This window comes from Actinoplanes sp. NPDC051861 (assembly GCF_040681145.1).
Classification (GTDB): Bacteria; Actinomycetota; Actinomycetes; order Mycobacteriales; family Micromonosporaceae; genus Actinoplanes.
Genome location: NZ_JBFAYE010000008.1, coordinates 173,015 through 229,992, shown reverse-complemented (window position 1 = coordinate 229,992; position 56,978 = coordinate 173,015). Strand labels below are relative to the sequence as shown.

General features: G+C 69.8%; 46 protein-coding genes and 2 pseudogenes (2 of these 48 running past the window's edge). 20 read left to right on the top strand and 28 right to left on the bottom strand.

Features of this window, described 5'->3' with window-relative positions; translation table 11 throughout:
* The 5 genes and pseudogenes from AB0M02_RS23080 to AB0M02_RS23060 form a co-directional block, all read right to left on the bottom strand.
* On the bottom strand, positions 1–1,001 hold the 5' portion of the coding sequence (locus tag AB0M02_RS23080) for a lipid-transfer protein (RefSeq protein ID WP_364229827.1). Its footprint begins 145 nt before the window's first position; the window shows 1,001 of its 1,146 coding nt (coding positions 1–1,001); its start codon is at positions 999–1,001; its stop codon lies off the left edge, out of view.
* A complete protein-coding gene (locus tag AB0M02_RS23075) occupies positions 998–1,369 on the bottom strand; it encodes an acyl dehydratase (protein ID WP_364230007.1) in 372 nt (123 codons plus the stop codon). The genes AB0M02_RS23080 and AB0M02_RS23075 overlap by 4 nt, the downstream gene beginning before the upstream one ends.
* 33 nt (positions 1,370–1,402) lie before the next feature.
* Positions 1,403–2,203: pseudogene (locus AB0M02_RS23070) on the bottom strand (zinc ribbon domain-containing protein); the annotation flags it as partial.
* A 7-nt stretch (positions 2,204–2,210) separates the two neighbouring features.
* Entirely contained in the window at positions 2,211–3,353 is a 1,143-nt protein-coding gene (locus tag AB0M02_RS23065) for an acyl-CoA dehydrogenase family protein (RefSeq protein ID WP_364229825.1), read from the bottom strand.
* Positions 3,334–4,350: an acyl-CoA dehydrogenase family protein gene (locus AB0M02_RS23060; protein WP_364229824.1), complete on the bottom strand. Its 1,017-nt coding sequence runs from the start codon at positions 4,348–4,350 to the stop codon at positions 3,334–3,336. The genes AB0M02_RS23065 and AB0M02_RS23060 overlap by 20 nt, the downstream gene beginning before the upstream one ends.
* Before the next feature lie 100 nt (positions 4,351–4,450).
* Between AB0M02_RS23060 and kstR the strand changes: the two genes are divergently transcribed.
* On the top strand, positions 4,451–5,062 hold the full coding sequence (kstR, locus tag AB0M02_RS23055; RefSeq protein WP_364229822.1) for a cholesterol catabolism transcriptional regulator KstR: 612 nt from the start codon (positions 4,451–4,453) through the stop codon (positions 5,060–5,062).
* Here kstR and AB0M02_RS23050 read toward each other — a convergent pair.
* Together AB0M02_RS23050 and kstD are read right to left on the bottom strand one after the other, a co-directional pair.
* Positions 5,051–5,482, bottom strand: a complete 432-nt coding sequence (locus AB0M02_RS23050; RefSeq protein WP_364229820.1) for an SRPBCC family protein — start codon at positions 5,480–5,482, stop codon at positions 5,051–5,053. The genes kstR and AB0M02_RS23050 overlap by 12 nt on opposite strands.
* 18 nt (positions 5,483–5,500) lie before the next feature.
* Positions 5,501–7,117: a 3-oxosteroid 1-dehydrogenase gene (kstD, locus tag AB0M02_RS23045; protein WP_364229819.1), complete on the bottom strand. Its 1,617-nt coding sequence runs from the start codon at positions 7,115–7,117 to the stop codon at positions 5,501–5,503.
* 136 nt (positions 7,118–7,253) lie between these two features.
* Between kstD and AB0M02_RS23040 the strand changes: the two genes are divergently transcribed.
* Positions 7,254–7,919, top strand: coding sequence for a PaaI family thioesterase (locus tag AB0M02_RS23040; RefSeq protein WP_364229818.1), 666 nt, complete (start codon positions 7,254–7,256; stop codon positions 7,917–7,919).
* 286 nt (positions 7,920–8,205) lie between these two features.
* Here the strand turns inward: AB0M02_RS23040 and AB0M02_RS23035 are convergent, their stop codons facing one another.
* The 3 genes from AB0M02_RS23035 to AB0M02_RS23025 form a co-directional block, all read right to left on the bottom strand.
* Positions 8,206–9,261: a pectinesterase family protein gene (locus tag AB0M02_RS23035; RefSeq protein ID WP_364229817.1), complete on the bottom strand. Its 1,056-nt coding sequence runs from the start codon at positions 9,259–9,261 to the stop codon at positions 8,206–8,208.
* 102 nt (positions 9,262–9,363) lie between these two features.
* Positions 9,364–11,217, bottom strand: a complete 1,854-nt coding sequence (locus tag AB0M02_RS23030) for a PAS domain-containing protein (protein WP_364229815.1) — start codon at positions 11,215–11,217, stop codon at positions 9,364–9,366.
* A gap of 101 nt (positions 11,218–11,318) precedes the next feature.
* A complete protein-coding gene (locus AB0M02_RS23025) occupies positions 11,319–12,644 on the bottom strand; it encodes a hypothetical protein (RefSeq protein ID WP_364229813.1) in 1,326 nt (441 codons plus the stop codon).
* 183 nt (positions 12,645–12,827) lie between these two features.
* Here AB0M02_RS23025 and AB0M02_RS23020 point away from each other — a divergent pair, with 183 nt between their 5' ends.
* On the top strand, positions 12,828–14,342 hold the full coding sequence (locus tag AB0M02_RS23020) for a serine hydrolase domain-containing protein (protein WP_364229811.1): 1,515 nt from the start codon (positions 12,828–12,830) through the stop codon (positions 14,340–14,342).
* 118 nt (positions 14,343–14,460) lie between these two features.
* Here the strand turns inward: AB0M02_RS23020 and AB0M02_RS23015 are convergent, their stop codons facing one another.
* Together AB0M02_RS23015 and AB0M02_RS23010 are read right to left on the bottom strand one after the other, a co-directional pair.
* Positions 14,461–14,757 (bottom strand): hypothetical protein, encoded by a 297-nt coding sequence (locus AB0M02_RS23015; protein WP_364229809.1) that lies wholly within the window; start codon positions 14,755–14,757, stop codon positions 14,461–14,463.
* 121 nt (positions 14,758–14,878) lie between these two features.
* Positions 14,879–15,670 (bottom strand): isocitrate lyase/phosphoenolpyruvate mutase family protein, encoded by a 792-nt coding sequence (locus AB0M02_RS23010; RefSeq protein ID WP_364229808.1) that lies wholly within the window; start codon positions 15,668–15,670, stop codon positions 14,879–14,881.
* A gap of 114 nt (positions 15,671–15,784) precedes the next feature.
* Between AB0M02_RS23010 and AB0M02_RS23005 the strand changes: the two genes are divergently transcribed.
* Positions 15,785–16,666, top strand: a complete 882-nt coding sequence (locus AB0M02_RS23005) for a rhamnogalacturonan acetylesterase (protein ID WP_364229806.1) — start codon at positions 15,785–15,787, stop codon at positions 16,664–16,666.
* Between the two features lie 202 nt (positions 16,667–16,868).
* Here AB0M02_RS23005 and AB0M02_RS23000 read toward each other — a convergent pair whose 3' ends face one another.
* Together AB0M02_RS23000 and AB0M02_RS22995 are read right to left on the bottom strand one after the other, a co-directional pair.
* Entirely contained in the window at positions 16,869–17,708 is an 840-nt protein-coding gene (locus tag AB0M02_RS23000) for a substrate-binding domain-containing protein (protein WP_364229804.1), read from the bottom strand.
* Position 17,709: 1 nt separating this feature from the next.
* Complete coding sequence (locus AB0M02_RS22995) at positions 17,710–20,154, bottom strand: glycoside hydrolase family 2 protein (protein ID WP_364229803.1); 2,445 nt, start codon at positions 20,152–20,154, stop codon at positions 17,710–17,712.
* Between the two features lie 108 nt (positions 20,155–20,262).
* On the opposite strand from AB0M02_RS22995, the gene AB0M02_RS22990 reads away from it, so the two are divergent.
* Both AB0M02_RS22990 and AB0M02_RS22985 read left to right on the top strand, forming a co-directional pair.
* Entirely contained in the window at positions 20,263–22,425 is a 2,163-nt protein-coding gene (locus AB0M02_RS22990; RefSeq protein ID WP_364229802.1) for an alpha-galactosidase, read from the top strand.
* Positions 22,422–23,627, top strand: a complete 1,206-nt coding sequence (locus AB0M02_RS22985) for an ROK family transcriptional regulator (protein WP_364229801.1) — start codon at positions 22,422–22,424, stop codon at positions 23,625–23,627. Before AB0M02_RS22990 ends, AB0M02_RS22985 begins: the two co-directional genes overlap by 4 nt.
* A gap of 460 nt (positions 23,628–24,087) precedes the next feature.
* Here AB0M02_RS22985 and AB0M02_RS22980 read toward each other — a convergent pair whose 3' ends face one another.
* The 5 genes from AB0M02_RS22980 to AB0M02_RS22960 are packed head-to-tail and all read right to left on the bottom strand — an operon-like array spanning position 24,088 to position 29,394.
* Entirely contained in the window at positions 24,088–24,900 is an 813-nt protein-coding gene (locus tag AB0M02_RS22980; RefSeq protein ID WP_364229800.1) for an ATP-binding cassette domain-containing protein, read from the bottom strand.
* Positions 24,897–25,766, bottom strand: a complete 870-nt coding sequence (locus AB0M02_RS22975) for an ABC transporter ATP-binding protein (RefSeq protein ID WP_364229799.1) — start codon at positions 25,764–25,766, stop codon at positions 24,897–24,899. The genes AB0M02_RS22980 and AB0M02_RS22975 overlap by 4 nt, the downstream gene beginning before the upstream one ends.
* The gene (locus tag AB0M02_RS22970; RefSeq protein WP_364229798.1) at positions 25,763–26,704 is read right to left on the bottom strand and encodes an ABC transporter permease; all 942 of its coding nucleotides are present in this window, start codon (positions 26,702–26,704) and stop codon (positions 25,763–25,765) included. Before AB0M02_RS22970 ends, AB0M02_RS22975 begins: the two co-directional genes overlap by 4 nt.
* Positions 26,701–27,687, bottom strand: coding sequence for an ABC transporter permease (locus AB0M02_RS22965; protein ID WP_364229797.1), 987 nt, complete (start codon positions 27,685–27,687; stop codon positions 26,701–26,703). Before AB0M02_RS22965 ends, AB0M02_RS22970 begins: the two co-directional genes overlap by 4 nt.
* A 3-nt stretch (positions 27,688–27,690) precedes the next feature.
* On the bottom strand, positions 27,691–29,394 hold the full coding sequence (locus tag AB0M02_RS22960; RefSeq protein WP_364229796.1) for an ABC transporter substrate-binding protein: 1,704 nt from the start codon (positions 29,392–29,394) through the stop codon (positions 27,691–27,693).
* A 255-nt stretch (positions 29,395–29,649) separates the two neighbouring features.
* On the opposite strand from AB0M02_RS22960, the gene AB0M02_RS22955 reads away from it, so the two are divergent.
* The 3 genes from AB0M02_RS22955 (at position 29,650) to AB0M02_RS22945 (ending at position 33,474) form a co-directional block, all read left to right on the top strand.
* The gene (locus AB0M02_RS22955) at positions 29,650–31,035 is read left to right on the top strand and encodes a cellulase family glycosylhydrolase (protein ID WP_364229794.1); all 1,386 of its coding nucleotides are present in this window, start codon (positions 29,650–29,652) and stop codon (positions 31,033–31,035) included.
* Between the two features lie 177 nt (positions 31,036–31,212).
* Complete coding sequence (locus AB0M02_RS22950) at positions 31,213–32,088, top strand: virginiamycin B lyase (RefSeq protein ID WP_364229793.1); 876 nt, start codon at positions 31,213–31,215, stop codon at positions 32,086–32,088.
* Between the two features lie 291 nt (positions 32,089–32,379).
* Positions 32,380–33,474 carry a GDSL-type esterase/lipase family protein gene (locus AB0M02_RS22945; protein ID WP_364229791.1) on the top strand — a complete coding sequence of 365 codons (1,095 nt, stop codon included), beginning with the start codon at positions 32,380–32,382 and terminating at the stop codon, positions 33,472–33,474.
* A gap of 148 nt (positions 33,475–33,622) precedes the next feature.
* Here AB0M02_RS22945 and tcuA read toward each other — a convergent pair whose 3' ends face one another.
* The gene (tcuA, locus tag AB0M02_RS22940; RefSeq protein ID WP_364229789.1) at positions 33,623–35,077 is read right to left on the bottom strand and encodes an FAD-dependent tricarballylate dehydrogenase TcuA; all 1,455 of its coding nucleotides are present in this window, start codon (positions 35,075–35,077) and stop codon (positions 33,623–33,625) included.
* Between the two features lie 88 nt (positions 35,078–35,165).
* Here tcuA and AB0M02_RS22935 point away from each other — a divergent pair, with 88 nt between their 5' ends.
* Genes AB0M02_RS22935 through AB0M02_RS22925 form a run of 3 tightly spaced genes read left to right on the top strand, consistent with a single transcriptional unit; the run spans position 35,166 to position 38,313 of the window.
* The gene (locus tag AB0M02_RS22935; RefSeq protein ID WP_364229787.1) at positions 35,166–36,158 is read left to right on the top strand and encodes a tripartite tricarboxylate transporter substrate-binding protein; all 993 of its coding nucleotides are present in this window, start codon (positions 35,166–35,168) and stop codon (positions 36,156–36,158) included.
* Complete coding sequence (locus AB0M02_RS22930) at positions 36,155–36,829, top strand: tripartite tricarboxylate transporter TctB family protein (protein ID WP_364229785.1); 675 nt, start codon at positions 36,155–36,157, stop codon at positions 36,827–36,829. Before AB0M02_RS22935 ends, AB0M02_RS22930 begins: the two co-directional genes overlap by 4 nt.
* Positions 36,829–38,313 (top strand): tripartite tricarboxylate transporter permease, encoded by a 1,485-nt coding sequence (locus tag AB0M02_RS22925; RefSeq protein ID WP_364229783.1) that lies wholly within the window; start codon positions 36,829–36,831, stop codon positions 38,311–38,313. Before AB0M02_RS22930 ends, AB0M02_RS22925 begins: the two co-directional genes overlap by 1 nt.
* Positions 38,314–38,578: 265 nt before the next feature.
* Here AB0M02_RS22925 and AB0M02_RS22920 read toward each other — a convergent pair.
* Positions 38,579–39,478: pseudogene (locus tag AB0M02_RS22920) on the bottom strand (IS256 family transposase); the annotation flags it as partial.
* Positions 39,479–39,615: 137 nt separating this feature from the next.
* The gene (locus AB0M02_RS22915) at positions 39,616–40,623 is read right to left on the bottom strand and encodes a polysaccharide deacetylase family protein (protein WP_364229781.1); all 1,008 of its coding nucleotides are present in this window, start codon (positions 40,621–40,623) and stop codon (positions 39,616–39,618) included.
* A gap of 252 nt (positions 40,624–40,875) precedes the next feature.
* Between AB0M02_RS22915 and AB0M02_RS22910 the strand changes: the two genes are divergently transcribed.
* Positions 40,876–41,658 (top strand): NAD(P)-dependent oxidoreductase, encoded by a 783-nt coding sequence (locus AB0M02_RS22910; RefSeq protein ID WP_364229779.1) that lies wholly within the window; start codon positions 40,876–40,878, stop codon positions 41,656–41,658.
* A gap of 9 nt (positions 41,659–41,667) precedes the next feature.
* On the opposite strand, the gene AB0M02_RS22905 is transcribed toward AB0M02_RS22910, so the two are convergent.
* On the bottom strand, positions 41,668–43,416 hold the full coding sequence (locus AB0M02_RS22905; protein ID WP_364229777.1) for an ABC transporter ATP-binding protein: 1,749 nt from the start codon (positions 43,414–43,416) through the stop codon (positions 41,668–41,670).
* 52 nt (positions 43,417–43,468) lie between these two features.
* On the opposite strand from AB0M02_RS22905, the gene AB0M02_RS22900 reads away from it, so the two are divergent.
* Positions 43,469–44,035, top strand: coding sequence for a TetR/AcrR family transcriptional regulator (locus AB0M02_RS22900; RefSeq protein WP_364229776.1), 567 nt, complete (start codon positions 43,469–43,471; stop codon positions 44,033–44,035).
* Positions 44,036–44,094: 59 nt separating this feature from the next.
* Here the strand turns inward: AB0M02_RS22900 and AB0M02_RS22895 are convergent, their stop codons facing one another.
* Entirely contained in the window at positions 44,095–45,276 is a 1,182-nt protein-coding gene (locus tag AB0M02_RS22895) for a right-handed parallel beta-helix repeat-containing protein (protein ID WP_364229774.1), read from the bottom strand.
* A 305-nt stretch (positions 45,277–45,581) separates the two neighbouring features.
* Here AB0M02_RS22895 and AB0M02_RS22890 point away from each other — a divergent pair, with 305 nt between their 5' ends.
* Genes AB0M02_RS22890 through AB0M02_RS22875 form a run of 4 tightly spaced genes read left to right on the top strand, consistent with a single transcriptional unit; the run spans position 45,582 to position 50,531 of the window.
* On the top strand, positions 45,582–47,102 hold the full coding sequence (locus AB0M02_RS22890) for a family 16 glycoside hydrolase (RefSeq protein WP_364229772.1): 1,521 nt from the start codon (positions 45,582–45,584) through the stop codon (positions 47,100–47,102).
* Positions 47,102–48,664 carry a family 16 glycoside hydrolase gene (locus AB0M02_RS22885; protein WP_364229770.1) on the top strand — a complete coding sequence of 521 codons (1,563 nt, stop codon included), beginning with the start codon at positions 47,102–47,104 and terminating at the stop codon, positions 48,662–48,664. The genes AB0M02_RS22890 and AB0M02_RS22885 overlap by 1 nt, the downstream gene beginning before the upstream one ends.
* The gene (locus AB0M02_RS22880) at positions 48,664–49,584 is read left to right on the top strand and encodes a pectate lyase (RefSeq protein WP_364229768.1); all 921 of its coding nucleotides are present in this window, start codon (positions 48,664–48,666) and stop codon (positions 49,582–49,584) included. Before AB0M02_RS22885 ends, AB0M02_RS22880 begins: the two co-directional genes overlap by 1 nt.
* Complete coding sequence (locus tag AB0M02_RS22875) at positions 49,584–50,531, top strand: pectate lyase (protein WP_364229767.1); 948 nt, start codon at positions 49,584–49,586, stop codon at positions 50,529–50,531. The genes AB0M02_RS22880 and AB0M02_RS22875 overlap by 1 nt, the downstream gene beginning before the upstream one ends.
* On the opposite strand, the gene AB0M02_RS22870 is transcribed toward AB0M02_RS22875, so the two are convergent.
* Together AB0M02_RS22870 and AB0M02_RS22865 are read right to left on the bottom strand one after the other, a co-directional pair.
* The gene (locus AB0M02_RS22870) at positions 50,528–51,310 is read right to left on the bottom strand and encodes an alpha/beta hydrolase (RefSeq protein ID WP_364229765.1); all 783 of its coding nucleotides are present in this window, start codon (positions 51,308–51,310) and stop codon (positions 50,528–50,530) included. The genes AB0M02_RS22875 and AB0M02_RS22870 overlap by 4 nt on opposite strands.
* 17 nt (positions 51,311–51,327) lie before the next feature.
* On the bottom strand, positions 51,328–53,157 hold the full coding sequence (locus tag AB0M02_RS22865) for a Xaa-Pro dipeptidyl-peptidase (RefSeq protein ID WP_364229763.1): 1,830 nt from the start codon (positions 53,155–53,157) through the stop codon (positions 51,328–51,330).
* A 119-nt stretch (positions 53,158–53,276) separates the two neighbouring features.
* Between AB0M02_RS22865 and AB0M02_RS22860 the strand changes: the two genes are divergently transcribed.
* Both AB0M02_RS22860 and AB0M02_RS22855 read left to right on the top strand, forming a co-directional pair.
* Positions 53,277–54,893 carry a M28 family metallopeptidase gene (locus AB0M02_RS22860; protein ID WP_364229762.1) on the top strand — a complete coding sequence of 539 codons (1,617 nt, stop codon included), beginning with the start codon at positions 53,277–53,279 and terminating at the stop codon, positions 54,891–54,893.
* Between the two features lie 61 nt (positions 54,894–54,954).
* Positions 54,955–55,704 carry a LamG-like jellyroll fold domain-containing protein gene (locus tag AB0M02_RS22855; RefSeq protein WP_364229760.1) on the top strand — a complete coding sequence of 250 codons (750 nt, stop codon included), beginning with the start codon at positions 54,955–54,957 and terminating at the stop codon, positions 55,702–55,704.
* Here AB0M02_RS22855 and AB0M02_RS22850 read toward each other — a convergent pair.
* Together AB0M02_RS22850 and AB0M02_RS22845 are read right to left on the bottom strand one after the other, a co-directional pair.
* Positions 55,695–56,498 (bottom strand): patatin-like phospholipase family protein, encoded by an 804-nt coding sequence (locus AB0M02_RS22850; protein ID WP_364229759.1) that lies wholly within the window; start codon positions 56,496–56,498, stop codon positions 55,695–55,697. The genes AB0M02_RS22855 and AB0M02_RS22850 overlap by 10 nt on opposite strands.
* Positions 56,499–56,515: 17 nt before the next feature.
* Positions 56,516–56,978 carry the 3' portion of a Crp/Fnr family transcriptional regulator gene (locus AB0M02_RS22845; protein WP_364229758.1) on the bottom strand. It continues 242 nt past the right edge of the window, so the window shows 463 of its 705 coding nt (coding positions 243–705); its start codon lies beyond the right edge, outside the window — the gene reads right to left on this strand; the stop codon is at positions 56,516–56,518.

The window sequence follows — 56,978 nt, the reverse complement described above, 5'->3', positions numbered from 1 at the left end:
GCCTCACCCAACTGCCCACCGTGCGGATTCACCGGCAGCCGCCCGCCCAGCTCGATGCCACCGTCCGCGATCAGGTGCCGCGCCTCGCCCCGCCCGCAGAACCCCAGCTCCTCCAGCTGCATCAGCACATACGGCGTGAAGTGGTCGTAGATCACGGCCGTCCGGATGTCGGCGGGCGCGTACCCCGACTGCGCCCAGAGCTGCCGCGCCACCACACCCATCTCCGGAAGCGCCGCCACGTCGCAGCGGTAATAGCTGGTCATCACGAACTGCCCGGGACCGCTGCCCTGGGCCGCCGCCGTGATCACCGCGGGCGGTCGTGCGAGATCGCGGGCGGTGGAAAGTGAGGTCACCACCAGGGCCACCGCACCGTCGCTCTCCTGGCAGCAGTCGAGCAGCCGCAGCGGCTCGGCGATCCACCGCGACGCCCGGTGCTCGTCGAGGGTGATCGGCCGGCCGTGGAACCAGGCGTACGGATTGGTCGCCGCGTGCCGCCGCGCCGCCACGGTGACCCGGCCGAAGTCGTCGCCGCTGCCGCCGTAGTCGTGCAGGTAGCGGCGGGCCACCATGGCGACCATCGCGGCCGGCGTGGCCAGCCCCATCGGGTAGTGCCACCCGGCGTCGACGTCCGGCGAGACCACGGCCTGCCCGAAGCGGCGGCCGGACCGCTCGTTGAGAGCGCGGTAGCAGACCACCACGTCGGCGATCCCGGCGCTGATCGCGAGGACGGCCTGCTGCACGACCGCGCAGGCGGCGCCTCCTCCGTACCCGATCCGGCTCAGGAAGCTCAACTCGCCGACGCCCAGCTCGCGCCCGACGGCGATCTCGGCGTTGTTGTCCATGCTGAACGTGACCAGGCCGTCGACATCGGCCGCCCGCAGGCCGGCGTCGTCGAGCGCGGCCCGGATCGCCTCGACCGCGAGGCGCAACTCGCTGCGCCCGGAGTCCTTGGAGAACTCGGTGGCGCCGATACCGGCGATCGCGGCGGCCCGGCTGATCATTGAGCGATCCCCACGGTGCCGGTGACGTGCACGCCGCTCGGGGTCCGCCCGACCACCGCGACCACACCGTCCGAGACCAGCTCGCCGGTGAAGGTCAGCGTGTCGTACGCGAAACACGGCGCCCCCAGCCGGATCGCAACCGACCGCACGTCGCAGCCGGGCCCGGCCCAGTCGGTGACATAGCGCTGCACGAGCCCCGTGGTGGTCAGGATGTTGACGAAGATGTCCCGGCCGCCGAGCCGCACCGCGGCGTCCCGGTCGTGGTGCACGTTCTGGAAGTCCCGGGTGGCCAGCGCCGTGCTGATGATCACTGTCGGCGTGACGTCGAGGGTCCAGACCGGCAGGACCGGCACGTCCGCCCGCCACACCGGCAGGCCGTTCTCGACCGCGAAGCGCACCGGGTCACCGATCCGCGCCTGCCGCCCGTGGAACTCACCGACCATGCGCACGCCCTCGGTCAGGTCGACCAGCGCGACGGTGAACGGCGCCCGCCGCCCCGGGATCGGCGGATGGTGATGGACGACGAAGCTGTGGATGTGCCCGGTACCGGCCGCCACCATGTACTCCGGCTTGGTGGCACCGCACGACGGGCAGGCCGGTCCGGGCGGATGCCGCAGCGTCCCGCACTCCCCACAGCGCTGAATCCGCAGCTCACCCGAGGCAATCCCGTCCCAGAAGAACGCGTTGTCGGGGGTTACGACAGGGCTTAAAACAGATATTTCCGATTTGTGGAGCGGCGGCGAGGGCCGGTACCGCAGGATCCGGAACCGCATGTCGGCAACCGGCTCAGCACCACAGAACCACGTACTCAACGTCGTGACGAACCACCCCTCCCCCAGAGCGGTCCGCTTGGGCCCGGTGACCGACTCGAGGCGGCTCCGAACCGTAACCTCCTCCCCGACCCTCAGATACCGGTGATAGGTCTGCTCAGAATCGGTCGCCACCACCGCCGTGAACCCCGCCTCGTCCAGCACCGAAGACATGACCTGGAGCGGATCGTCCTCCACCCCCGGCGCCAGACCACGCATCGTCCACACCTGGATCATCGCGGGCGGCGCCACACCCTCCCGCTCATAGCGCGGGCTGGCGTCGCCCATCGCCTCCAGCCAGGTGCGGATCATGGGCAGGTTGACCGGGTCGCGGGCGGTTCGGAGCGGCGTCTCGCCGATCTCTTTCAGTCGCTGGGCGGTTTCGGTGATCATCTGAGACCTACCTCGGCACTCGGGGCAGGCCGAGGCCCGCGCTGGCGATGATCTCCCGCTGGATCTCGTTGACGCCCCCGCCGAACGTCAGCACGAGGTTGCGCTTGGCCTGCATATCCAGCCAGTCCCGCAGGCCGGCGGTCGCCGGATCGGCCGGATCGCCGAACCGGTCCACGACCTCCTCGAGTTCCTGCCCCAGCCGCAGCAGTCGCTCGGAGGAGAAGACCTTGGTCGCGGACGCGTCGGCCGGTCCCGGTTCCGCCCCCGCCACCTGCCCGTTGAGCAGCTCGTTGACGCGGAGCGCGGCGTGGGTCCGGGCCAGCGCGCGGCGGACCTCAGTGCGATCAAGAACCCCGATTTCGTACGCCCACGCGCGCACCCGATCGAAAAGTGCCGCCATCCGCCCGGCCGGCCCCAGCATCACGCGCTCGTGGTTGAGCTGTGTGGTCAGCAGCCTCCAGCCACCGTTCTCCTCGCCCACCCGGCGGCTCACCGGCACCCGCACGTCGCTGAGGTAGGTCGCGTTGACGTGGTGCGCGCCGTCGCACGTGATGATCGGCGTCCACGAGTAGCCGGGATCGGTCGTGTCCACGATCAGCATCGACAGCCCGCGGTGCCGGGGCGCGTCCGGATCGGTGCGGCAGGCCAGCCACAGGAAGTCCGCGTCGTGCGCTCCGGTGGTGAACGTCTTCTGCCCGTTCACCACGTACTCGTCGCCGTCCCGCACCGCGCGCGTGCGCAGCGCGGCCAGATCGGTGCCGGCCTCCGGTTCGGTGTATCCGATCGCGAAGTGCAGCTCACCGGCAAGGATCCGCGGCAGGAAGAAGTCCCGCTGCTCGTCCGTGCCGTGCGCGAGCAGGGTAGGCGCGACCGTCTGCAGCGTGACCGCGGGCAGTGGGACGTCGGCGCGGGCCGTCTCGTTCACGAAGATCTGCTGTTCGGCCGGGCCGAGTCCGCGCCCGCCGTACTCCACCGGGAAGCCGAGGCCGAGCCAGCCGTCGCGGCCCAGGCGGGCCACCAGGTCGCGATGGGCGCGCCCGTGCCGTTCGCGGAGGAGCACGGCTCGCTGCTCCGGCGTCAGCAGATCTTTGAGGTACGTGCGGAGCTCGTCGCGCAGAGCGAGCTGCTCGTCAGTCAGGTCGAGAAACAAGGCGCTCCCCCAGGTTCTCCAGGCACAGTTCGCTGCCGCCGAGGAACCGCACCAGGTCCCGCAAGAGCGCGGTGTGCCGGTGCAGCGGGTAGTCGGCGACCAGCCCGAGCCCGCCGTGCAGGTGGTGGCACGTGCGCACGGCCGGCAGCGCCTCCGCGGTGAGCCACTGCGCCGCGACCGCGAGGTCGTCGCCGGCGTCGCGCCCGGTGCTCAGCCGCCAGGACGCCGAGAGGCTCGCCAGGTGCAGCGTCCGGCTGATCACGTAGACGTCGGCGATCTGCTGCGCCACCGCCTGGAACGTGGCCAGGGGCCGGCCGAACTGCCGGCGGGTGCGCACGTGCTCGGCGGTCATCGCGAGCGCACCGGCCAGCGCGCCGTCGCCGAGTGCGCAGGCTCCGGCCGTCCCGCATCGGAGCAGGTCGGCGTGGCAGTCGCTGCCACCGAGAAGCTCGCCCGGCGCCTCGTCGAGCCGCAGAACACCGCCCTCCAGCACGGCGCCGGGGCCACTCGGATCCACGATGACGACGGCCGTGCTTTCCCCGTACCCCTGGAGGTTTTGACTTGCCGTGACCAGGCAGCGAATTCCCCCGCCGGCACCGATCTTGACACCGGTGACCGTGCCGTCCGCGCTCAGCGTGGCCCGCGGCCGGCTGGGGAACGGATCGCCCGGCTCCGCGATGGCCGCGCTCGGCAGGCGGCCGTCGGTGAGCAGCTCGCTCTGCTGTTGCTCGGTGCCCCAGCGGACGACCGGGAGGACACCGAGGGCGAGGGCCTGCAGAGCGGGGACTGCAACCGCGCGCCGCCCGATCTCGGTGAGGACCAGCACGGTCTCCAGCACACCGAGGCCCGCGCCGCCGAGCCTGGCCGGCACCGCGAGGGTGAGCAGGCCGGCCTGGCCGAGGTCCTTCCACAGCCGTTCCGGGGTGTCCGAACCGTCCAGCACCTCACCGGCGAGGCTGATGATCGCCTGTTGCGCCTCGTCCGGCCGGAAATCCATGGGCTGATTAGAACACGTTTCAGTTTGTGCGCACCACCATCGGGTGACACGGGTGAGCAACATGCCGTTGCTAGGCTTGATTCAGAGCGAAAGGGCAACCATGGCGACAGCGAGAACGAGTACCAACCGCCTGTCCGGCGCGGACGCCGAGCAGGGATCGGCCGCGCAGCGCGACCGCCGCCGCCGCATCCTTGAGGCCACGCTGGCGCTGGCCTCCAAGGGCGGTTACGACGCGGTGCAGATGCGCGCGGTCGCCGAACGCGCCGAGGTCGCACTCGGCACGCTTTACCGATACTTCCCCTCGAAGATCCACCTGCTGGTCTCGGCGCTGTCTCTGGAACTCGAGGCGATCCAGGAGAAGCTCGGGCGCAAACCGCTGCCCGGCGACACGCCCTATGAGCGGACCATCTACGTCCTCGGCTGGATGACCCGGTCGCTGCAGCGCGACCCGCTGCTCGCCGAGGCGATGACCAGGGCGTTCATGTTCGCCGACCCGTCCGCCAGCGCCGAGGTCAACGCGGTGGCCCGGCTCATGGAGGAGATGGTCACCCGAGCCATCCACGACGGCGAGCCCACCGCCGACGACCGGGCCAAGGCACGCGTCATCGGCGACGTCTGGCTGTCGAACCTGGTGGCCTGGGTGACCCGGCGGGCCTCCGCCAACGACGTCGTGAATCACCTGGAGCTGGCGACCCGGTTGCTACTCCACTAGCCCCTTGAGCTTGTCCAGGGCCTGCTTGGCGGCGGGCCCGGCCTGCTTCTCCAGCATCGCCGCCATCGGGCCGTTGAGCGCCGGGCCGATGAACTCCATGTCGTACGTGATCTGAGTGCCGCCGTCGCCCGGCTCCAGGACGAACCGGTTCTTCGCCTTGACGCCCATCGGCCCGTCGCCGGCCTGCTCCAGCTGCTTGGGCGCGTCGGCCGTGACCACCTTCCAGGCCATCTCGGCGGGCATGCCCATCAGCTTGACCTTCTGCTTGTACGTGGTGCCCTCGGTCAGCACGGCCGGGACGTCACCGGTGAAGCCCTGATGCATGTCGTTCCACTCGGGGGTGCGGGCGGGGTCGGAGAGCACCTGCCAGACCTTGTCGGCTTCGGCGGTGGTGGTGGCGGAGACACTGACCTTGGGCATCGCTGCTCCTCCTAGACTTTAGGTCGTTGCAAGATCCATTCCGGCCGTGTAGCCGAACGTCATCGCGGGGCCGAGCGTGGAGCCGGCACCCGCGTAGCTGTGGCCCATCACCGCGGCGCTGGCGTTGCCGGCCGCGTACAACCCGGGGATGACGGTGCCGTCCGGGCGCAGCACCCTGGCCCGCGCGTCGGTGACCATGCCGCCCTTCGTGCCCAGGTCGCCCGGCACGATCTTGAAGGCGTAGAACGGCGGCAGCCAGATCGGCGCCAGGCACGGGCTCGGGATGTTCGTGGGATCGGCGAAGTACGCGTCGTAGGAGCTGTCACCACGGTGATAGTCGCCGTCCCGCCCCGCGCGGGCCTGCGCGTTGAACCGGTCGACAGTGCTCCGGAGTGCCGCCGACGGGACGCCGATCTTCGAGGCGAGCCCGCTGATCGTCCAGTCCTTCGCCTGGTACCAGTCCGCCGGGAACGGCAGCAGCGGCGCGAGGTCCTTGAACAGGTATCGGTTGCGGTAGTCCTGGTCGACGATCATCCAGCACGGGATGTGCTGTTTCTCGTACATGACATGGACGACGTCGCTGTACGGCGCCGCCTCGTTGACGAACCGCTTCCCCGCCTGGTTCACGAAGATCGTGCCCGGCAGGGTCCGCTCGGAGAGGCAGAACCAGGGCCCGTCCGGCAGCGGGATCATCGGCCCCCACCAGGAGTCGTCCATCAGTCCCAGGGCCGCGCCCTGCCGCCGACCGGCCTCGATGCCGTCGCCGGTGTTGGTCGACGCGCCGACGGTCCACTCCGTACCGATCGGCGCGGCCTGCCACTGCTTGCGCATCCGCTCGTTGTGCTCGAAGCCGCCACTCCCGACCACCACGCCGCGCCGGGCCCGGATCAGCACCTCCTGGCCGTCCCGGCTCGCCACCACGCCCGCCACGCGCCCGTTCTCCATGTGCAGGTCGAGCAGCGGGGTGTTCAGCCAGACCGGCACGCCGGCGGCGAGCAGTCCGGCACGCAGCCCGCCGGCGAGCGCCTGGCCCATGCTGATCGGGTCCTGCCCCTGCGCGGACAGCGACAGGTAGCGCAGCACGATCTCGGTCGCGGTGGCCAGTCCCCGCGGATGCCTGGCGATCAGCGAGAGCCACTTGTAGTCGACGTCGTAGACGACGGTGCCCGCCGGCGTGGGCACGTAGGACGGATTCAGATTCGCCTTCTCGGCGCCGAGAATGTTGGCGTCCAGCGCCCGCGGCTCGATGGACCGGCCGTTCGGCATCCCGCCGGCCAGCTCCGGATAGTAGTCCGGATACCCCTCCATCCAGGAGAAACGCAGCGGCGTCCAGCGCAGCAGGAACGAGATCGCCTTGGGGCCGTTGACGAGGAACGCGTGCCGGCGCGCGGTCGAGACCTCGGGACCGACGACCGCGGCCAGATAGGTGTCGGCCTTGCTGAACGTGTCGGGCACGCCGGCGGCCAGCAGCACCTCGTTGTTCGGGATCCAGATGCCGGCGCCGGACCGCGCGGTCGAGCCGCCGTACACCGGCGCCTTCTCGATCACCACGGCACTGAGGCCGTTGCGGGCGGCTGTCAGGGCGGCCGTCATGCCTGCCGCACCGGCGCCGACGATGACCGCGTCGAACTCCATGGCGCCTCCCTCAGTAAACTAGAACAGGTTATAGCAGTGTGAGAAGATTCACTAGGTGCGGGCGTGCGGGTGGGCTCACCGTTGGTAGAACCTGATGCTGTTGCGCACCATCCTTGGCGCGGAGTGGAGGCTCCCGGTGACCGAAACACTCCCGGCGATCGACGGCACGTTGCGCCGCCGCGAAGCGATCAGCGACCTCGGCGACGCGCTGCGGGAGCTGGTGGAGTTCGCGACCACGACCGAGGCGTCGACAGAGGAGCTACGCCACGCCGCCGAACAGATCCGCCGTGTCGCGGCACCCCTGGCCGAGCGTGTCCGCGACCGCGAGGTGCTGTCGTCCGCGGACGATCTGCTGAGTGGCGTGCGGATGTACAACCCGGTCACCGGGACCGGCAGCGCCCTGGCCCCGCCGCTGGAGATCCACGCGGTGGACGGTGCGCCGGTGGGGTCGTGCACGCTGGGGATGGCGTTCGAGGGCCCCCCGATGTATGCGCACGGTGGAGTCAGCGCGATGCTGCTCGACCAGATGCTGGGGTATGCGGCCGGCCTGGCCGGGCACCCGGGGATGACGGTTCAGCTGGAGATGGTCTACCGGCGGCCGGTGCCGTTGTTGACGCCGCTGCATCTGGAGGCCTCGGTCCGGGTGATCGAGGGGCGGCGGGCCACGGCGGCGGGGTTCATCGCCACGGCCTCGGAGCCCGGCGTGGCGCTGGTGGAGGCCACTGGCGTCTTCATCGGCCTACGCGCCGAGCAGGCCGTAAAACTGTTCGGCAAACTCACAACCAACGAACCCCGCGTGTGAAGTTCGGCCCCGCTGCGCACCCCAACTCCACACACGGGTCGGCACCGACGTTGCGTGTGAATTTCCGCCCCGCTGCACACACGGGTAGGCACCGACGTTGCGTGTGGAGTTCGGCCCCGCTGCGCGCCCCAACTCCACACACGAGTTGGCACCGACCTTGCGTGTGGAGTTCGGCCCCGCTGCGCACCCCAACTCCACACACGGGTTGGCACGTGGGGAGGGACGGCTGCGTGCGGAGGTCGGAGCGCTCCGATGCCTGGCTCCGCACGCAGCCGCGTCCAGGGGATCAGCAGAGGTGCGGGGTCCAGTTGTCAGCGCCGCTCAGATAGGTGGTGGGAGTGTGGGCGGCGGCCTCCGCGGCGGTCAGCTGGGGGCGGTCGGCGGAGGGGACGGCGCCGGGGCCGTAGTTGCGGTACTCCGCCAGGCGGGCGTCGCGCCAGGGCCAGGTGCCGAAGTCGGACCAGGCGGTCGCGGGGATGTGGGCGCCGACGAAAGAGTCGCGGATGAGTGCCTGGCCGATGGCGTTGGGATCGTTGCTGGGGTGCCACGGGCGGCCGAGGAAGACGGTGCCGGCGGGGGCGTCGGAGGTGAGGCGGCAGCGGGTGAAGAGCAGGCCGTACGGGTTGGTGATGTCGGTGCTGGGCGCGGTCACGTAACCGTTCGGGGTGCTGCCGCGGTTGAGGGAGTGGATGCGGCCGCGCTCGAAGACGGCGGTGGCCCGGCCGAAGATGAAGTCGACGTCGCCCTCGACGTAGCAGTCGCGGAAGTAGGCGCGGGCGACGACTCCGGCGGCTGAGCTGTTCACGTAGAGGGTGTCCTGGTTGCCGAGGAACCGGACACGGTCGAAGACGAGGCGGTCGGCGCGGGTGAGTACGGCGACTGCCTGCCGTCCGGTGATCTCCGGGTGGGCGGCCTCGTCGAACAGGTTGGCGAACGTCAGGTTCGTGGCGCGCAGGTCGGCGCCGTCGATCGTGACGGACGCGCTGCCGGACGTGCCCCAGGTGCCGCCGTCGGGCTTCGGGGTGCCGTTGGCACGGTCGTCAGCGATCACCACGTCGGAGGGGCCGCGGCCCAGCCCGCGCAGTTCGATGAACGGCCGGTCCTTCGGGATGATCACCTGACCCAGGTACGTGCCGGGCCGCACGCCGATGACGAACCGGGACGTGTTGCCGCTGGGAACGGCGTCGACCGCCGCCTGGATCGTGGCGTGGTCGCCGCTGCCGTCGGCGGCCACGATCAGCTGGGGCCGGGGACCGGAGGCGGCGGCCGGGCGGGCGATCAGACCCGAGGCCGCGACGGCGCTGATGCTGGTGGAGAGGTGCAGGAAGGTACGTCGGCGCATGACCATTCTCCGGGTCGGCGAGCTGCAGGAAAGGGCTTTCCTGACGCACCGTATTGCAGACATGTAACGCCGTCAATGAATGTTTACTGCAAACACAAACCCTCAGGCGCGCTGCGACAGAAGGCGGTGGACCTCGTTGAGAAGGGTCTGCGTGTCGAAGGGCTTGCGGATCAGCGGCGCGTCCGCCGGCAGTTCCTGCCCGCCCGGAGCCGGGCCACTCGTGTAACCCGACATGAACAGGACCGGCAGGTCGGGCCGATCCGCCCGCAAGGAGGCGGCCAGCTGCGTGCCCGACATCCCCGGCATGATGACGTCGGTCAGGAGGACGTCGAAGTCGATGTTGTCGGAGCGATACATGCGGAGCGCCTCGGCCGGGTGCGGCGCCGCGTGCACCTGGTACCCGGACTTGCTCAGCAGACGGCAGACGATGTCCCGAACCGCCTCCTCGTCCTCCACCACCAGGACCCGATGGCCGTCACCCGCGAGCACGGGCGCGGTTGGCGCGGCCGGACTGACGCCCGGCGTCGACGACGTGCCGGCCGGCATCCGCACCCGGAGGGTGGTCCCGCGACCCTGCTCCGACTCCAGACTGATCGACCCACCGGCGTCGGTCACCACCCCGTACGCCGTTGCCAGCCCCAGCCCCGTCCCGCTCCCCCGCCCCCTGGTGGTGAAGAACGGCTCGAACGCCCGGGCCAGCACCTCCGGCGGCATCCCGACGCCGGTGTCCGTGATCGTCAGGCAGACCAGGTCGTCGCCGCCGCCGTCGTGCTCCACCGAGGTGCTGATCGTGAGGCGGCCGCCCGACGGCATCGCCGCCCGCGCGTTGAGGGCCGCGTTCATCACGACCTGCTCGAGCTTGTTGCGATCCATGACGATCGGCGGCACATCGGGGGCGAGCGCCGTGCTGAGCTCGATGTCCTCGCCGAGCGTACGCGTCAGCAACCGCTCCATGTCCCCCGCGACCGCGTTGAGGTCCAGCATCTCCGGTTGAGACGGCTCCGACCGGCTGAAGATCAGCAGTTGGCGGGTGAGTGCACCGCCGCGGGCCGCCGCCTGTTTGATCCCGGCCGCGTCCGGCGCGCTGGGGTGTTCCTCCCCGAGTTCCTCGACCAGCATGTCCGCGTACCCGGAGATGACCGCGAGGATGTTGTTGAAGTCGTGCGCGATGCCCCCGGCGAGTTGACCGAGGGAGTCGAGCCGCTCCGCCTGGCGCAGTTGCTGTTCGAGCTCGCCGCGTTCCTGTTCCGCGGCGATCCGCTCGGTCACGTCGCGCAGGATGCCCTCGACCGCGATCACCGTGCCCTCGTCGCCGGTGACCGCGCTGGCCCGCTGCTCGATCCACCCGCTCTCGCCGCCGCCGCGCAGCACCCGGACGGTGATCGTGCCGGGACGCGGGTTGCGCCACGACTGTTCGAACAGCGTACGGTCGGACGGCTCGATGCACCGGAAGATGAGTCGCGGGTCGGCGTAGAACTCCTCGGCCGTGTGCCCGGTGACCGATTCGACGGCCCGGCTCAGATACTCCATGGCCGGTAACGGCTCGAACCGGTACCGGAAGATGACGTCCTGGGCGTGCTCGGCGAGCAGCCGGAACCGTTCCTCGCTGTCGCGCAGGGCGGCCTCGGCCCGGCTGCGCTCGGTGATGTCGGTGGAGATGCCGGCCACCGCGTACGCCACCCCGCCCGCGTCGATCAGCGGGAACTTGACGGTGAGGTACGTGCGCGCCCCGTCCGACTCCTCCATCTGGATCGGCACTCCGCCGGCCAGCGCCTGCCGGTCGTTCGTCCGGAACGCGTCGGCCACCTCGACCGGGAACAGGTCGTGGTCGGTGAGCCCGACGATGTCCTCGCGGTGCAACCGGAACAGACGCTCGTACTCGCGGTTGACCAGCATGTACCGGCCGTCGGCGTCGCGCATGTAGATGACCGCGGAGGTGTGGTCGATCAGCGCCATCAACTGATCACGGCCGATATCCGGCATCGGCCAGCCGTTACTGTGGGCGCGCCGGCTGCCGGTTCGTGGCTTCACCCGCACCCCCGATGTGCAACCAAAAGTCAACCGGTCAGTTCCACTGACACCGGCGTGGCCGCTCCCCGACCGGACCGTACCGCCGCCGGAGCGTCGCCGTTGACGTTTTCCGCGATCAGCACGGGCCGCAGCATCGCGAGGCTGTGGTCCTGGCGGGCGCGGGTGAGCCGTTCCAGGAACATCTCGGTCATCCCGGTGGTGCCGGACCGGTTCGACACCACCTCCCTGTCGCCGAGTCCCGCCTCGTCGCGCTGCCGCTGCGGCTTGAACAGGAACTTCTTGCTCAGCATCAGATGTGCGCCGGAGACGCGGGCGTGCATGGCGAGCAGCCGGTACCAGTCGATCAGCGCGGGGTGGTGTGCGACCAGCCGGCGCAGGTCACCGTCGTCGGCGAAGCGCAGCTCGTCCTCGTCGACACCGATCTCGTCGAAGAGCTGCTGCGGCAGGGTGGGCCCGTCCATCAACTCGTCGAGTTCGTCGCGCTCGTGGTCGAGCAGGGCGGGGAACAGCCGCCGGGCCTGGCGGTCGTAGTTCTCGACGGCGAGCCCGAGCAGGAAGTCCCGTTTGAGCGCCTCCGGGTCGAGCGCGCCACTGGGCGGGATGTCGTTGACTGTCCAGTGCGCGGCGAACTGGCGGAACACGTCCATGAAGTGTTCGGCCGGCATGCCGATCTCGGGCGGGAGGGCGGCGAAGTCGAGCAGGAGGCGGCGCAGCTCGGCCAGGAGCGCTGTCGCCACGCGTACGCTATGGCGGGTTTTATCGCAAATGAGGCTGGACCGGTGCCGGGTCAGCGGCGCCAGCAGCTCGTTGACCGCCAGCTCGATCACCTCGCCCTGCTTGACCAGCAGGAAGAAGCGCTCCTCCCCCGGGGTGCCGGTGTAGCTGCGGATCCGGCGATCGTCGAAGACGCCGGGGATCTCGGCCATCGTCTCCTCGCCGAGCCGGACCCGGACCGTGCCGACGTTCCAGCGCACCAGCGAGGCGTAGCTGTCCCGCTGGTAGTGCCCGGTGCCGGTGTGCTCGGCGAGCGCGGCGAAGTAGGCCCGGAACGGTATCCGCGCACCGCCCACGGTGAGCGGGCCGAACGCGAACTCCGGATGGTGTGTGCCACCCACGGTGTGTTCCTGGTAGTGACGGGCCACCGACGCGCCGACGAAGCCGCAGAGCACGATCAGCTGCTGCGCCTGCGACGGGCTGAGCTGCGCGACGTCCGGCAGGCAGCTCAGCACGTGCTCCTCGAGCTCGGTGAGAAGCAGGCCCGGTGAGGCCTGTTCGCGCAGGATCGCCTGATTCAGTCGGGGCAGTTCGGCCAGGACCCAGTCGCCGACCTGTTCCGGAACCATCCGGTCCATCACCTCCGGGGGACTCCTCTCCCGTCCCCTTCGGCCGCGTCCCGGCCAGGACTGAGAACCAGTGCCCGGAATCACAGCTGCCGCACGTCCGGCCAAACAGCATTCAACAGGACATTGATTACCGTTTATAGAGTGGCTGTCGGCTGCGCCGCCACCGAGGCGCGGCAGACAGGGGGGTAATCGATGAAGCGTCGCACTCTGCTGGGCGGCACGGCCGCGCTGACGGCCCTCCCGCTGACCGGGACACCGGCCGCGGCCTCCGGAAACCGGGTGCCGGCGGCGGTCCGCGAACTCGACGAGAAGATCCAGCAGGCGATGGCGGACTTCTTCGTGCCCGGCGTCGCGTACGGCCTGCGCTACCGCGGTGTGGATTACGTTCGCGGCTTCGGCGTGACCAGCCTCGACGACCCGCAACCGGTGGACGGGGACACCGTCTTCCGGGTCGCCTCCACGAGCAAACCCTTCACGGGTACGGCGATCATGCGCCTCGTCGAACGGGGGCGGATCGACCTCGACCGGACCGTCCGCAGTTACCTGCCCGACTTCCGTACCGCCGACGCGGCAGCCTCGGCCCGGGTCACCGTTCGCCAGATCCTCAACCACAGCGCCGGCTTCCTGGGCGACTTCTTCCTCGACACGGGGCAGGACGACGACGCCCTGGCCCGGTACGTGGCGGAGATGTCCCGGCTGCCACAGCTCTTCCCGCGGGGGAAGGCGTATTCGTACAACAACGCCGCACTCTCGCTGGCCGGCCGGCTGATCGAGGTGGTGACCGGCACGACGTACGAACGGGCGGTGCACAACCTGATCACCGGTCCGCTCGGGCAGCGGCACAGCGCGTTCTCACTCGACGAACTGCCGGGAGTGCGCTGGGCCGTACCCCATCTCCCGAACGCCGCCCAGACGGAGATCGTGCCGGTCCCCGAAGCGTGGGCCATGCCTCGGGCGATCAACCCGGCCGGTGGCCTGATCTCCAGCGCCCGCGATCAGCTGCGATGGGCGCGCTACCACCTCGGCGACGGGCGCCCGCTGCTGCGGCCCCGCTCCCTGCGGGCCATGCAGTCGAACCCCGGGCCGGGCGGCACGCTCTATGTCGAGCTCGATGGATTCGGCGTCACCTGGATGCTGCGCCCGACCGCAGAGGGACCGAAGGTGGTGCAGCACGGCGGCGACTGGGCCGGCCAGCACTCCGGTTTCCTGATGGTCCCGGAGAAGGACTTCGCGCTGACCGTGCTGACGAACTCGGAGACCGGGCCGGTGCTGCTCGACGACCTGGTCGCCGGGGACTGGGCGCTGAGCCGGTTCGCCGGTGTGCACAACCTGCCGGCGGTCCCTCGCTCGCTCAGCGACGTGCAGCTGGCGCCCTACCGGGGCTTCTACTCCGGTTTCCAGATCGGCTTCGACGGCGAGACGGTCGGCGCGGAGTTCGAGATCGTGCCGGACGCCGGTCAACTCAGCTTCCGCTATCTCGGCACCGAGGTCCTGCGGCTGGCGTTCTACCGCAAGGACTACGTGCTCGTGCTGGCACCCGACGGCACGGTGTCGAACAACCGGTTCGACTTCGTCCGGGACCGCGACGGCTCGGTGGGCTGGATCCGTTACGGCGGGCGTCTCTACCGGCGCAACGACGCTCCGACGATGCCGGCGGCGACTCTCCGCACGCTGAACCCGGCTCTCCCGCGCCCGATCCTGTCCTGATCAGCTTTCCGGGCCTGATCAGCCTTCCGGGCCTGATCAGCTTTCCGGGTCGCCCACGCTTGGTGGGCGGCCCGGCTTCCGGCAAACCATCCTTGGGTACGGGTGAAAGCACGCGAAGTCACGCGGAGGCGTCGTCCGCCCGCCGCCGTCGTTCGGCCCGGCGCTGCTCCAGGCGCCGCCACCGGTCGTAGACCTGGGCCGCCGCCTCCTGCGGCTCGGCCGCCCGTCCCGCCTGCCACTGCCGCGGCAGGAACGACTCCGCACCCAGCCACAGCAGGTCGCTCATCGGGACGGTGCCGCCGTTGAGGCGCATCAGCTCGGCAGCGACTCCGGCGGCGTGATCGCTGCGCCGCCACCGCTCGAGCACCGAGCCGCCGCGGGTGAGTTCGTCGTGGTCATCCGGGTGCAGCTCCATGGTTCCTCCACCGAATTCCCTGGTCGACGCACTTTCCGAAGCCGTAACCCTGGTGCGGAGCGGCCGCGCTGTCAAGGTCATCCCAGGGCGGCCCGCATCTCATCCCAGGACGGCCCGCACCTCATCCCAGGGCGGCCCGCACCTCATCCGAGGTCAGGGAGCGTGACCGGAACGTGGTGGTGCCGGCGTCGAGGAGTTCCCGGGCGGCGTCGCGGGCCGCGCCGTACGCCGCCCAGGCCAGCGCCCCGCCGGTGGACACCCGCCGCACGCCCACCTCCGCGAGCTCGGCGACGCTCGGGCCACCGCCCACCGCCAGCACGTTCACCGGCGCCTTGACCGCCTCCACGAGCCGGGCGATCTCGTCCCGGTCACGCAGCCCCGGCGCGTAGACGACCTCGGCGCCGGCATCCCGGTACGCGATCAGGCGGGCGATCGTGTCGTCCAGATCACCCTGCCCGTACAGATGGTTCTCGGCGCGGGCGGTGAGCACGATGCCGTGCCGCGCGCACGCCTCGGCGGCCGCCGCGACCCGCTCGATGCCGGCCGCCAGGGTCTCCACGCTGCCGGTGACCGGGTCGTAGTCCTCGATCGAGATGCCCGACGCGCCCGCCTCGGCGAGCAGGTCGACGCTCTCGCCGATGCCGACGACCGTGTTGGCGAACAGCCGCTCGGCGTCGACGTTCACCGGGACGGTGACGGCCGCGGTGAGGGCGGCGACGTGTGCGACCAGCTCGTCGCGGGTGACCTGCTGGTCGAGTTTGCCGAGGCTCGCGGCCAGCCCGGACGAGGTGGTGGCCAGCGCGGCGAAGCCGAGGGACTCGAGCAGCCGCCCGGAGCCGACGTCCCAGGGGTTGGGCAGCAGGAACGTGCCGGACTCGTGCAGCGCGCGGAAGCGGTCGCGGAGGGTGGTCATGCCTCCCACCCTGGCACAGCGGGGTCGCTGGTGCTCGACCCCGCGGCCTGATCAGATGCCGACCTGCGGGAAAGCGCTTGCCTGTATCGATCGTCACTGATTTGATGCCGGACTATGAGACTTGATCGAAGATCGTTGCTGCGTGCCGCCCTCGCCGGCGCGGCCGTCTCCGGCGGGCTGGCCGGTCCCGCGGCCGCCGCCGGTCCGGCGGCGGCCGGCGGTCCGGCGGCGGCCGGCGGTCCCACAGCGGCCGGCGGTCGGCGGCGTCCCACTGTCTTTGTGGCCGGGGACTCGACGGCGGCGACCTACGCGGCTGCCGAAAGTCCGCGGGCCGGGTGGGGGCAGGCGCTGCCGGTGTTCCTGCGGCCGGGCACCGAAGTGGTGAACGCGGCCCTGTCCGGCGCGAGCTCGAAGAGCTTCGCGGACCTGGGCCGCCTCGACCGGATCCTGGCCGCGATCCGGCCGGGCGACGCGCTGCTCGTGTCGTTCGGGCACAACGACGAGAAGATCGAGGACCCGGCGCGATACACCGAGCCGTGGACGACGTTCCACGACTACCTGCGGCTCTACCTGGACGGCGCCCGGGCCGCGCACGCCCACCCGATCCTGGTGACACCGGTGGAGCGGCGGCGGTTCACCGCGGACGGCGTGGCATACGAGTCCCACGGCGAATACCCGGCCGCCATGCGCGCGCTCGCCGAGGACACCCGCACGCCGCTGATCGACCTGACGGCGCTGTCGTTCGCACTCTGGGGGTCGCTCGGCCCGGAGGCGACCAAGGACTACTTCCTGCACCAGGACGTGGGCGAGTCGCCGAACTACCCGGCGGGAGTCGCGGACAACACGCACTTCCAGGCACACGGCGCGATCGAACTGGCCCGGATCGTGGTGAAACACGGCCGCTGCGTCCCGGGCCGCGACCCGATCGCCCTGCGCCGCCCGTCAATCCCGGACGACGCCCTGCTCTGGCCACCCACCCGCCCCGCCGAAAGCTAACCCCGCGTGTGAAGTTCGGGTGCGGAGCGGGGCCGAACTCCACACGCAACCTCAACAACCAACCGTGTGAAGTTCGGGTGCGCAGCGGGGCCGAACTCCACACACACAAACCTCAACAACCAACCGTGTGAAGTTCGGGTGCGCAGCGGGGCCAAACTCCACACGCAAGGATTGGGGCGGGGCGGAAACCACACGCGCTATGTCAGGCGGGGGCGGTGCTCTCGCGGCGGAGGACGCGGATCGGGGGGCCGGGGTAGTCGACCGGTTCGGCGCCGTCCAGAGCGTCCAGCACCGCCCGAGCCAGCGTCAGCCCATGGTCGTGCACGTCGATGCTCAGCGCGGACAGCGGCGGGACAGCCAGCTCACACAACGGCGAGTCGTCGTACACGAGAAGGCTGACCCGTTCCGGCACCGGCACCCCGGCGCGGATCAGCTCCTGCTCGGCGGCCACCGCCATGACGTCGTTGTCGAAGACCACCGCGGTCGGCACCGGATCCGCCGCCAGCAGTTCCTGGACGCCGCTGACGCCCGACTCCGCGCCGTAGTCGCCCTCGACGATGTGCACGCGTACCCCGGAACGCTCCGCGACCTCGCGCATCGCGGCCGTGCGCTCGGCGGTGTGCACGAGATCGGCCGGACCGCTGACCCGGCCGATCACGCGGTGCCCGAGCGACGCCAGCATCTCGACCGCGGCGGTCATCGCGCCGGCGTCGTCGGTGACCACGCGCGGGAAGCCGGGCGCCTGGGCCCGTCCGGCCAGCACGGCGGGCAGGCCGAGGCCGGCTAGGAAGTCCGGGCGTACGTCGTCGTGGACCAGGTTGACCACGACGACAGCCCGGACCGTATGGTCGCCCGCCCACCGCCGGTAGGTCGAAAGCTCCGCCGCGAGGTCCGGCACCACCAGCAGGAGCACGGTGGCGCCGTGCGGTGCGAGCGCCTCCTCCATGCCGGCGATCAGCTCCATGAAGAACGGCTCGACGCCGACCCGGGCGGCGCTGCCGGTGAGCACGAGGCCGATCAGGCCACCCGGGTCGGCGGTCACGTCAGCCGACCTTGGCCGGGATCGTGAGCGAGTTCGCCGAGCGCAGCACCTCGGGAGCGCCGAACACCTCGCCGTCCACGGTCGCCGTGCTGGTCACGGTGAACGTGTGGGTCTCACCCGGGAGCAGGTCGACGAGCATGTCGTCGACGACGGCGTCGGGGTCGACCCGGTCGGCGAGCACGGCCACGTCCCGGGCGAACGATGCGGCGGTCACGGTGACCGAGTATCCGCCTTCGGCCGGTACGGCGTGAGCCCGCACCGCGGCGGGGTCGTAGCGCAGGTCGCGGTCCTCGGCGAACAGGTGGGTGGCACGCTGCCCGTCCACGTCGGCGACGAGCACCTCACGGTCCGGCTCGGCGGCTTCGAGCAGGGCGGTGCCGAGCGGCAGCAGTGCCACCGAGCGAGCCGGGACGTCGAGGGTTTCGTCGGCGGCGGCCAGCTCCGGGCCGTCGAAGCGGATCCGCCGCAGCCGGAGCGGGGCCTGCCACGGGCTGTCGGTGTCGTTGACCGCGGCGAGCACGGTGCCGCCGTCACGCTTGACGAACGCGAGGCCGCGGGGGGCGTAGGCGCGGCGGAGCGCGTACCAGGCCGGTTTCAGCCGGCCCGCGCCGTCCACCACGGCCCACGAGGTCACCGGCCAGCAGTCATTGAGCTGCCAGAGGATGCTGCCCATGGTGCGCGGTGCGTGGGTGCGCAAATGCATGATTGCGTACGCGGTGGCGCGCGCTTGATTGAGTTGAGTCGCCCAGTGCCAGGCCGTGAACTCCTCGGGCACCGCCATGTGGTGTGCCAGGCCCCGGTCCAGCTTGCCGTTGCCGTCCTCCGCCTTCTGGTGCAGCAGGAACGCGGCCGACTCCTTGTGCAGGTCGTCGGGTGCGATGGTGGCGACCAACGTCGACCACGCCGGCGGCGCCTGCCAGCCGAACTCGGAGCAGAACCGCGGCACGAAGTTGTCGTGGTACGTGTAGTCCTCCCGGTTCCACGCCTCCCACTCGTGCCGGGTGCCGTACCGGTCGTCGTTGGGGTGGACCGTCTCCGGGTCGTGGCCGGGGCTCGACGGGCTGCCCGGGTGGTACGGCCGGGTCGGGTCGAGTTCGGCCAGCAGCGCCGGGAAGTCCCGGTAGTAGTAGCCGGCACCCCAGGTCGCCCCGTCCAGCTGCTCCTTCCAGCGCCAGTCCTCGTGGCCCCAGATGTTCTCGTTGCCGCCGTTCCAGAGGACCAGCGACGGGTGCGGCGCGAGCCGGGTGATGTTCTCCCGCGCCTCGGCGAGGATCTCCGAGCGCATCGGCTCCTCCTCGGCGTACGCGCCGCAGGACAGCGGGAAGTCCTGCCACACCAGCACGCCTCGCTCGTCGCAGACGTCGTAGAAGTCGTCGGACTCCCAGATGCCCCCGCCCCAGACGCGCAGCAGGTTGGTGTTGGCGGCGACCGCCCGGTCCACGGCGTCCGCGAGCCGCTCCCGGGTCAGCCGGGTGAGCAGGTGGTCCTCGGGGATCCAGTTCAGCCCGAGGACGAAGATCTCCCGGTCGTTGACGAGCAGCGTGAACCTGCTGCCGATCTCGTCGGGGCTCTCGTCGAGGCGCACGTCGCGGAATCCCACCCGGGTCTCGTGCTCGTCGAGGATCTCCTCGCCGTCCAGCAGCGTCACGGTCACCGGCACCAGGGGCTGTTCGCCGTAGCCCACCGGCCACCACGTCGGCGCGTCCGGAATGTCCAGCTCCACGACACCGTCGTCACCGGGCAGGGCGATCCGGGCCCTCCAGCCGGCGGCTTCGACCTCGACGTGCAGTTCAGCGGTGGAGGCACGCTCCACGGCGACGTGCACGGTGAGGCGGGATCGGGTGGCGAGCGGCCGCACCGACGCGAGCCGGGCGACCCGCCAGCGCTCCAGGCGGACCGGCTTCCAGATGCCGGCCGTCTGCAGGTCGGGGCCCCAGTCCCAGCCGAACGAGCAGGCCATCTTGCGGACGGCGTTGAACGGATGAGGGTACGGCCGGGGGCGGCTGCCGTGGGCCCGCTCGAACTCCTCCGCGTGCTCCAGGGCCGAGTCGAACCGCACGGTGAGCGGGATGGCCCCGTCGCGCAGCAGGTGCCGCACGTCGAACCGGTAGCCGCGATGCATGTTCGCGGTCCGGCCGAGTTCGACACCGTCCAGCTCGACGGTGGCCACCGTGTCGAGGCCGTCGAAGACCAGATCGACGCGCTCGCCGGGCTCGGCCGGGTCGGCCCGCAGGACGGTGTCGTAGCGCCAGGCCGACCGGTGGAACCAGGCGAGGTCGGCCTCGTTCGTGCCGAGGAACGGATCCGGGATCAGTCCGGCGTCGAGCAGGTCGGTGTGCACGGTCCCGGGCACGGTGGCGGGCAGCGCGGACGCGGCGATCTCCGGTGGGACCTCGCCGCCGGCGGCCCGGACGGTCCAGCCCACGTGAAGGTCGGTCTTGAGCATGTCGGAGTGCTCCCTGTCATCAATCAAAAGGGGTTGCCGCCGCGCTGGGGCTCCCACATTCTTAAGCTACTGAACGAAGTCCGTCAACGCTGGTGAACCGGAGGAACGATGCGGCCGAGCACCGACGATCTCGTGCATCTGAGCAGTGGCGGAGTAAGCCTCGTGCTCGACTGCCGCGGCGCCGCACTGCCCGCGATCGTGTACTGGGGCGAGGCTCTCGGCGATCTCGACCCGGCCCAGCTGGCCTTGGCAGCGGCGCCGCAGCCGATCGGTTTCTCCGCCGACACCCCGGTACGCGTCTCGATCCTCCCCGAACAGTCGGCCGGCTGGCTCGGTCACCCGGGACTGGCCGGGCACCGGGACGGCCGGGCATGGTCCAGTCGCTTCTCGGTGTCCGGCATCGATCGGAGCGCGCACGGCGTACGCATCGATGCTTCTGATCGTGACGCTGAGCTGAACCTGACCGTGGAGATCGAGTTGCACCCGGCCGGGGTGTCGCGGGCGCGGGCGAGGCTGACGAATGCCGGGGCGGGGACGTATTGGCTGGAGCATTTGACACTGTTCCTGCCGGTTCCGGCGGAGACGACGGAGTTGCTGGACTTCACCGGGCATCACCTTCGCGAGCGCGCACCGCAACGGACGGCTTTCACGCACGGTATGCGGTTGCGGGAGAACCGGACCGGGCGGACCGGCTATGACTCGGCGTTCGTGCTGGTCGCGGGGATGGCCGGGTTCGGGAATCGGCACGGGCGGGTGTGGGGTGTGCACACGGCGTTCTCGGGTGGGGCGCGGACGATTGCGGAGCGCAACTATCACGGGTGGTCGGCGCTCGGCGGCGGTGAGCTGTTGCTGCCGGGCGAGGTGGGGCTCCGGGAGGGCGAGTCCTACACGACGCCGTGGCTCTACGGGGTGTTCGGGGCGGCGGGGCTGGACTCGGCGGCCGACCGGTTCCATGGTTATCTACGGTCACGGCCGCACCATCCGCGAGCGCCGCGCCCGGTCGTGGTGAACACCTGGGAGGCCGTTTACTTCGATCACGACCTTGGCCGGCTGACTGAATTGGCCCATGCGGCGGCGCGTGTCGGAGCGGAGCGGTTCGTGCTCGACGACGGGTGGTTCGGGTCGCGGCGGGACGACACGTCCGGGCTCGGGGACTGGGTGGTGTCGCGGGAGGTGTGGCCAGACGGGCTCGGGCCGCTGATCAAGGTGGTGCGGGAGGCCGGGATGGAATTCGGTCTCTGGGTCGAGCCCGAGATGATCAACCCGGACTCGGACCTGGCGCGGGCGCATCCGGACTGGATGATGGCCGCCGGTGACCGTCTGCCACCGCCGGCCCGGTCGCAGCAGGTGCTCGATCTGGGGAACCCGGCGGCGTTCGATCATATGCTGGAGCGGCTCGACGCGCTGCTGACCGAGAATGACATCTCTTATCTGAAGTGGGACCACAATCGGGATCTCGTCGACGCGGGGCATCCGGGGTCGGGGCGGGCCGGGGTCCACGACCAAACCAATGCGACTTATCGCCTTTTAGATGATTTACGGGCACGGCATCCTGGTGTGGAGATCGAGTCGTGCTCGTCCGGCGGAGGGCGGGTCGACCTGGAGATCCTCGAGCGGACCGATCGCATCTGGGCTTCGGACTGCATCGACGCGCACGAGCGGGTGGGGATCCAGCGGTGGACGTCACTGCTGGTGCCGCTGGAGTTGATCGGGTCGCATGTGGGGGCCGGGCGGTCGCACACCACTCACCGGGTGCTGCCGCTGTCAATGCAGGCTGGACACGCTATTTTTGGACATTTCGGCATTGAGTGTGATTTGACGACACGCTCCGCCGCCGAGCTCGCGGAGCTGGCCGCCTGGGTCGACCTCTACAAGGAGGTACGGGGTCTGCTGCACACCGGCACGCTCGTCCACGGCGACGTCGCCGACCCGGCCTACTCCCTCACCGGGGTGGTCGGCGAGGACGACGGGCTCTTCGCGATCATCGCCACCGCCACGAGCGACGCCTATCCGCCGGGGACCGTCGCACTGCCGGGACTCGATCCGGACCGGCTCTATCACGTGCGCCCGCAACCGCCGGGTGACGTGGCCGACGGCAACGCCGCAGCCTGGGGCGCTGCGCTACCCTGGTGCACGCCGCAGGGCGTCCATCTCACCGGGCGGGCCCTCGGCAGCTCCGGGCTGCGGCTTCCGGTGTTGTATCCCGATCGCGTTCTGCTCGTGCGCGCCACGGCGGTCGACGACCAAGCTGGCAGGGTGGTGGCGAGTTGAGAGAAACGGTCGGTGACGCCGCGCCGGTCGGCCGACCAGGGCGCGGCCGCCGCCCCGGCGCCCGCGAGAGCATCCTCGACGCGATCCGCGCCTCCGAACCCCTGAGCCGCGTCGAGCTGGCAGCCATGACCGGCCTCACCGAGGCAGCCGTGTCGATGACGGTCCGCCGCCTTCTCGAAGAGGGCCTGGTCGTCGAAACCGGCCGCACCCCCACCGGCGGCAAGCCCCGCACGCTACTGCGCCTGGACCCGGCCGCCCGCATAGCCGTCGGCGTCTACCTGGACCGAGACGTCACGACGTATGTACTCACCGGCCAGACCGGCGGGGTCATCTCCAGACTCGCCCGTCCGGCGCTCGGCGGCGACCTCCTCGACAACCTCACCGCGGACATCGACACGCTGCTGGCCGGCTCCGGTGTCGACCCGGCGCGGTGCCTGGGGATCGGCGTCGTCTGGCCCGGTCCTCGCAGCGGCGTGGAGGACGCACCGCCGCACCTGCGTGGCTGGGACGGCGACGACCTCGGGCGGGAGCTCGCCTCGGCCACCGGCCGCCCGGTGCTGGTCGAGAACGACGCGACGGCGGCCGCCGTCGGGGAGTACTGGGTTGCCCGTGTCGGGCCGGAGCAGGCGTTCGCGGCGCTCTACATGGGTAGCGGCATCGGCGCGGGAATCGTCGTCGAGGGCCGGGCCATGCGCGGGCGCCACGGTTCGGCGGGCGAGTTCGGTCACGTGTGTGTGCAGGTGGACGGGCCGCTGTGCTGGTGCGGAAGCCGCGGCTGCCTGGAGATCCTGGCCGGCCCGCGAACGGTGGTGCTGACCGCCCGCGCCGATCCGGCCGCGTGCGCGGAGGCGGGCCTGGATCCGGCGGCTCCCCGCAGCGTGGTCACCGACTTCGGGGCGATCGCCAGGGCCGCCCGCGCGGGTGCGCCCCGGTGTCTGGCGCTGCTCGAGGACTCCGCCCGCTATGTCGCGGCGGCGGCGGAGTCGGTGGTCAACCTCCTGGACATCGATCTGGTGGTGCTGACGGGCCCGGGGTTCGCGGCGGCGTCGTTCGTCTACGGGCCGGCGATCATGCGGCGGGTGAGTCCGGCGGATTCACAGACGTGGAAGCGAACGGTGACCGTGACGGTGTCCCTCGCCGCCGCAACCGCCTCGGCGACCGGGGCGGCGGCGCTGGTCCTGCAGTCCCACCTGCGCCGATAGGGCGTTCGAGGCGGCTAGCAAGCGGTGGTCACGGCCGTAACGCCGGTCCCGGTCGGCTAGCCAGCGGCCGGGGTGGGTGGGCACGACCGTAACGCCGGACCCGCTCAGCCGCTGGTCACGGTCGGCCAGCCAGCGGCCGGGGTGGGTGGGCGCGGCCGTAACGCCCGTCGCGGTCAGCGTTGGGCCCGGCCGGGTGCCCAAAATTCACACATCGCGACCGTCCGAGGCCCGGCCAACGCCACCCTGAACGCTGTGCGGAAACCTGGTGCGATCATGGCGACAGCAGGTTTCCGCAAAGCGCGTTTCCAGGCCTTCGGCCGCTCACGCTCCGCGCCCGCGCGACCCACCAGCCACCGCAACCGGCGCAACGGCCGCAACCACGCACCCCCGCCGCCTGGCTGGCCGACCGTGACCACCGACTGAGCCGGACCGGCCCAACAAAGCCGCAAACTGCGGAAACTCACTGCGGACTGCGCAACTCCCCCAGCCGCCGCTCCGGATTGGGCGCCGCGTCCGCCAACGTCTTCGTGTACTCATGCTGCGGATTCAGAATCACCTCGTCCGCCGGCCCCCGCTCCACGATCCGCCCCCGATACATCACCAGGATCTCGTCCGAGAAGTGCCGAGCCGTAGCCAGGTCATGCGTGATGTAGAGAACCCCGAGATCCTCCTCCCGCTGCAACGTCGCCAGCAGGTTCAGCACGCCGAGCCGAATCGACACATCCAGCATCGAGACCGGCTCATCGGCGATCAGGACGCCCGGTTCCGGAGCCAGCGCCCGCGCGATCGCCACCCGCTGGCGCTGCCCGCCGGACAGTTCATGAGGGCGGCGGTGGGCGACGTGTTCAGCGGGGGTGAGGCGAACCCGTTCGAGCAGGTGCAGGACCCGCTTGTGCACCTCGGCGTCGGTCATCCGCGGGTGGTGGAGGCGGATGGGGCGGGTGAGGTGGTGCTCGACGGTGTGGAACGGGTTGAGGGAGGCGAACGGGTCCTGGAAGACCATCTGGACGGTTCGCCGGTATTCGACCAGGCCGGTGCCTCGGCGGGCGACCGGCTTGCCGTCGAGCAGGATGTCGCCGGAGGACGGCTGTTCGAGTTGGAGCAACAGTTTCGCGATGGTCGACTTGCCGCTGCCGCTCTGCCCGACGAGGGCGACCGTCCTGCTGTGGTCGAGGGTGAAGCTGACGTCGTCGACCGCGCGTAGTTTCGTCGTACGCAATCCTGACCGTAACCGATAGTCCTTGACCAGCCCGCGCACTTCCAACGTGGTCATGAGGCCCCCTCGACGGCGTCCAACTCCAGCAGTCTCTCGTCGATCGCGCCGCGCACGAACGAGCCGCGGTCCCCGGTGAGGCTGGGGAACGAGGCCAGCAGCTGGCGGGTGTATTCGTGCTTCGGGCTGGTGTACAGCGACAGCGCCGTGTCCAGTTCCACGATCGAGCCGTGGCGCATCACCGCGATCCGGTCGCTGATCTCCAGGAGCAGCGGCAGGTCGTGGGTGATGAAGATGACCGCGAAGCCGAGTTCGTCGCGCAGCCGGGTGAGTTCGCGCAGGATCTCCCGCTGGACGACGACGTCGAGAGCAGTGGTCGGCTCATCCATGATCATGATCTGGGGTTCGAGGGCCATCGCCATCGCGATCATGACTCGCTGGCGCATGCCGCCGGAGAGCTCGTGCGGATAGGAGGTGAGCCGGGCCCGGTCGACCCCGACGCGTTCGAGCAGGTCACCGCAGCGCTGCCGGCGGACCCGACGAGAGAGCTCGGGCCGGTGCGTCTCGAAGATGTCCTCGAACTGATCACGGATGGAGATCACCGGGTTGAGGGAGTTCATCGCGCCCTGGAAGACCATCGAGATCTTGTCCCAGCGAGCGGCCCGCAGGTCCTCCGGCGAGAGCTCGTTCCAGTCGATGTCGTAGCCCTCACGGGAGTGGAAGACCGCGTGCCCGGAGGTGATCGAGGCGGGGGGTTTCAGGAGCCGGATTATTCCGTACGCAAGCGTGCTCTTGCCGCAACCACTCTCGCCGGCCAGACCGAGCACCTCGCCGCGCTGGAGTTCGAAGGACACGTCCCGCACCGCATGGACCACCGGGTCGACCAGGTAGTCCACGCTGAAATTCTCGACGGTCAGAACCTTCACAGCGTCGACTCCTTGGCCTTGCGCAGCTGCTCGCGGGACATCCGCCAGCCCCGCCGGGCGGACCGGGTCTGGTTGCGCAGCTTCGGGTTGATGATCTCGTCGATCGAGAAGTTGATCAGGGACAGCGCGGCGCCGAACAGGGCCAGCATCAGTCCCGGCGGTACGAACCACCACCACGCGCCGAGCCGCAGCGCCAGCCCGTTCTGCGCGAAGTAGAGCATCGTGCCCCAGGTGAACGAGCCGCTGGCGCCCAGGCCCAGGTACGACAACCCGGCCTCACCGAGGATCGCGAAGATCACGGCGAAGACCACCTGGGTGGCCAGCAGCGGGATCAGGTTGGGCAGGATCTCGACGAGCAGGATCCGCCACCGCTTCTCCCCGGCGACCCGGCAGGCGAGCACGTAGTCGCGGCTGCGCAGGCTCAGCGTGGAGCCGCGCAGCACCCGGGCGGACCCGGCCCAGCTGGTGATGGCGAGGACAACGGAGACGAGCAGGAGGCTCTTCTCCGGCACGTACGCCGAGATCACGATGACCACCGGCAGGCCCGGAATGACCAGCATGATGTTGGTGAACAGGGAGAACAGCTCGTCCAGCCAGCCGCCGGCGTACGCGCCGACGATGCCGAAGAACGCGGACAGCAGCAGCGTCAGCACGCCGACGATGGCTCCGACCGCGAGAGAGCCGCGGGTCGCGTACGCAAGCTGCGCGAGCACGTCCTGGCCGGTCTGCGTCGTGCCGAGCAGATGATCGGCGCTCGGCCCGGTCAGCCCGATGTCGCTGACCTGCGAGGGATCCTGGACGAACAGCGGGCCGATCAGCCCGAAAGCCAGGATCAGCCCGCCGATGATCAGCCCGGCCGCCAGTTTGCCGGTCATCGGTGGCAGGGTGACGCGGCGGCGGGCGACGGGTGCCGTCATCGCGACGACGTCGGTGGTCATGAGCTGCTCCTCGTGCGCGGGTCGATGACCGAGTACAGGAGGTCGACCAGGAGGTTCGCGCCCAGTACCGACAGCGTGATGATCAGGAAGATGCCCTGCATGAGGGCGTAGTCGTTGCCACCGACGGCCTGCAGCAGCGCCGAGCCGATGCCCGGGTACGAGAAGACCGCCTCGGTGACGATCGAGCCCGCCACCACGAAGCCGAGCGAGATGGCGAAGCCGGAGATGGACGGGAGGATGGCGTTGCGGGCCGCGTACCGTCGCATGATCCGACCCGGTCGCAGGCCCTTCGCCTCCGCGGTGACCATGTAGTCGTCCGACAGGGTGGAGACCATCATGTTGCGCATGCCGAGCATCCAGCCGCCGACCGACGACAGGATGATGGTCAGCGCCGGCAGCGTGCCGTAGTAGATCACCGACGCGATGAACGGGCCGTTCCAGCCGGGCGTGACGTTGTAGACGTCGTACCCGCCGTTGAGCGGGAAGATCGGCCAGACGCTGCCGAACAGGAACAGCAGGATCAGCGCCAGCCAGAAGTACGGCACCGACTGGAACATCGTGGTGACCGGGATGAGGCTGTCCAGCCAGGAGCCCCGCTTCCAGCCGGCGAGGGTGCCGAGACCCACGCCGACCAGAAACGAGATGATCGTGGCCATGCCGATCAGGCCGATGGTCCAGGGCAGTGTCTGCCCGATGATGTCGCTGACCGAGGCGGGGAAGAACGTGACCGACACGCCCAGGTCACCGGCGGCCAGGCTGGACAGGTAGTCCAGGTACTGGTTCCACAGCGGTTCGCTGGTGTTCGTGCCGAGCAGCGCCTCGATCGAGGCCCGGGTCTCCGGGCTGACCGGCCCCTTCTGGCCGAGTTTCGAGATCATGATCTCGACGGGGTCGCCGGGCATGAGCCGCGGGATGAAGAAGTTGACCGTCAGCGCGGCCCAGAGGGCGACCAGGTAGAACCCGGCCTTCCGGAGCAGGTACATGGGTTACTTCGCCGGCTTGAGGTTCGCCAGCACGATGCCGTTGTCCCACTGCTTCCAGGACGCGGGCAGCGCGTACTTGTCGTCGTTGGTCGGCCAGCCGGTGGCGTTGCTCGTGTTGAACTCGGTCAGCATCGAGTTGAGGTAGATCGGGATGTACGGCAGGTCGTTCACGATCTCCTTCTGGATGATCGCGTACTGGGCCTTCTGCGCCGCCTCGTCGTCGGTTCCGGAGGCCGTCTCGACCGCCTTGTCGACCGTCGCGTTGCTGTACCGCGAGTAGTTGCCGCTGGTGCCGGCCGCCTCGCCCACCTTCGCGGTGGTCTTGGTGACGTACTTGAGGCTGTACGTCGCGAACGGGTTGGTCGACGCGCCGAGGCCGATCGAGTCCAGCGAGAGCTGGTACTTACCCTGCACCTGGTTGTTGTTCCACTCGTTCCAGGCCAGCTGGCTCGGCTTGAGCTCGATGCCGACCTCCTTGAGCTGCTGCGTCATCGCGTCGTTCAGCGAGATGTAGTCGCTCCAGCCGGTGACCGTCTGGATGGTCAGCGAGAGCCGCTCACCGCCCTTGGCGCGGATGCCGTCGCTGCCCTTGGCCCAGCCGGCGGCGTCCAGGAGCTGGTTGGCCTTGGCGGCGTCCGGGGTGCCCGGGATCGTGGCGTGCGCCGGGTCGGTGATCCACTTCTGGTCGCGCTTGGGCGGCAGCATGGTCGGTGACGCCGGCTCGGCGAAACCGCCACCGGCCAGCTTGTTGAGCTGGTCGCGGTTGAGGGCGTGGTAGATCGCCTGGCGTACGGCCACGTCGGTCTGCGGTCCCTTGCAGCCGAGAGACGCGTTCGCGCAGGTGAAGATCGAGGTGGTCATGGCCGGGGTGTTGACGTACGTCAGGCTCTTGTTGCCCGCGATCAGCTGCTCGAGGCCGGGCAGGAACGCGCTCATCCAGTCGACCTGGCCGGCGACCAGCGCGGCGCTCGCGGCGTCGGCGGTGGCCAGCGCGATGTAGCGGACGTTCTGGATCTGCGGCTTGTCCGGCTGCCAGTAGGTCGCGTTCTTCTCCATCACATAGCTCTGCGGAGTGAACTGCTTGAGCTTGTACGGCCCGGTGCCGACCGGGTTCTGGTTGATCGTCTTGGCCGGATCGGTGACCTTGCCCCAGATGTGCTCCGGGATGATCGGGGTGTTGCCGACGATCGCCGCCTCCTCGGTGTACGAGGTGACCGGGAACGTCAGAACCGCCGTCTTGTCGTCCTTGGCCACGGCCGAGGTGAGCTTGAGGCCGGTCGCGTTGATCGACTTCGTCTTGTTGATCAGGTCGAACGTGAAGGCCACGTCCTTGGCGCTGAACGGCTGGCCGTCTGACCACTTCACGCCCTCACGGGTCGTGATGGTCAGCACCTTGCCGTCCGGGCTCCAGGAGTGGGCCGTGGCGAGCATGGGTGTCGGCTCGGCCTCGGTGGCGAAGTTGAAGTAGTAGAGCGGCTCGAAGATGAGCCCGTTGGTCGGCTGGAGGAAGGTCGGCGAGAACGGGTTCCAGTTCTCCACGATGGTGCCGGTCGCGCCGTTGAAGACGGTCACCGTGCTGTTCGCACCACTGTTGGACTTGTCTGCGTCGGAAGAGTCGGAACACCCGGTCAGCGTGAGCGCTATCGCGGCCGTGGCCGCGACGGCCGCGCCTGCCCGGCGGCCGTGACGGGAGAAGAGGTCATACATCGGGCCATTATTAAGTCGCTTAAGTTTGATGTGTCAAGACCAGGTTTCCGGTCGTCGCTCAGTGCGCCACTTCGGCGGCCTCATCAGCCCGGATCTATCGAGCGCCCGACTTGACCCGCTTAGTTAAGCCGTTTTAGATTCTCCATTGACAAGCGTGAAACATGGGGCGCATCGTGGGAGCGCTCCCAAAACCCCGTCCCCCGGGAGCATCCCCACGACCGTCCGCCACCGCACCCGGCGGACAGGGAGGAACCCATGAAATCGAAATGGTGGGGTGGCCTCATCGCCGTGCTGACCGCCGCCGCGACAGTGTTCGTGGTGGCACAGCCCGCTCAGGCCGCCACCGGGTTCACCGTCTCCGGAACCCGGATCCTCGACGGCAACGGCAACCCGTTCGTGATGCGCGGCGTCAACCACGCGCACACCTGGTACGCGAGCCAGACCAGCTCCTCGCTCGCCAACATCGCGGCGCTCGGCGCCAACACCGTCCGCGTCGTCCTCGGCAGCGGCCAGCGCTGGACGGCAAACCCGGCATCGGACGTCGCCAACGTGATCAGCCAATGTAAGGCGAACCGGCTGATCTGCGTCCTCGAAGTGCATGACACCACCGGTTACGGCGAGCAGTCCGGCGCCGCGACGCTCTCCCAGGCCGTCGACTACTGGATCTCGATCAAGAGCGCGCTGGACGGCCAGGAGAACTACGTCATCCTGAACATCGGCAACGAGCCGTACGGCAACGGCTCGGCCTCCGCCAACTGGGCCGCCGACACCCGGTCGGCGATCACCCGGCTGCGCTCGGCCGGCTTCCAGCACCAGATCATGGTGGACGCGCCGAACTGGGGCCAGGACTGGCAGTTCTACATGCGTGACAACGCCGCCTCGGTCTTCGCCGCCGACCCGAACCGCAACACCGTCTTCTCGATCCACATGTACGGCGTCTTCGACACGGCCGCCGAGATCAACGACTACCTCGGCCGGTTCCAGACCGCGAACCTCCCGATCGTCGTCGGCGAGTTCGGCTTCAACCACTCCGACGGCGACCCCGACGAGGACACCATCTTCGCCACCACGCAGTCGCGCGGCATCGGCTACCTCGGCTGGTCCTGGTCCGGCAACGGCGGCGGCGTCGAGTACCTCGACATGGTCACCAACTTCAACGCGTCCGCCCTGACCACGTGGGGCCAGCGCATCTTCAACGGCGCGAACGGCATCAAGGCCACATCGAAGCTGGCCACCGTGTACGGCGCGACCACACCGTCGCCGAGCCGGTCGTCGTCCTCACCCTCGCCGTCGCCCAGCAACCCGGGCTCCCCGAGCCCGAGCAACCCCGGCGGTGGTGGCGCCTGCACCGCCACCTACGCGGTGACCAACAACTGGCCCGGCGGTTTCCAGGGCACCGTCACGATCAAGGCCGGCGCGGCTGCCATCAACGGCTGGACCGTCACCTGGACGTGGCCCAACGGCCAGGCCTTCACCAACTCGTGGAACGCCACCGTGACCACCTCCGGCTCCGCGGTAACCGCGCGCAACGCCGCCTACAACGGCAAGCTCGCCGCCGGCGCCGAGGCCAGCTTCGGCTTCACCGCGTCGCGCGGCACCACCAACAACAACCCCTCGCCGGTCACCTGCACCGCCAGCTGACCGTTTCGCACGCCGGGTGCCGCGGAGAGATCTCTCCGCGGCACCTTCTTCTTCCAGGGGTACGCGACGTCGCGCTCTGCCTCATCTAGACCCGCGACCAGGCGCGACACCGGGCCGCAGCGCGCCGCACGCGCAAATCAGTGGTCCCTCCCGCGCGTCCCGTGAATCATCGAACCGATGAGCATCGAGCAGATCACCGTGTCGGCAGCCGACGCCGGCCCCTACGCGATCACCACCGGCCCGGACGGCGCGCTGTGGTTCACCCTCGTGCACAGCGCCGCGATCGGCCGTCTCGTCCCCGGCGAGCAACCAGCTATACATCCCGTCTCGCCAGGCTCCGGCCCGACGATCATCACGCCCGGCCCGGACGGCGCGCTCTGGTTCACCGAGTACCGCTCGCACCGCATCGGCCGCATCACCGTGGCCGGCAAGATCACGTCCGTCCCGCTGCCCACGCCGGAGTGCGGCCCGTTCGGGATCACCGCCGGCGCGGACGGCGCCCTCTGGTGCACGCTGACGACGGCCGACCGGATCGCGCGGATCACCACGGACGGCGCGGTCACCGAGTTCTCGCTGCCGGTGACCGGCGCGTTCCCGTCGGCGATCACGGCGGGCCCCGACGGCGCCCTCTGGTTCACCCTGAACCAGGCGAACGCCATCGGCCGGATCACCACCGCAGGCGATCTCACGCTCCACCCACTGCCGACCGACGTGGCCGCACCCGTCGGCATCACCGCCGCACCGGACGGCACACTCTGGTTCGTCGAGATCGGCGCCGGCCAGATCGGCCGCATCACCCCGGACGGGGAGATCACCGAGTTCCCGCTGCCCGACCCCGCAGCCCGCCCACACGCCATCACCACCGGCGCCGACAACGCACTCTGGTTCACCGAGTGGGGCGCCAACCGAATCGGCCGCATCACCCCCACCGGCACGATCACCACCCACGACCTACCCACCCCGAACTCCGAACCCCACGGCATCACCCTCGGCCCGGACGGCGCACTCTGGGCAGCCCTGGAGATCGGCGCCCTCGCCCGGATTTCCCACTGACCTCGAGGAATGTGAGGATCCGCAGGCCAGTCGCGAGTAAATGTCAGTTATATGCGGATAAGGGGGGTCATCGCGGCTGCTGCGACCTTAGGCGTGATGACCACGGGCACGGCAGCGGTTTGCACAGCGCCAGATCGGTCCGAGCCGGCGGTCACCGCGTCGCCGGGTCCCACAGGGTCGCCGGGTCCCACGGGTTCCGGGTCGCCGGGTCCCACGGGTTCCGGGTCGCCGGGTCCCACGGGTTCCGGGTCGCCGGGTCCCACGGGTTCCGGGTCGCCGGGCGTCGCGGCGGTGCCGTGGGTCGGGACCTGGGCGATAGCGGTCCAGCCGAGCGAGCGGACCTTCAAGCAGCAGACCCTGCGGCAGATCGTGCACACCAGCATCGGCGGCGGCAGCGCCCGGATCCGGCTCTCCAACGTTCACGGGACCGGCCCGCTGACCGTGACCAGCGCGAACCTGGCCCGCCCGGCGCGGGGCAGCGCCGTCGCCCCGGCCACCGTCCGCCCCCTGACGTTCCTCGGCGCCGCGTCGGTGACGATCCCGGCAGGCGACGCGGTGGTCAGCGACGAGGTGACGTTCCCGGTGCCCGCCGACGGCGACGTGGCCGTCAGCCTGTACGTCCCCGGCGAGACCGGCCCGAGCACCGGACACGGTGCGGGCACACAGCACAACTACGTGGCCGCCGGCGATCAGAGCGCCGCCGCCACCCTGTCCGGCGCCAGAGCCACCACCAGCTACTCCTTCCTGTCCGGCCTCGACGTCCGCAACCCCGGCGCGACCGGCGCCGTGGTGACCTTCGGCGCCTCCATCACCGACGGCGTGGGCTCGGCGGTCAGCGCGAACCGCCGCTGGCCCAACCTCCTCGCCGACCGCCTGCGCGCCGCCGGCCATACCGTAGGCGTGCTCAACACCGGCATCAGCGGCAACCAGCTCACCGCCGACCGCTTCGGCGACCGCGCAGGCCGCCGCCTCCAGCGCGACGTCCTGGACCAGCCCGGCGCCCGCCGGGTGATCCTCTCCGACGTAGCAATCAACGACCTCGGCAACTCCGGCACCCCCTCAGCCACCCTGATCACCGAGTTCGAGCAGCTCGTCTCCCGCGCCCGCGCCGCCGGCCTCACCGTGATCTGCTCGACGCTGACCCCGTTCCGCGGCGCGGGCTACTGGACCGAGGCCGCCGAACAGGGCCGAGCCGCCTTCAACACGTTCATCCGCTCCCCCGGCACCGGCTGCGACGCCGTCCTCGACCTGGCCGACGCCACCGCCGACCCGGCGGACCCCGACCGCTACGCCCGCGCCTACGACTCCGGCGACCACCTCCACCCCAGCAACGCCGGCATGCAAGCCATCGCCAACGCCGTCGACCTCACCTGGCTCACCCCCTGACAGGCCGGACCGGCGCATCGACGATCCCTCGCCCGCCGCACAGCACCACACACCGCCGATCAGCCCCCACCTCGGCAGCGGCAGCTGGCGCGATCGCCGGATAGAACGTTCGTTCTTGCGGATAGAACGTTCGTTCTAGCAGCGGTGACTAAGCGAGCATCCCGGCGCGACGGCCGAACACCGTGCCGGCGGTCAGTCCGGTGCCGCCCGGATAGTTGCCGCTGAACAACCCGCCGAGCATCTCCCCGCACACGAACAGGCCGGGAATGACAGCGCCGTCCGCATCCATCACCCGCCCATGCTCATCCGCCGCCAGCCCGCCGAACGTGAACGTGATCCCGCACGTGACCGGGAACGCGTAGAACGGCGGCGTTCGGATCGGCAGCGCCCAGTTGCTCTTCGGCGGGTCCACCCGGGACGCCCGCCCGTCTTTCACCGCGGCGTCAAAACGCACACTCTCGTCGATCCCAGCATTGAAATCCTCAACTGTCCCGATAAATCTGGGCAAATCGATGCCAGCGGACAGCGCCAGCTCCTCCAGCGACGAAGCAACGATCACCGAAGCGCCCGGCGCGTCATACTCCTCGGTCCGCAGCAACGGCCGGATCTCCGAGTCGAACACCTGGAACGCGAGGCCCCCGGGCTGCCGGAGGATCTCCCCGCCGTACTTCGCATAGGTGTAGTTCCGGAAGTCCGCCCCCTCGTCCACGAAGCGCCGGCCGGAACTGTTCACCACGATCCCGAGCGGATAACTCTGCCGCGTGAGCCGGTTCGTCAGCTCCCGATCACCCGAAGTCGCCGCCCCCGCGTCCCACGCCACGCTGTGACAGCTCGACCAGTCACCACCCCGAGCCGCGCCAACGGCCAGCGCCGACCGCAGCATGTCCCCCGTGTTCAGCGGCGTCCCGCGCACCAGCGCCCGCTCCCACCCCGCACCCAGATGCTCCCGCCGCCACCGCGGATCGGCCTCGAACCCGCCCGCCGCCAGCACCACCGACTCCGCTTCCACGACACCGGTCGTCCCGTCGGCCGCGCTCCAGCGCACCCCACAGACCCGGCCGTTCCGGACCACGAGATCACCGCACCGGTGTCCATAGCGGATCTCGACCCCACCCGCCAGCGCCGCCCGCGTGTGCTGCGAGACCAGCCCCTTCCCACCGTCCACGCTGCCGACCGCGAGACCGCCCCAGAACACATGCCGGCCCGAATCATCCGGATATGACTGCCGCTCGAACATCAGCCGGAACCGCAGCCCCAGCCCGTGCAGCCAGCGCAGCGCCGGCCCGCTCTCCGCCGCCAGGACGCCGGCCAACCCCGCGTCGGTCCGGCCACCGGTCAGCTCACGCATGTCTTTCAGGAAAAGATCTTGAGGGTACGGAGTGAGCACCGCTGTGGCATTGCGGGGATCGGGCTCCAGCAGTTCCGCCACGTCGTCCAGACCGTGATGCGCGATCCGGAACGCACCCGCCGTGTAGAAGCTGTTGCCGCCCGCCTCGTCCGGCCGGCCCCTCTCCAGCAGCAGGACCTCGCGGCCCCGGGCGGCGGCCGCGTGCGCCGCGCTGAACCCGGCGTTGCCGCCTCCGATCACCACGACGTGCGGCATGGCGCCTCCTGGCCGACACTGGGAACCAGCGACAGACCTGAATGTAAGCGGAGACGCGCGGTACCGCACACGGAAGTGGGGTGGCCCGATGAACTGGCGTCCGGCGGTGGCCGGCCCGTGGGTGGCGGCCGCGATCGCGACCGTGCTGCTGGTCGTGACGATGCCCCGCGACGATCCCGCCGAGGCGGGCGACTTCCTGGACGGCCGCCAGTTGCGGCTGATGGCTCCCGCCGCGCCCGGCGGCGGCTGGGACCAGACCGCCCGCGAGATGCAGTCCGCGCTGCGGGACGTGGCCGGGCGCACCGAGGTCTACAACGTGGCCGGCGCCGGCGGGACGATCGGGCTCAGCCAGTTCGCCCGGTACGAGGGCGACCCCACCCAGGTCATGGTGATGGGCCTGATCATGGTGGGCGCCATCGAGAGCAACGACTCGCCGGTGAGCCTGGAGCAGACCACCCCGCTGGTACGGCTCACCACCGACTACGAGGTGCTCGTGGTCCCCGCCGACTCCCCGCTCCAGACCGTCGACGACCTGGTCACCCGCATGCGGGACGACCTGGGTGCGGTCTCGTTCGCGGGCGGCTCGGCCGGCGGCGTCGAACAGATCCTGGCCGGCCTGATCGCCGACGCGATCGGCGCCGATCCGGGCGGCGTCAACTACGTCGCGCACTCCGGCGGCGGCGAGGCCCTCTCCACGCTGCTCTCCGGCCGCGCGACAGCCGGCGTCTCCGGCGTCTCCGAACTGGAGGGCCAGATCAGGGCCGGCACGGTCCGCCCCCTCGCCGTCTCCAGCGCCGACCGCCTGCCCGCCCTCCCCGACGTACCCACCCTCCGCGAGTCCGGCGTCGACGTCGAACTCGCCAACTGGCGCGGCGTGGTGGCCCCCGCTCGGCTGGACCCGGCCGAGGAGCAGGCCTTGGAGGACCTGATGATGCGCATGACGCAGACCGACGCGTGGCGCGAGACTCTGCAGCGGCGCGGCTGGGGCGACGCCTACCTGGCCGGTCCCGAGTTCGACACGTTTCTCAAGACGGAACGCGACACCGTCCACGACGTCCTGGTCAAGATGGGCCTCGCATGACCACCCCCGACCCCGAACCGGCACCCACGGCACCCACACCCGCAGCACCCACACCCGCAGCGCCAGCAACCGGGGCACCCGCAACCGGGCCACACGCAACCGGGCCACCCGCAACCGGGGCGCCCGCAACCGGGCCACCCGCTGCCGCCCCGGCGGGCTCGGCGGCCCTCTCCGACCTCGCCGAGCCGCCCGCCCCCGAGTCGGCTGAGCGGGAGCGATCACAGGCGCGGGCGTCGGCGCTCCTCGGGATCGTCATGGTCGCCGGGGCGATCGTGGTGCTCGTCGACGCGGCCGGGATGCGGGAGACCGATGCGGCGGTGGGACCCGCGGCGGCGCCTACGCTGATCGGGATCCTGCTGGGCATTCTCGGACTCGTGCTCGCCGTGCAGGGTGTGCGCTCAGCGCGTACCCCGGATGGTCTTGACCTTGATCCTCGGCGCTTCTGGCGCCTCGCGGCGATGGTGGGCACTCTGATCGCGTTTGCCCTTCTTCTGCCGTTTGTGGGATATGTAGTGAGCTCCGCCGCCCTCTTCACCGTGGCGGCCCTCCTGCTCGGCGCACCGCATCCCGCCCGGGTCGTCGCCTATGGATGGGCCCTCGCCGCGACCGTGTTCCTGATCTTCGACCGGCTGATCGGTCTCAGCCTTCCCACCGGACCGTGGGGGTTCTGATGGACGCCCTGCTCGCCGGTTTCGCCGACGCCCTCACCCCGGCCAATCTCCTCTGGGCCCTGGTAGGCGTCACCATCGGCACCGCCGTGGGCGTGCTCCCCGGCATCGGCCCGGCCCTCACCGTGGCCCTGCTGCTGCCGATCACTTTCCGCCTGGAACCCGCCGCCGCACTGATCATGTTCGCCGGGATCTACTACGGCGGCATGTACGGCGGCTCGACCACCTCGATCCTGCTCAACACTCCCGGCGAGAGCGCGTCCGTGGTCACCGCCCTCGAAGGCAACCGGATGGCCCGCGCCGGACGCGGCTCCGCGGCCCTGGCAACCGCCGCGATCGGCAGCTTCGTGGCCGGCACCATCGGCACGATCGCGCTCACCGCGGCCGCTCCCCTGGTCGCCGACATAGCGATCAGTTTCGGTCCACCGGAGTACGTCGCGCTGATGGCCCTGGCCTTCGTCACCGTCAGCGCGCTGCTCGGGCCCAACCTGCTGAAGGGCGCCGCCTCGCTCGTCATCGGCGCCGCGATCGGCCTGGTCGGCATCGACACGCTGACCGGGCAGCCGCGGCTCGCGTTCGGAGCGCCCGCCCTGCTCGACGGGATCGACGTGGTGATCGTGGTCGTCGCGCTGTTCGCGCTCGGCGAGACGTTCACCCACCTGGTGGCCGGCACCGGGCACGCCCGCGTCGAACCGGTCCGCGGCGCCGCCGTCCTCTCCCGCGAGGACTTCCGCCGCTCGTGGCCGGCCTGGCTGCGCGGCACCGCCCTCGGCTTCCCGATCGGTAGCCTCCCCGCCGGTGGCGCCGACGTGCCGACCTTCCTCAGCTACAGCCTCGAGAAACGGCTCTCCAAGCACCGTCACGAGTTCGGCCACGGCGCCATCGAGGGCGTCGCCGGCCCGGAGTCCGCCAACAACGCCGCGGCCGCCGGTGTCCTGGTCCCGCTGCTGACGATCGGCCTGCCCACCTCCGCGACGGCGGCCGTCATCCTCACCGCGTTCCAGTCCTACGGCCTGCAGCCCGGCCCGCAGCTCTTCAGCGAGTCCGGCGACCTGGTGTGGGCGCTGATCGCCAGCCTCTACATCGGCAACGTCCTGCTCCTGGTACTCAACCTGCCCCTGGTCCGGGTCTGGGCGCGCCTGCTGACCATCCCCGCCTACGGCATCTACGCCGGTGTCCTGGTATTCGCCTGCCTGGGCACCTACGCCGCCGGCGGCACCGTCGCCGACCTGCTCATCCTGACCGCGCTGGGCCTCGTCGGCCTCCTCATGCGCCAGGCCGACGTCCCGGTAGCCCCGGCCATCGTCGGCCTGATCCTGGCCCCGCTGTTCGAACAGCAGCTACGCCGAGCCCTGACCCTCTCCGACGGGGACTGGTCCGTCCTGCTCTCCAACCCGCTGACAATAACGCTCTGGATCCTGGCCGCCCTAGCCCTGCTCGCCCCCACAGCCGTCTCGCTCTACCGCCGCACCCACCCCCACGTGTGACTTTCCGCCCCACTCCACACACAAACGCCACCCCATTGCGTGTGGATTTCCGCCCCCCTCCGCACCCCAACTCCACACACGAGGCGCCACCCCCGAGCGTGTGGATTTCCGCCCCGCTCCACACCCGAACTCCACACACGAGGTGCCACCCCCGAGCGTGTGGATTTCGGCCCCGCTCCGCACCCCAACTCCACACACGAGGTGCCACCCCCGAGCGTGTGGGGTTTCGGGGGTCCGTACCAAGATCGGTGTTTCCGGCTGTCGGTTAGTAGGTCTCGGCGGCCGGCCAGCGGTCACCGAAGGTGATGGCGAAGGCGTTCAGCACGGGCTTCCAGCGCATCGTCCATCGGGCGCGGCCGGTCCCGGTCGGGTCCAGGCTGCGGGTCACAAGGTACAGGCACTTCAGCGCGGCCTGCTCGCTCGGGAAATGTCCCCGAGCGCGCACGGCCCGCCGATAGCGGGCGTTCAACGACTCGATCGCATTCGTGGAACAGATTACCTTCCTGATCTCGACGTCGTAGTCCAGGAAGGGAATGAACTCGTTCCAGGCGTTACGCCACAGCCGGATCATCGCCCGGTATTTCGTGCCCCATTTCTCTTCCAGATCATCCAGGGCGGCCGCTGCCGTGTCCGCGTTGACCGCGGTGTAGATCGGCCGGATGTCACGCTTGATCGCGTCCGCGTCGGCTCGTGACGTCAAACGGAAAGTATTCCTAATCAAATGAATGATGCAGGTTTGCACCACGGCCTGCGGCCAGACAGCCTCAACGCTGTCCGGCAACCCTTTCAACCCGTCGCAAACGACGAAGAACACATCGGCCACGCCACGGTTCTTCAGATCGACCAGAACGCTGAGCCAGAACTTGGCGCCCTCGCCACCGGCGCCGGCCCACAGGCCCAGGACGTCCTTACGGCCGTCCACGGTGACCCCGATGGCCGCGTAGATGGGCCGGTTCGCGACCTGACCGTCCCTCACCTTGATGACGATCGCGTCGATGAACACGGCCGCATACACGCGGTCGAGGGGCCGCGATGACCATTCCGTCATCTCCGCGACCACTTTGTCGGTGATCCGTGAGACGGTCTCCTTCGACACCGACGCGCCATAGATCTCCGCGAAATGCGCCGATATCTCCCCGGTCGTCATTCCTTTCGCAGTCATCACTCGCGGGGCCCATCCCGCCGGACCTCAGCCCGGCGTGTCGGGCCGGAAACACCGCTCCTGGCACAGTCCCGGTTTCGGCCCCGCTCCGCACCCGAACTCCACACGCGATGGGGGTCGGGTGCGGGCGGGGGGTGGTGTCAGCTTGCGGTGCAGGAGGTGCTCGGCCAGGTCCAGTTGCCGTTGGCCATGATGGTGATGCCGAAGTTGTTGCCGGAGCCGTTCGGGCGGGCCGTGACCCTGCCGGTCGTGCCGCTGACCGAGGCGTTCCAGCTGTTCTGGATGGACTGGCTGCCGTTCAGGTTGAGCGTGACGGTCCAGTTGCTGGAACCGGAGACCGCGACGTTGAGGTTGAAGCGGTCGCCGAACTGCTGACCGGCCGAGAGGGTCGCGGTGCAGTTGCCGCCGCCCGGGGGCGGTGTCGTCGTGCTGGTCGGCTGCGGGTTGCCGCCGCCGTCCGGAGCGACCGCCCGGCCGGTCGACGGTGAGATCATGCCGGAGCACAGGTTGCGGCTGGCCAGGTTCTGGGCGATGCGCGGGATGGCGGCGACGGTGTTCGCCGGCCAGTCGTGCATGAGGATGATCTGCCCGTTCTGGAGCCGTCCGGCGGCTGAGACGATCGCGTCGACGCTGGCGTTGTTCCAGTCCTGGGAGTCGACGTCCCAGATGATCTCGGTCAGGCCGTACTTCTGCTCGACGGCGCGCAGCGTCGCGTTGGTCTCGCCGTACGGAGGCCGGAACAGCCGGGGTGTGCCGCCGCCGGCGTTCGCGATCGCGGACTGGGTCCGGGAGATCTCCGAGTCCATCGTGGCCTGGCTCTGCTGCGTCATGTGCGGGTGGGTGTAGCTGTGGTTGGCCACCCACATGCCCGCGTCCACCTGGGCCCGGACCAGCGAGGGGTTGGACGCCACGTACGAACCCTGGTTGAACATCGTGGCCCGCAGGCCGTTGTTCCGCAGTGCGGCCAGCAGGTTCTGCGTGTTGCCGGCGCGCGGGCCGTCGTCGAAGGTCAGGCCGACGTACCCGTTGCAGGCGGCGGCCTGGGACGACGCGGTGACGTTGATCGCCACGAAGGTGGCGGCGGCAGCGGCGGCCGTCGCCGCGATGGCCAACGGACGTTTCCACTTACCGATTGCTGCGATCCGCATGGAGGCGTTCCTCTCTTCGGGCTCCGGCCGACCGGCCATCGACAGCGATGAGTATCGTTCCGCCCTCGTCAAAGAGTCAACAACTTCCGGAAGCATAACGGAAATCAGTTTTCACTTATAAGCGATGTTCAACAGGCATTTTGCCATCATCCAGGGCCCAGGAAATGTGTCATGGCGAGCATCAGATGGCGCCTGGTCCGAAAGTTTCGGAGCGTGGGGAGTGAGTGCCGGGCCACTGGGCATAGGGATCGCATGGCGGTGATCCTTCTGACCGGTGCCTCGGGGCGCCTCGGGCACATGCTCCGCGAGCGCCTCACCCACCACACCCTGCTGCTCACCGACGCCGAACCCGAAGACGGCGACGGCGCCGGAGACGGCGACGGCGACGGCGTCGAGGCGCTCGACGTGACCGACGGCGAGGCGCTGCGGCGGGCCTGCGCGCGGGGCGTCGACGCGGTCGTGCACCTCGGCGGGCTCGCCTGGGAACGGCCCTTCGACGACCTGCTCGACGTCAACGTCCGCGGCACCGAGCGGGTCCTGCGGGCCGCGCACGAGGCCGGTGTCCCGCGCGTCGTGCTGGCCTCCAGCAACCACGCCGCCGGCCTGCACGAGCGCCGCGACGACCTGCCCGACGACGTGCCGCCGCGGCCGGACACGTACTACGGCTGGAGCAAGGCGGCCCTGGAGTCCCTGGGCCGGCTCTATCACGACCGGTACGGCCTGCACGTGATCTGCCTGCGGATCGGCGCCTGCCGCCCGCGGCCCGAGGACGCTCGTGACCTGTCCATCTGGCTCTCCCCGGACGATCTCGCCCGGCTGGTCGAGGCCTCGCTGACCGCGACCGGATGGCACCTGGTCTGGGGTGTCTCCGCGAACACCAGGCGCTGGTGGTCGGCCGCGGGCGGCGACGCCATCGGTTTCCACCCGCGCGACGACGCCGAGAAGTGGGCGGCCGACTTCGGCGAACCCGACCTCACCGCACCGCAGCACCGCACCGTCGGCGGACAGAGCGGCACCGGGAGGCTGGGCGGCTGAGGCTGACCGTCACACCGGGGCGGGCTGGTCGGCGGCGATCCGGAGGGCTTCGACGAGACGCCGGTACAGGTCGTCGGTCGCGTAGAGCTCGGCATGCGTGCCCTGCGCCCGGATCCGCCCGTCCTCCATCACCAGGATGCGGTCCGCGTCCAGCACCGTGGACAGCCGGTGAGCGATCGTCACCACCGCGCCGGCCGCCGCCCGCTCCCGGATGCACGCCTGCACGGCGGCCTCGGTCAGTCCGTCGACCTGGGCGGTCGCCTCGTCCAGGAGCAACACGTCCGGCGTCCGGAGCAGCGCCCGCGCCAGGGCGATCCGCTGCCGCTGCCCTCCCGAGACGTCCGTCGAGCTCAGCGACGTGTCCAGCCCCTCCGGCAGCTCCGCGATCTTGTCGTCCAGGCGTACCTCCCGCAGCACCGCGCGCAGCTCCTCCTCGCTCGCGTCCGGGTGGGTGAAGCGCAGGTTGTCGCCGATCGTCCCGGGCACCACCGGCGTCTCCTGCTCGACGTAGGCCAGCCGGGCACGCACCTCCTGATGGGTCCAGTCCGCATACGGCCGGCCGTCCAGCAGGATCCGGCCCTCCTCCGGCTCGACGAAACGCAGGAGCAGCGAGAACAGGGTGGTCTTTCCCGCGCCGGACGGCCCGACGATCGCCGTGTGCCCGCGCCGGGGGATCTCCAGGTCGATGCCGCGGACGGCGGGCGGCGCGTCCGGGCCGTAGCGCGCGGTGACGTCCCGCAGCACCAGCACCGGCGTGTCCGCGGCGTGCGGGGCCGCCGCCGGCCGGGAGATCGCGCCGGAGGCGGGCTCGGCGGCGATGCTCTCCAGCTCGTTGATGCGCCCGGCCGCGGCGATGCCCGACTGCAGCGCGGTCATGTTCTGCGTCAGCTCGCTGATCGGGCCCATCAGCTGGAACACGTACAGCAGGAACGCGACCAGGCTGGACACCTCGAGCAGTCCCGCGTGGGCACGCCAGGCGCCCACCGCGAGGATGAGGATCACCGCGAGGTTGATGCCGGACCAGGCGATCGTCCAGACCGAGGCCGCGACCTTGGCGGCACGAACGCTGTGTGCGGCGGCGTCACGCGCGTTGCCCACGATCTGGTCACCCTGGCGGACTTCGGCCCGGCTTGCTTTCACCGTACGAATAGCGCGCAGTGATCCTTCGAGTTGTGCACCCAATTTGCCGACCGAGTCCTGAGCGGCCGTCTGCGCCTTGCTGATCCTCGGCAGGAGCGTGGCCATCAGGATGCTCACGACGACGACCGCCCCGAGTGTGCACGCGAGCAGAGTCAGGTCGAGCACCGCCATCAGGATCAGCGTGCCGACCAGCCCGATCCCGGCGTTGATCAGGCCGACGATGCTGCTGGACGCCTGGTGCAGCAGACCGGTGTCGGACGTGACACGGGTGACGAGCTCCCCGGTGGCGCGGGCCTGCAGGTCGCCGACCCGGGCCCGGAAGTAGCGCCGGATGATCGAGGTCCGGGCGTCCAGCACGATCTGCTCGGCGAGCGTGCCGAGCAGGATCCACTGCCAGAGCGTGATGGCGGCACCCACCACGACCAGGGCGGCGAGCACGGTGATCGGACGGGCGAGGTCGACGCCGTCGCTGAACGAGTCGAGGACCCACTTGGTGACCATCGGCGTGGCCAGCCCGGCGGCGTTGCCGATCAGGCCGAGGACGAGCCCGAGCAGCATGGTCCGGCGGTGCGGGCGGAGCACGGCGAGCAGGGTGCGCAGTCTCGTGGGTTCCGGCATTCCCATAGTGGAACACTCACGTTCCAAAATAGGCAAGTGTTATTCTGCCGCTGTGAGCACCATCCCCACCGGCAGCCGTGCCCGCACCCGGCAGGCGATCCTGGACGCGGCGATCGAGGTCCTCGCGCGCAACCCGGCCGCGCCGCTGAGCGACGTGGCCGCCGCCGCCGACGTGGGCCGCACCACGCTGCACCGCTACTTTCCCGAGCGCACCGACCTCCTGAACGCTCTGCAGGCCGAGGCCGGGGAGCGGCTCGACCAGGCCCGGGTCCGGGCGCGCGTCGCCGAGGACTCCGGCGTCTCCGCGGTCCGCCGGCTCTGCCAGGAGTATTTCGATCTGGGCGACGTGCTCTCGCTGCTCTTCCGCGAACAGGTCGCCGTCGGCGACGACCACGACATCGCCGGCTGCGACGAGGACTTCGAGGCCATGGTCCGCCGGGGCCACGCCGACGGCAGCATCGACCCGGAGCTCCCGCCCATCTGGATCCAGAGCCTGATGTGGTCGCAGCTCTACGCCGGCTGGAGCTACCTCGCCGAGTTCAAGGTCTCCCGCCACGAGGCCCTGCGCCTGGTCCTGCGCTGCATGGAGGGAGCGGTCCGCCCCCTCCACCGCGACTGACCGTGTGTTGAGTTCCGCCCGTATATGAGCCCGAACTCAACACGAAATGTGTTTGGCTGTCAGATCTTGGCGCCTACCGCGGAGCCGTTTGAGGGGACGAGGTAGTTGGAGGACGGGATGGAGCCGTCGGCGGTGCGCGGGCCGGCGATCGTGGAGGTGCTGGTGCTGAGGAGGGGCCAGGAGCCGCCGATGTTCCAGGAGTTGCCGGTGGCGGTGGACGAGCCGAGAGCCACCGCGGTGGCGTTGCCGAGGGCCAGGTTCGCGGTGAGTTTCGTCTTGGAGCCGCCGTCGACGTCGAAGCCGGTCTTGACGTTTTGGTACGACGTAGACCGATTTATCGTGATCGCTCCCGTGTTGCCGTTGTCGGTGAAGCCGTGGGCGGCGTTCCCCCACGCCATGGAGTTCGAGATGGCGTGCGCGGCGGCCGGACCGGTGCCGCTGCTGCCGCCCAGTTTGAGACCGTTGCCGTCGCCCGAGAAGTTGGGGATGCCCCAGCGGTTGTAGCCGTTGCCGTACGCAATCGTGTTCTGGATCGTGATCGGCGAGGTGAACATCCAGGCGTCGAAGCCGTCGTCGACGTTGTTCCAGAGCCGGGTGCCGCGGACGATGTTGCCGGAGCCGCTGCCCTCCTTGATGCCGAGACCGTCGGCGCTCTCCCCGTTCTTGCGCGGATCGCGGTTGCCGTAGCTGTCGAGGTTGAGGATCTGGTTGTTCGCGGAGGACCCCTGCAACTGGAAGCCGGTCTCGTAGTTGTCGCGGGTGATCAGCCGCTCGAAAGTGTTGTTGTTGCAGCCCGCGCAATAGACGCCGTAGGGGCCGTGGACGATCTCCAGCCCGCTGATCCGCCAGTAGGACGCCTCCATGTGGACGGCTCCGCGCTGCGCACTCGGGATCGTCGACCCGACCGCGCCGGGGGTGTAACCGAGCGCCTCGCCGTCGATCACCACCTTCTCGCCGCCGTAGTTGGTCAGTGTGATCGGGCTGCCGGACGTACCGCTCTTCGTGATCTGGATGTTGGTCGTCAGCGCGTAGGTCCCGCCGCGCACGGCGACGGTCCCGCCGGCCGTGACGAGGCTGATCGCCTTCTGGATCGTGGCGAGCGGTGCGGTGAGGGTGCCGGCGTTGCTGTCGTTGCCGCCGGTCGCGACGTAGAGGGTCGTCGCGGCCGCGCGCGCGGGCGCGTGGATTCCGAGGACAGCCAGAAATGCGGCGACGAAAAGCATTATCCGCCGTGCTCTCATAGGGGATTTCTCCTTGTCGCAGGCGGCCGGTGACGCGGGGCGGTGACGCCACCGGCCGGGTGGCGCGAGGACGACTCGGGGAAGCCGCCGACATGGGGGAATGCGCTTTCCCACGCAACCTACGACGCCCCTCGCGCGATGTCAATCGGCTGCAACAAAGCTGCAAACGGAAAGCATTGACCACCGCCAATATCAAATTTTATGGTCGGGGCCTCACCCCATGTTTCGGGGGAATTTCGGCGGACAATTCCCGGAGGTTCCGCATGAGACCCGTCCGATGGATCACTGCTGCCCTGGCACTGGTTGTGCCAGTCGTTCTGGTGGCTCCGGCGCTCGCCGCGCCGCTCTTCTCCGACAACTTCGACGACGGCAACGCCGACGGCTGGTCGCGCAACGGCGGCACCTGGTCGGTGGTGACCGACGGCTCGCCGGCGTACCGGCAGAGCAGCACCAGCGCCAACGCGCGCGCCCTGGCCGGCAGCACGTCGTGGACCGACTACACGGTCCAGGCGCGGGTCCGGCCGATCGCCTTCGCCACGACCGCCCGGACCGCCGGGATCGCCGCACGCGCCGTCTCCAGCAGCCAGTACTACGCGCTCGTGCTGACCGGCGGCGGGGCGGCGCAGCTGCAGCGGGTCTCGGGCGGGACCGCGACCACCCTCGGCACCGCCGCGGTCGGCGGTGGCACGGGCACCTGGCGGACGCTCGCGCTCGCCGTGCAGGGTTCCACGCTGAGGGGGTACGTGGACGGCACGCAGGTCGTGCAGGCGACCGACGGCACGTTCGCCGCCGGGCGGATCGGGCTGGTCACCGGCTATGCGAGCGCCTCGTACGACGACGTCGCCGTGGACACCGCGTCACCCGGGCCGGGCCCGTCGACGAGCCCCACCACTCCCCCGCCGCCCGGTGACTGCCGGGTCAGCGGGTCGCCGGCCGGCTTCGCCACGGTCAACGCGTGGGGACAGAACGGCACGACCGGCGGCGCGGGTGGCCCGGTGGTCGCTGTGGACACCGCGTCCGAGCTGCTCGCCGCGATCGCGACGGCCGGGCCGCTCACCGTCTGCGTCAGCGGCACGATCACGCTCCCGGCCGGGATGTACGACGTGACCAGCGACAAGTCGATCCTCGGGGTCGGCTCGACGGCCGGGATCACCGGCGGCGGGTTCAACATCGGGCTGGCTGTCTCCGACGTGACGTCGCCGCCGGCCGACGCTGTGCACAACGTGATCATCCAGAACCTGACGTTCCGGGGCGCGAGCGACGACTCGATCAACGTGCAGATGTTCTCGCACCACGTGTGGATCGACCACAACGACCTGGCACAGGGTTACGACGGGCTGATCGACGTCAAGCGCGGGTCCTCGTACGTGACGGTGTCGTGGAACCACACCCATCACCACACCAAGAACATGCTGCTCGGCCACGACGACGGCAACGGCGCCCAGGACACCGGGCGGCTCAAGGTCACGTACCACCACAACTGGTTCGACGCGACGCCGCAGCGCAACCCGCGGGTCCGGTTCGGCGAGCCGGTGCACGTCTACAACAACTACTACTTCTACAACACCGACACCGGCGTGGCCTGCCAGAACACGGCCGGCTGCCTGGTCGAGGGCAACTATTTCGAGGACGTCGAGGAACCGGTCACCAACACGTACGCCGGACCGGCCGGCCGCTGTGTCGCCCGGAACAACGTGTTCGTGGGCGAGTCGGGCGCGCCGGACTGCAGCGGAACCGTGCAGGAGGCGAGCGGCTACTACAGCTACACACTCGACGATCCGAACTCGGTCAAGTCCATCGTCACCGCGGGTGCGGGGGTGTTCTGATGTCACGACGTCATGCGATCTGGGCAGTGCTCAGCGTCGCCGCTCTTCTGATCATGATGGCCACCACGGGTGCGCAGGCCGCGACCCTGCTCACCGACGACTTCGAGGACGGCAACGCGACCGGCTGGACGACCAGCGGCGGCACCTGGGCGCTGGCCTCCGACGGCTCCGGCGTCTACCGCCAGAGCGGGACCAGCAGTGACGCACGCGCGCTGGCCGGCACGGCGACCTGGACCGACTACGCCGTACAGGCGCGGGTCAAGCCGACCGCGTTCAGCGGCAGCAACCGGTTCGCCGCGGTGCTGGCCCGGGTGCAGAGCAGCACCAGCTACTACTACCTGGCGCTGCGGTCCAACAACACGGTCGAGCTCAAGCGCCTCGACAGTGGATCGTCGACCACGCTGGACACCGCCTCGGTGTCCGTGTCGGCCGGGACCTGGTACACGCTGCGCCTGGAGGTCGCCGGGACGGCGCTGCGCGGGTACGTCAACGGCGCGCTGCTGACCGAGGCCGCCGACACGCGGTGGAGCGGCGGGCGGGTCGGCGTCGCCACCTTCTACACCGCGGCGAACTTCGACGACGTGCAGGTGACCACCGAGGTGACCACGCCGCCGTCGTCGTCCGGGCCGCCGACCTCGGAGCCGCCGGCGCAGCCGAACGTGGCCGACGGCTGGGCCGCGGTGAACGCGTGGGGCCAGAACGGCACGTCGGGTGGCGCCGGCGGAGCGACGGTCACGGTCACGAGCGCCTCGGCGTTCCTGTCGGCGATCGCGCAGAGCGGCCCGCTCACCGTCCGGGTGCAGGGCATGCTGACGCTGCCCGGGCCGATGCACGACGTGACGAGCGACAAGACGATCGTCGGCGTGGGCAGCGGCTCCGGGCTGACCGGGGGCGGGCTCAACGTCGGGCTGGCGATCGACGACGACATCACCGCTCCCCCGGCGAACGCCGTGCACAACGTGATCATCCGGAACCTCAACTTCCGCGGCTGGCCGGACGACGCGATCAACGTGCAGATGTTCAGCCACCACGTCTGGATCGACCACAACACATGGACCACCGGGTCGGACGGCGGCGTGGACATCAAGCGCGGGTCCTCGTACGTCACCGTCTCCTACAACCACGCCGACGGCACGGACAAGAACATGCTGCTCGGGCACGACGACGACAACGGCGCTCAGGACATCGGCCGGTTGAAGGTCACGTACCACCACAACTGGTTCGACGGCACCGAGCAGCGCAACCCCCGGGTCCGCTTCGGCGACCAGGTGCACGTCTACAACAACCACTACAACGACACCGGCAACTACGGCGTGGCGTCCACCGAGAACGCCGGCGTGATCGTCGAGGGCAACTCGTTCGAGAACGTCGAGGACCCGTTCCACCTGGGTGAGGGCGACTCCGGGAACGGGCGGCTGGTCGCGCGGAACAACTGCTTCGTCAACTCGGGCACCGGTCAGACCGGCGGCGGCGTGCCCGCGGTGACCTACTCCTACACCGCGCAGCCGTGTGCGCAGGTGAAGGCGACAGTGACCGCGCAGGCCGGGGTGGGGAGGATCTGATGCACGCGCTTCTCTCGATAGTGCTGATGGCGAGCGGTCTGACGGCTGCCGCGCCGACGGCGGCCGACGGGTTCGCCACGGGAACGACGGGTGGGGCGGGTGCGCCGGTCGTCACCGTCAGCACCGCGGCTGACCTGGCTCGATACGCCGGCGCGAATACCCCGTACACAATCATGGTTTTGGGAAGAATTTCCGCTAGTGGAATGATCACGGTGGTCGCGAACAAGAGCATCCTCGGGGTGGGTTCGAACGCTGAGATCACCGGTGGCGGGCTGCAGCTGGGCACCACCACGCGTCCCGGCAACAACGTGATAATCCGGAACATCCGGTTCACCGACGCGGATGACGACTCGATCAGCGTCACCAACGGTGCGCACCACGTGTGGATCGACCACAACGAGTTCGGGCCCGGATATGACGGATCGCTGGACATCAAGCGCAAGTCCACGCAGGTCACGGTCTCCTGGAACGTCTTCCGCGGCACCGACAAGTCGATGCTGCTGGGGCACTCCGACAACTATCGCGAGGACATCGGATACCTGCGGGTCAGCTACCACCACAACTTCTTCGACGGGTCCAACCAGCGGCATCCACGGGTCCGGTTCGGCGAGCCGGTACACATCTACAACAATTATTATCGAAATGTCGGGCTTTATGGTGTTGCGTCTACTGAGAACGCCGGAGTCGTCGTGGAGGGCAACTACTTCGAGAACGTCGCCCACCCGTGCCACTCGGTCGGCGGATATGCGGAGAGTAATCCAGGGCGTCTGGTGCAGCGGGCGAACGCGTTCGTGAACTCGGGAACGTGCGAGGCGGGCGGCAGCGTGGCCGAACCGTCCGGATATTACGGATATCAGCTTGATCCGGCGTCGTCGGTGCCGTCCCTGGTGACCGCCGGTGCCGGGGTAGGGAGGATCTGATGCGACGGCTTCTCACCGCACTGCTGATCTCCGGCAGCGTGTTCGTGGCCTCGCCGGCGTCCGCGGCCCCGTCCACTCCGGACGGCTTCGCGTCGGTGCCGGCGCTCGGTCTGACCACCACGACCGGCGGCGTCGGCGGCCCGACCGTCACCGTGGACACCACCGACGAGCTGCTCGACGCCATCGACACGGTCGGCTCGATGATCATCCAGGTCTCCGGCACCATCGAGATCACCAGCAAGCAGGGCGTGCGCCCCAACAAGACCATCATCGGGGTGGGTGCGAACCCGACGATCTCCGGCGGCGGCTTGGACTTCTATCGCTCCTACAACGTGATCGTACGGAACCTGACGTTCGTCGATGCCGAGGACGACGCGATCAATGTCGGTCAGCAGTCGCACCACATCTGGATCGACCACAACACGTTCGTCCGGCCCGTGGACGGCTCGATCGACGTCGTCCGCGGCGCTGATTACGTGACGGTCTCGTGGAACCACTTCGCCGGCACCGACAAGAGCATGCTGCTGGGCCACTCCGACGGCGCGTCCTCCACCGACGTCGGGCATCTCAAGGTCAGCATCCACCACAACTGGTTCGACGGGTCCCGGCAGCGGCATCCCCGCGTCCGGTTCGGCGAGCCGGTGCACGTCTACAACAACTGGTTCGACGGCAACCAGCTCTACGGCGTCGCGTCAACGATGAACGCCGGCGTGGTCGTCGAGGGGAACGCGTTCACCGGTGTCCCCTACCCGTGCTTCTCGACCAGCGGGTACGCGGACAGCGGCCCGGGACGGCTGGTGCAGCGGAACAATCAGTTCACCTCGTCCGGGCCGTGCGAGGCGGGTGGCAGCGTGGCCTCGCCGTCCGCATATTACGGGTATCAGCTTGATCCGGCCGCGAATGTCCCGGCGCTGGTGCAGGCCGGTGCGGGCGCCGGAAAGATCTAGGGAGCGCTGAGGAACTCCTCGATCCGGCTGGGCCAAGTTCGGATATTTCTGATATCTGATGATACGTGGAGATGGGCGTCCGGCAGCAGCTCCGCCAGGAGCCGGGCGCTCGCCACCGGATGAACCGGATCGGTCTCCCAGGCCAGGATCAGTACCGGGTGTGAGATCGCCTTGAGGTCGGCGTCGCCCGGCAGGTCGCTGAGGGCGGCGCCGCGCATCACCGACGGCAGCAGCGTCTCCGGCACGTCCGCGTCGAAGACCCACGTCGAGACGTCGGCGAAGATCGGCGGCTTCGGCATGCTGCGGAGCACGTTCAGCCAGAGCTTCTTGCCGCGCTGCTCGACGACGTCTGCCGCTGCCCGGTAGTTCTCGGTCGCCGCGGCTCGGCCCTCGCGCACCGTCGGCGGGATCATCAGGACCAGCCGGCGGAACCGCGACGGCCGCCGCACCGCCGCCCAGAGCAGACTGGAGGTTCCCATCGACGACCCGGCCCAGTCGACCGGATCGGGCCCGGCGACCCTGTCCGCCACTGCCAGCAGGTCGTCGCCGAGTGCCGGCCAGGCGTAGGACTCCGGCTCCGGCGAACCGGTGGACGAGCCGTGCCCCCGCTGGTCGTAACGCACGATGCGGCGGGTGCGGGACAGGGACGACCAGTCGAGGACCCCGATGGAGTCCTCGACTGCCGTACTGAAGAAGACGCCGTGCGCGTAACCGAGCAACGGCCCCTCGCCGAACTCGTGACAGCGGAGGGTGGCGCCGGGCCGGGAAACTTGTGTCACGGCCCGACGCTAACCCGTCAGCTCAGGCGCACGGTCAGCTGGGAGGCACCCGGCTGCACGCCGACCACGGTCCCGGTCGGGTACCGCAGGGTGTGATCACGTTCGGTCGAGATGATGACCAGGCCGATCCGGTGACCGGCCGCGAACACGTGGTCGGTGGTCTGCAGGTTCCACCGGAACGTGTACGCCTTACCCGCCTTGATCGGGGCCGTCACCGACGGCGAGAACCGGTTCCGCACGTCGATCCAGCCCCGCGTGACGATCTCGTACGGCGTCGTCGCGGTCACGTACTCCCGCTGGTTGAAGCAGCCCGGGTCACCCTCGATGCCCGGACCGATGCAGTCCTGCGTCGTCAGTGTCCGGGTGCCGACCCACCGTTCGGCCGCGCCGTAGTCGACCAGCAGCGCCGTCAGGTAGGGCGAGTCGCCGGTGAGATCGGCGCGTACCGTGACCTCGGGTGTCCCGGACAGCCGGGTCTCCTTCGCCAGAGGCCCGGTCAGGTACGCCAGCCGGTTCGGGTCCACCACGGTCTCGTTGGACGCCAGGTCCTCGGCCGTCCGGGCCGTGTTGTCCACGAATGTCTGCCGTCCGGGCGAGGGCCACCCGCCGAGGGTCCCGTCACCCAGCCGCAGGTCCCGCGCCTTGCCGGCGAGCGGCCACGACCTCGAGGTCTGCCACTGGTACGGCGCGGTCTCGACGTCGGCGATCGGGTCCTTCATGATCCCGGTGTCGATCTTGTAGAGCCAGTAGTCGAACCACCGGTTCAGCGTGGTCAGCCACTCGGCACGCCGGATGTTGAACGGGTCCGTGTGCGCGGCCTGGTGCAGCCAGATCTTGCGCGGCACGTGGTTCTTGCCGAGAGCGTCCCACCACTGGCCGGCGTGCTGCGTACGAACGTTGAAGTCGTGCAGCCCGTGCACCAGCAGCACACTGGCCCGCACCTTGTCCGCGTCGCGCAGGTAGTCACGCTCGGCCCAGAAGCGGCTGTAGTCACCGGTCTCCCGGTCCTGGTCGTGTTCCAGCGCGGCCATCACATCGGCGCAGACCTCCGGGTTCGCCCGGGTCAGCACCGCCTTGGCCAGCACGTCGGTGTCCTCACCCTGGAAGCCGCCGGGCGCGACGACACCACCGTTGGCGCGGTAGTAGTCGTACCAGCTGGAGATCGCCGCGATCGGCACGATGGTCTCCAGGCCACGGACACCGGTGGCGGCGACTGCGTTGGGCAGCGTGCCGTTGTACGACACACCGATCATGCCGGTGCGCCCGGTCGACCAGCCCGCCCGCACCGGAGCACCAGATTCGTCGAACGCCTTGGCCCGGCCGTTGAGCCAGTCCACCACGGCCTTCATCCCGAGGGTCTCGTTGCGCCCGCCCGACGTCGGGCAGCCCTCCGAGCCGCCACTGCCGAGGCTGTCGGCGAAGACCACCGCGTAGCCGCGCGGCACGAAGTAGTTGTCCAGGTAGCCGGCGAACGTGATGGTGTCCGCCCGGTTGGCGCCGACCGCCGACCGCAGCGCGCTGGAGCCGTCGCGGTCGATGTCGTCGTGGTTGGGAACGTCGTTGAGCCCGGCGTAATACGGGCTCGGCTGGAAGATGACCGGGATCTTCTTGTCGGTGGCCGGCCGGATGATGCGCACGGCGACCTTGTCGGGCGCGCCGTCGGAGTCACTGTCGACCGACGACTGGACCCAGACCTGCTCCCGGATGGCGGAAGCGTAGTCGTAGATCGGCTGGGTGCCCTCGGAACGCTGGGGTGGGGCGGCTGTGGCCGCCGTGGCCGCGGTGGCGGCGACGAGGGCGGAGAGGGTGGCGGCGAGCAGACGTACGCCGCAACGGACGAGTCGCATCGGGACACACTATCGCCGCACGTCGATCGTTTGGGGGCACCGGCCGATCATCCGGTGCATCGACGCCCGCGATCGTCTAGGTTCAGCGGTGTTCCGAAGTGGACAGGGGGAAATCGTAGATGAGCAAGCCATCCCGGCTGCGACTGATCGCAGCCGCCGCTACGGCCACGGTGCTCGCACTGTCGTCGGCGACCGCGGCCAACGCCGGCGGTCACCACGGTGACAAGTGCGGCAAACAGGCCAACGACAGCTATGCCGAGCTCCTCAAGTGCGTCACCCTCGACGGCGTCGTGGATCACCTCGAGGTGCTCCAGCGGATCGCCGACAAGAACGACGACGAGTTCTACCCCGGCTCGCGCGCCGCGGGCACCGAGGGCTACAAGAACAGCGTCCGGTACGTGTCCAGCCTGCTCCGCAAGGCCGGCTACAGGGTCACCCTGGACCCGTTCGAGTTCAATTTCGTCTTCCCGGCGCTGCTGCAGCAGCTCACCCCGGTCAGCGCGTCGTACGCGACGGGCGCCTTCACCAACAGCCCGTCCGGTGACGTGACCGGCCCGGTCACCCCGGTCGACATCAACGTGACCGGCGACCGCGCCTCCACCAGTGGCTGCACCGCCGACGACTTCACCGGCCTGGACCTGAGCGGGCCGAACGACATCGCGCTGATCCAGCGCGGCGGCACCCTGCCGGACGGCACGGCGTGCTCGTTCGTCATCAAGGCGCAGAACGCCGAGAACGCCGGTGCCGAGGCCGTCGTGATCTTCAACCAGGGCAACGACCCGACCCGCGAGGGCCTGATCGTCGGCACGCTCGGTGAGAACCCGCCGGTCACCATCCCGGTCGTGGGCGCCAGCTTCGCCGACGGCGTCGCGCTCTCCGCGGCCGGCTCGACCGCCCGCGTGCGGGTGCTCCCGTCCGAGGTGCGCACCGACGTCAACGTCATCGCCGAACTGCCCGGCAAGAACAGGAACAACGTCGTGATGGCGGGCGCGCACCTGGACAGCGTGGGTGACGGCGCCGGCATCAACGACAACGGCTCCGGCTCGGCCGCGATCCTGGAGACCGCCCTGCAGATGGCGAAGATCAAGCCGCAGAACACCGTGCGGTTCGCCTGGTGGGGTGCCGAGGAGGAGGGCCTGATCGGCTCCGCCGCCTACGTCGCCGAGCTCAGTCAGGCTGAGAAGGACAAGATCGCGCTGTACCTGAACTACGACATGGTCGGCTCGCCGAACTACATCTTCCAGGTGTACGACGCCGACGAGTCGTCGTTCCCCGCGCCGGTCGTCGTGCCGCCGGGCTCGACGGCGATCGAGGACCTGTACGAGTCGTACTACACGTGGAAGAACGAGCCGTACGACGACGCCGAGTTCTCCGGCCGCAGCGACTACCAGGCGTTCATCGAGGCGGGCATCCCGTCGGGTGGCCTCTTCACCGGCGCCGAGGTGGTCAAGACCGAGGAGCAGGCGGCGATCTGGGGTGGAACCGCGGGTGCCTCCTTCGACCCGTGCTACCACCAGGCCTGCGACGACATCGACAACCTGGACCTGCACGCGCTCGAGGTCAACAGCGACCTGATCGCGTTCGCCCAGCTCACCTTCGCCTACTCGACCGAGTCGGTGAACGGCGTGCCGGGCAAGAAGGTCCCCGGCAAGCCGGTCAAGCTGCCGGCACCGGCCGGGCCGCAGGGCACGTTCGGCACCGACGGTGGCGACGGCCCGCACCACCCGGAGGACTGACGAACGGTTGAACGGCCGGGCCGCGGGGCAACCCGCGGCCCGCCGCACCGGTTGACCCGGTGTGAAACGCCTCCTCGCGACCGGACTGCTCCTGCTGCTCGCCACGGCTGTCGCCGCCGGAACGCTGGCCCGCACGCGTCATTCCGAGAGCCCGGTGTGGATGCCGGCCGGCGTACCGGTCGCGCGATACCACTTCGACGGCGCCGCTCTCAACGACAGGTCTGGTCTCGTTGACAGTTCCGGCAAAAACCACACCCTGACCCCGGTCCTGGGACACGGCGCGACGTTGAGACGCGTGGCGCACGGCACCGGCCAGGCTGTGCGTTTCCCGCCACGCTGCCGGCGCTCGCCCTGCCCGCGCCTGGTGCTGCGTGCCCCGAGCACACCTTTTCTCAACCCGGGCAACCGCGCGTTCCGCTACGGCGCGACGGTCCGCCTTGCCCCGAATCGCACGAGCAAGGGCCAGAACGTCCTGCAGAAGGGCTTCTCGACCGAGGGCAGCCAGTACAAGCTCCAGATCGACGGCCGTTCCGGCCACCCCAGCTGCGTACTCGTCGCCGGTCCCGCCATCCACCTGGCCATCGCCCGGGTCACGGTCGCCGACGGTCGCTGGCACACCCTCGAGTGCCGCCGGGACCGCACCACGCTGACGGTTCTCATCGACAACGCCGTCCAGGGCTCCACGACCGTTCCGGCCACGCTGACGATCACCAACGACCGGCCGCTCAGCATCGGCGGCAAGAGCGCCTTCGGCAACAACGACCAGTTCCACGGCGACCTGGACGACGTCTGGATCAGCCTTTACGGCTGACCGTTCTCCCATTCCCGCCGGGCCGCGGCCGCGTCCTTCAACGCGTGCAGCAACGGGAGCGCCTTCTCGGCCGCGTCGCGGCCCGCCTGCTCGAACTCGGGAATGCGGGAGAGCTCCCAGAACGCGTATTCGTCGACCTCCGGGCACAGCACCAGATCGGCGTCACGGGCGAGGGTGTCGGTGCCACCCGGCTGCAACGTGCTCACCGCGACCATGATGTGCAGCAACGTCGTCGGCGGCCGGCGCGGCAGCGGCCCCGACACGTCGACGGCCACCACGATGTCGGCACCCATCTCCCGCGCCAGCCGGGCCGGCACCATCGTCACCAGACCCCCGTCGACCAGCAGATGCCCGTCCCGGTCCACCGGCGGAAACACACCCGGGATCGCCGCGCTCGCCAGAACCGCGCTGCCGACCGACCCCTCCCTCATCACCACCTCACTCCCGGTGGTCAGATCACAGGCCACGGCCGCGAACGGCCGCTCCAGCTGATCGAACGTCACCCCACCCACGGCCTGATCCAGAAACGCCGCCAACTTGGCCGTCTCGAACAGCGCCTTCCGCGTCCGCGCCGGCCGGATGAGCCGCGCCCACCGCAGAGCCTGCGCCAACTTCGAGATCTCCGAGGGCGTCCGCCCCGCCGCATAGAGCGCACCGACCAGCGCACCGGCACTGGTCCCGGTGACGATCGCGGGCTCCAGCCCGGCCCGATCCAGCACCTCGAGAACCCCGACGTGCGCGGCACCCCGCACCGCCCCACCACCGAGAGCCAGCCCGATCTTGATGTCACTCACCCCTACCACCCTGCGTTCTACCGGGAGGCGTGGCAAGGTCCCATCCGGGCAGCGGTGCGCAATGTCTCCTCGTCACGGATGAGGAATCCCCGGTACACCGTGTCGATCACGTCGGCCTCGCGAAGCTCGCGGAGCGCCTTGTGCATGGTGATGTCCGCGGCGCCGCAGAGGGTCGCCAACTCCGACTGGGTCAGATGAATGTCGACGACGACGCCGTCGGGGGTGCGCTGCCCGTACCAGGCGCCAAGTTCGAGGAGGGCTCGCGCCACCCGGACCCGCAGCGGGTAGGACGCGAAGTCGACCCGGTGCCGGTTGGCCGCACGGAGCCGGTCGGCCACCATGCCCGCGACCGCGATCGCGGCATTCGGGTGCTTGCGCAGAAACGAGCGGAAACTCTGGCTGCCGATCAACCGGACCGTTGCCGGCCGGCACGTGGTGACGGACGCCGAACGCGGCATCTCGTTGAGGGCTGACATCTCG

Excerpts from the sequence above, each read along its gene's own strand:
- AB0M02_RS22970 (WP_364229798.1), bottom strand. The coding sequence starts at position 26,704 with ATGACCACCGACGTCGTCGCGATGACGGCACCCGTCGCCCGCCGCCGC.
- tcuA (WP_364229789.1), bottom strand. The coding sequence starts at position 35,077 with ATGCCGCACGTCGTGGTGATCGGAGGCGGCAACGCCGGGTTCAGCGCG.
- AB0M02_RS22955 (WP_364229794.1), top strand. The coding sequence starts at position 29,650 with ATGAAATCGAAATGGTGGGGTGGCCTCATCGCCGTGCTGACCGCCGCC.
- AB0M02_RS22910 (WP_364229779.1), top strand. The coding sequence starts at position 40,876 with ATGGCGGTGATCCTTCTGACCGGTGCCTCGGGGCGCCTCGGGCACATG.
- AB0M02_RS23020 (WP_364229811.1), top strand. The coding sequence starts at position 12,828 with ATGAAGCGTCGCACTCTGCTGGGCGGCACGGCCGCGCTGACGGCCCTC.
- AB0M02_RS22925 (WP_364229783.1), top strand. The coding sequence starts at position 36,829 with ATGGACGCCCTGCTCGCCGGTTTCGCCGACGCCCTCACCCCGGCCAAT.
- AB0M02_RS22950 (WP_364229793.1), top strand. The coding sequence starts at position 31,213 with ATGAGCATCGAGCAGATCACCGTGTCGGCAGCCGACGCCGGCCCCTAC.
- AB0M02_RS22885 (WP_364229770.1), top strand. The coding sequence starts at position 47,102 with ATGTCACGACGTCATGCGATCTGGGCAGTGCTCAGCGTCGCCGCTCTT.
- AB0M02_RS22905 (WP_364229777.1), bottom strand. The coding sequence starts at position 43,416 with ATGCCGGAACCCACGAGACTGCGCACCCTGCTCGCCGTGCTCCGCCCG.
- AB0M02_RS23005 (WP_364229806.1), top strand. The coding sequence starts at position 15,785 with ATGAGACTTGATCGAAGATCGTTGCTGCGTGCCGCCCTCGCCGGCGCG.
- AB0M02_RS23010 (WP_364229808.1), bottom strand. The coding sequence starts at position 15,670 with ATGACCACCCTCCGCGACCGCTTCCGCGCGCTGCACGAGTCCGGCACG.
- kstD (WP_364229819.1), bottom strand. The coding sequence starts at position 7,117 with ATGGAGTTCGACGCGGTCATCGTCGGCGCCGGTGCGGCAGGCATGACG.
- AB0M02_RS22860 (WP_364229762.1), top strand. The coding sequence starts at position 53,277 with ATGAGCAAGCCATCCCGGCTGCGACTGATCGCAGCCGCCGCTACGGCC.
- AB0M02_RS22990 (WP_364229802.1), top strand. The coding sequence starts at position 20,263 with ATGCGGCCGAGCACCGACGATCTCGTGCATCTGAGCAGTGGCGGAGTA.
- AB0M02_RS22915 (WP_364229781.1), bottom strand. The coding sequence starts at position 40,623 with ATGCGGATCGCAGCAATCGGTAAGTGGAAACGTCCGTTGGCCATCGCG.
- AB0M02_RS22980 (WP_364229800.1), bottom strand. The coding sequence starts at position 24,900 with ATGACCACGTTGGAAGTGCGCGGGCTGGTCAAGGACTATCGGTTACGG.
- kstR (WP_364229822.1), top strand. The coding sequence starts at position 4,451 with ATGGCGACAGCGAGAACGAGTACCAACCGCCTGTCCGGCGCGGACGCC.
- AB0M02_RS22880 (WP_364229768.1), top strand. The coding sequence starts at position 48,664 with ATGCACGCGCTTCTCTCGATAGTGCTGATGGCGAGCGGTCTGACGGCT.
- AB0M02_RS22935 (WP_364229787.1), top strand. The coding sequence starts at position 35,166 with ATGAACTGGCGTCCGGCGGTGGCCGGCCCGTGGGTGGCGGCCGCGATC.
- AB0M02_RS22875 (WP_364229767.1), top strand. The coding sequence starts at position 49,584 with ATGCGACGGCTTCTCACCGCACTGCTGATCTCCGGCAGCGTGTTCGTG.
- AB0M02_RS22895 (WP_364229774.1), bottom strand. The coding sequence starts at position 45,276 with ATGAGAGCACGGCGGATAATGCTTTTCGTCGCCGCATTTCTGGCTGTC.
- AB0M02_RS23015 (WP_364229809.1), bottom strand. The coding sequence starts at position 14,757 with ATGGAGCTGCACCCGGATGACCACGACGAACTCACCCGCGGCGGCTCG.
- AB0M02_RS22930 (WP_364229785.1), top strand. The coding sequence starts at position 36,155 with ATGACCACCCCCGACCCCGAACCGGCACCCACGGCACCCACACCCGCA.
- AB0M02_RS23050 (WP_364229820.1), bottom strand. The coding sequence starts at position 5,482 with ATGCCCAAGGTCAGTGTCTCCGCCACCACCACCGCCGAAGCCGACAAG.
- AB0M02_RS23030 (WP_364229815.1), bottom strand. The coding sequence starts at position 11,217 with ATGGCGCTGATCGACCACACCTCCGCGGTCATCTACATGCGCGACGCC.
- AB0M02_RS22995 (WP_364229803.1), bottom strand. The coding sequence starts at position 20,154 with ATGCTCAAGACCGACCTTCACGTGGGCTGGACCGTCCGGGCCGCCGGC.
- AB0M02_RS22965 (WP_364229797.1), bottom strand. The coding sequence starts at position 27,687 with ATGTACCTGCTCCGGAAGGCCGGGTTCTACCTGGTCGCCCTCTGGGCC.
- AB0M02_RS22960 (WP_364229796.1), bottom strand. The coding sequence starts at position 29,394 with ATGTATGACCTCTTCTCCCGTCACGGCCGCCGGGCAGGCGCGGCCGTC.
- AB0M02_RS22865 (WP_364229763.1), bottom strand. The coding sequence starts at position 53,157 with ATGCGACTCGTCCGTTGCGGCGTACGTCTGCTCGCCGCCACCCTCTCC.
- AB0M02_RS23035 (WP_364229817.1), bottom strand. The coding sequence starts at position 9,261 with ATGCGCCGACGTACCTTCCTGCACCTCTCCACCAGCATCAGCGCCGTC.
- AB0M02_RS23025 (WP_364229813.1), bottom strand. The coding sequence starts at position 12,644 with ATGGACCGGATGGTTCCGGAACAGGTCGGCGACTGGGTCCTGGCCGAA.
- AB0M02_RS23060 (WP_364229824.1), bottom strand. The coding sequence starts at position 4,350 with ATGGATTTCCGGCCGGACGAGGCGCAACAGGCGATCATCAGCCTCGCC.